At 72.2% G+C, this 56,868-nt stretch carries 53 protein-coding genes and 1 pseudogene (2 of these 54 cut by a window edge); 43 read left to right on the forward strand and 11 right to left on the reverse strand.

Annotated elements, in window-relative coordinates:
• Positions 1-480, forward strand: the end of a protein-coding gene (locus Q5694_RS27610) for a menaquinone biosynthesis decarboxylase (protein WP_333936114.1). The gene continues 972 nt to the left of window position 1, outside the view; only the last 480 of its 1,452 coding nucleotides appear in the window; the start codon falls outside the window, past its left edge; the stop codon is at positions 478-480.
• Positions 477-1,379: a menaquinone biosynthesis prenyltransferase MqnP gene (gene mqnP / locus Q5694_RS27615; RefSeq protein WP_333936115.1), complete on the forward strand. Its 903-nt coding sequence runs from the start codon at positions 477-479 to the stop codon at positions 1,377-1,379. The genes Q5694_RS27610 and mqnP overlap by 4 nt, the downstream gene beginning before the upstream one ends.
• Here the strand turns inward: mqnP and Q5694_RS27620 are convergent.
• Positions 1,369-1,971, reverse strand: a complete 603-nt coding sequence (locus tag Q5694_RS27620) for a rhomboid family intramembrane serine protease (protein WP_333936116.1) — start codon at positions 1,969-1,971, stop codon at positions 1,369-1,371. The genes mqnP and Q5694_RS27620 overlap by 11 nt on opposite strands.
• A gap of 115 nt (positions 1,972-2,086) precedes the next feature.
• On the opposite strand from Q5694_RS27620, the gene Q5694_RS27625 reads away from it, so the two are divergent.
• The 9 genes from Q5694_RS27625 to Q5694_RS27665 all read left to right on the forward strand — a co-directional run bounded on the left by Q5694_RS27625 (position 2,087) and on the right by Q5694_RS27665 (position 8,551).
• Positions 2,087-2,749, forward strand: coding sequence for a UbiX family flavin prenyltransferase (locus tag Q5694_RS27625; RefSeq protein WP_333936191.1), 663 nt, complete (start codon positions 2,087-2,089; stop codon positions 2,747-2,749).
• Positions 2,750-2,811: 62 nt separating this feature from the next.
• Positions 2,812-3,267, forward strand: a complete 456-nt coding sequence (locus Q5694_RS27630; RefSeq protein ID WP_333936117.1) for an Lrp/AsnC family transcriptional regulator — start codon at positions 2,812-2,814, stop codon at positions 3,265-3,267.
• Positions 3,268-3,348: 81 nt separating this feature from the next.
• Positions 3,349-4,512, forward strand: coding sequence for an aminofutalosine synthase MqnE (mqnE, locus tag Q5694_RS27635; protein ID WP_333936118.1), 1,164 nt, complete (start codon positions 3,349-3,351; stop codon positions 4,510-4,512).
• 69 nt (positions 4,513-4,581) lie between these two features.
• A complete protein-coding gene (locus Q5694_RS27640) occupies positions 4,582-5,232 on the forward strand; it encodes a UdgX family uracil-DNA binding protein (RefSeq protein WP_333936119.1) in 651 nt (216 codons plus the stop codon).
• A 16-nt stretch (positions 5,233-5,248) separates the two neighbouring features.
• A complete protein-coding gene (locus tag Q5694_RS27645; RefSeq protein WP_333936120.1) occupies positions 5,249-5,773 on the forward strand; it encodes a GNAT family N-acetyltransferase in 525 nt (174 codons plus the stop codon).
• A 92-nt stretch (positions 5,774-5,865) separates the two neighbouring features.
• Entirely contained in the window at positions 5,866-6,165 is a 300-nt protein-coding gene (locus Q5694_RS27650; RefSeq protein WP_333936121.1) for a DUF4229 domain-containing protein, read from the forward strand.
• A gap of 143 nt (positions 6,166-6,308) precedes the next feature.
• Positions 6,309-6,410, forward strand: a complete 102-nt coding sequence (locus Q5694_RS27655) for a putative leader peptide (protein WP_333936122.1) — start codon at positions 6,309-6,311, stop codon at positions 6,408-6,410.
• A 67-nt stretch (positions 6,411-6,477) separates the two neighbouring features.
• Positions 6,478-7,791, forward strand: a complete 1,314-nt coding sequence (locus Q5694_RS27660; protein ID WP_333936123.1) for a dicarboxylate/amino acid:cation symporter — start codon at positions 6,478-6,480, stop codon at positions 7,789-7,791.
• Between the two features lie 94 nt (positions 7,792-7,885).
• Positions 7,886-8,551 (forward strand): TetR/AcrR family transcriptional regulator, encoded by a 666-nt coding sequence (locus tag Q5694_RS27665; protein WP_333936124.1) that lies wholly within the window; start codon positions 7,886-7,888, stop codon positions 8,549-8,551.
• Here Q5694_RS27665 and Q5694_RS27670 read toward each other — a convergent pair.
• Both Q5694_RS27670 and Q5694_RS27675 read right to left on the reverse strand, forming a co-directional pair.
• Positions 8,539-9,387, reverse strand: a complete 849-nt coding sequence (locus Q5694_RS27670) for a MaoC family dehydratase (protein WP_333936125.1) — start codon at positions 9,385-9,387, stop codon at positions 8,539-8,541. The two genes, Q5694_RS27665 and Q5694_RS27670, sit on opposite strands and share 13 nt — an antisense overlap.
• On the reverse strand, positions 9,387-10,694 hold the full coding sequence (locus tag Q5694_RS27675; protein ID WP_333936126.1) for a 3-oxoacyl-ACP reductase: 1,308 nt from the start codon (positions 10,692-10,694) through the stop codon (positions 9,387-9,389). Before Q5694_RS27675 ends, Q5694_RS27670 begins: the two co-directional genes overlap by 1 nt.
• 105 nt (positions 10,695-10,799) lie before the next feature.
• Between Q5694_RS27675 and Q5694_RS27680 the strand changes: the two genes are divergently transcribed.
• From Q5694_RS27680 to Q5694_RS27690, 3 genes are all read left to right on the forward strand, one after another.
• A complete protein-coding gene (locus Q5694_RS27680) occupies positions 10,800-12,089 on the forward strand; it encodes an acetyl-CoA C-acetyltransferase (protein ID WP_333936127.1) in 1,290 nt (429 codons plus the stop codon).
• Positions 12,090-12,318: 229 nt separating this feature from the next.
• On the forward strand, positions 12,319-14,235 hold the full coding sequence (locus Q5694_RS27685; RefSeq protein ID WP_443040952.1) for an AMP-dependent synthetase/ligase: 1,917 nt from the start codon (positions 12,319-12,321) through the stop codon (positions 14,233-14,235).
• A 135-nt stretch (positions 14,236-14,370) separates the two neighbouring features.
• Entirely contained in the window at positions 14,371-15,462 is a 1,092-nt protein-coding gene (locus Q5694_RS27690) for a sugar ABC transporter substrate-binding protein (protein WP_333936131.1), read from the forward strand.
• 76 nt (positions 15,463-15,538) lie between these two features.
• On the opposite strand, the gene Q5694_RS27695 is transcribed toward Q5694_RS27690, so the two are convergent.
• The 3 genes from Q5694_RS27695 to Q5694_RS27705 form a co-directional block, all read right to left on the reverse strand.
• Positions 15,539-16,192, reverse strand: a complete 654-nt coding sequence (locus Q5694_RS27695) for a class I SAM-dependent DNA methyltransferase (RefSeq protein ID WP_333936132.1) — start codon at positions 16,190-16,192, stop codon at positions 15,539-15,541.
• Between the two features lie 11 nt (positions 16,193-16,203).
• The gene (locus Q5694_RS27700) at positions 16,204-16,626 is read right to left on the reverse strand and encodes a hypothetical protein (protein ID WP_333936133.1); all 423 of its coding nucleotides are present in this window, start codon (positions 16,624-16,626) and stop codon (positions 16,204-16,206) included.
• Positions 16,627-16,829: 203 nt separating this feature from the next.
• Positions 16,830-17,033, reverse strand: a complete 204-nt coding sequence (locus tag Q5694_RS27705) for a cold-shock protein (protein ID WP_003974443.1) — start codon at positions 17,031-17,033, stop codon at positions 16,830-16,832.
• Positions 17,034-17,385: 352 nt separating this feature from the next.
• Here Q5694_RS27705 and Q5694_RS27710 point away from each other — a divergent pair, with 352 nt between their 5' ends.
• The 8 genes and pseudogenes from Q5694_RS27710 (at position 17,386) to Q5694_RS27745 (ending at position 24,160) form a co-directional block, all read left to right on the forward strand.
• Entirely contained in the window at positions 17,386-18,234 is an 849-nt protein-coding gene (locus Q5694_RS27710) for a menaquinone biosynthetic enzyme MqnA/MqnD family protein (protein ID WP_333936135.1), read from the forward strand.
• 124 nt (positions 18,235-18,358) lie between these two features.
• Positions 18,359-18,676, forward strand: a pseudogene (locus Q5694_RS27715) (serine/threonine protein kinase); the annotation flags it as partial.
• A 355-nt stretch (positions 18,677-19,031) separates the two neighbouring features.
• Complete coding sequence (locus Q5694_RS27720) at positions 19,032-19,256, forward strand: hypothetical protein (protein WP_333936136.1); 225 nt, start codon at positions 19,032-19,034, stop codon at positions 19,254-19,256.
• 258 nt (positions 19,257-19,514) lie between these two features.
• The gene (locus Q5694_RS27725) at positions 19,515-20,234 is read left to right on the forward strand and encodes a prepilin peptidase (RefSeq protein ID WP_333936137.1); all 720 of its coding nucleotides are present in this window, start codon (positions 19,515-19,517) and stop codon (positions 20,232-20,234) included.
• Positions 20,235-20,356: 122 nt separating this feature from the next.
• Positions 20,357-21,316, forward strand: a complete 960-nt coding sequence (locus Q5694_RS27730; protein ID WP_333936138.1) for a CPBP family intramembrane glutamic endopeptidase — start codon at positions 20,357-20,359, stop codon at positions 21,314-21,316.
• 55 nt (positions 21,317-21,371) lie between these two features.
• Positions 21,372-22,571, forward strand: coding sequence for a cyclic dehypoxanthinyl futalosine synthase (mqnC, locus tag Q5694_RS27735; RefSeq protein ID WP_333936139.1), 1,200 nt, complete (start codon positions 21,372-21,374; stop codon positions 22,569-22,571).
• 7 nt (positions 22,572-22,578) lie between these two features.
• A complete protein-coding gene (locus Q5694_RS27740; protein WP_333936140.1) occupies positions 22,579-23,241 on the forward strand; it encodes an imidazolonepropionase-like domain-containing protein in 663 nt (220 codons plus the stop codon).
• 223 nt (positions 23,242-23,464) lie between these two features.
• Positions 23,465-24,160, forward strand: coding sequence for a demethylmenaquinone methyltransferase (locus tag Q5694_RS27745; protein WP_333936141.1), 696 nt, complete (start codon positions 23,465-23,467; stop codon positions 24,158-24,160).
• Between the two features lie 57 nt (positions 24,161-24,217).
• Here Q5694_RS27745 and Q5694_RS27750 read toward each other — a convergent pair whose 3' ends face one another.
• Entirely contained in the window at positions 24,218-24,550 is a 333-nt protein-coding gene (locus tag Q5694_RS27750) for a PASTA domain-containing protein (RefSeq protein WP_333936142.1), read from the reverse strand.
• A 118-nt stretch (positions 24,551-24,668) separates the two neighbouring features.
• Positions 24,669-25,175: a GNAT family N-acetyltransferase gene (locus Q5694_RS27755; protein WP_333936143.1), complete on the reverse strand. Its 507-nt coding sequence runs from the start codon at positions 25,173-25,175 to the stop codon at positions 24,669-24,671.
• Between the two features lie 47 nt (positions 25,176-25,222).
• On the opposite strand from Q5694_RS27755, the gene Q5694_RS27760 reads away from it, so the two are divergent.
• Positions 25,223-26,557, forward strand: a complete 1,335-nt coding sequence (locus Q5694_RS27760; RefSeq protein WP_333936144.1) for a geranylgeranyl reductase family protein — start codon at positions 25,223-25,225, stop codon at positions 26,555-26,557.
• Positions 26,558-26,913: 356 nt separating this feature from the next.
• Here the strand turns inward: Q5694_RS27760 and Q5694_RS27765 are convergent, their stop codons facing one another.
• Positions 26,914-27,762 carry a C40 family peptidase gene (locus Q5694_RS27765; protein ID WP_333936145.1) on the reverse strand — a complete coding sequence of 283 codons (849 nt, stop codon included), beginning with the start codon at positions 27,760-27,762 and terminating at the stop codon, positions 26,914-26,916.
• A 724-nt stretch (positions 27,763-28,486) separates the two neighbouring features.
• On the opposite strand from Q5694_RS27765, the gene Q5694_RS27770 reads away from it, so the two are divergent.
• The 15 genes from Q5694_RS27770 (at position 28,487) to recQ (ending at position 46,906) form a co-directional block, all read left to right on the forward strand.
• Entirely contained in the window at positions 28,487-28,846 is a 360-nt protein-coding gene (locus Q5694_RS27770) for an NADH-quinone oxidoreductase subunit A (RefSeq protein ID WP_019755222.1), read from the forward strand.
• A 13-nt stretch (positions 28,847-28,859) separates the two neighbouring features.
• Complete coding sequence (locus Q5694_RS27775) at positions 28,860-29,414, forward strand: NuoB/complex I 20 kDa subunit family protein (RefSeq protein ID WP_007383964.1); 555 nt, start codon at positions 28,860-28,862, stop codon at positions 29,412-29,414.
• A complete protein-coding gene (locus Q5694_RS27780; protein ID WP_333936150.1) occupies positions 29,411-30,157 on the forward strand; it encodes an NADH-quinone oxidoreductase subunit C in 747 nt (248 codons plus the stop codon). The genes Q5694_RS27775 and Q5694_RS27780 overlap by 4 nt, the downstream gene beginning before the upstream one ends.
• Positions 30,154-31,476: an NADH-quinone oxidoreductase subunit D gene (locus Q5694_RS27785; protein ID WP_333936152.1), complete on the forward strand. Its 1,323-nt coding sequence runs from the start codon at positions 30,154-30,156 to the stop codon at positions 31,474-31,476. Before Q5694_RS27780 ends, Q5694_RS27785 begins: the two co-directional genes overlap by 4 nt.
• On the forward strand, positions 31,473-32,333 hold the full coding sequence (nuoE, locus tag Q5694_RS27790) for an NADH-quinone oxidoreductase subunit NuoE (RefSeq protein ID WP_333936153.1): 861 nt from the start codon (positions 31,473-31,475) through the stop codon (positions 32,331-32,333). The genes Q5694_RS27785 and nuoE overlap by 4 nt, the downstream gene beginning before the upstream one ends.
• The gene (gene nuoF / locus Q5694_RS27795) at positions 32,333-33,679 is read left to right on the forward strand and encodes an NADH-quinone oxidoreductase subunit NuoF (protein ID WP_443040953.1); all 1,347 of its coding nucleotides are present in this window, start codon (positions 32,333-32,335) and stop codon (positions 33,677-33,679) included. The genes nuoE and nuoF overlap by 1 nt, the downstream gene beginning before the upstream one ends.
• Positions 33,676-36,180, forward strand: a complete 2,505-nt coding sequence (locus Q5694_RS27800; RefSeq protein ID WP_333936156.1) for an NADH-quinone oxidoreductase subunit G — start codon at positions 33,676-33,678, stop codon at positions 36,178-36,180. Before nuoF ends, Q5694_RS27800 begins: the two co-directional genes overlap by 4 nt.
• Positions 36,177-37,553, forward strand: coding sequence for an NADH-quinone oxidoreductase subunit NuoH (gene nuoH, locus Q5694_RS27805; protein ID WP_333936158.1), 1,377 nt, complete (start codon positions 36,177-36,179; stop codon positions 37,551-37,553). Before Q5694_RS27800 ends, nuoH begins: the two co-directional genes overlap by 4 nt.
• Complete coding sequence (gene nuoI, locus Q5694_RS27810) at positions 37,546-38,211, forward strand: NADH-quinone oxidoreductase subunit NuoI (protein WP_333936160.1); 666 nt, start codon at positions 37,546-37,548, stop codon at positions 38,209-38,211. Before nuoH ends, nuoI begins: the two co-directional genes overlap by 8 nt.
• Positions 38,208-39,050 (forward strand): NADH-quinone oxidoreductase subunit J, encoded by an 843-nt coding sequence (locus tag Q5694_RS27815; RefSeq protein ID WP_333936161.1) that lies wholly within the window; start codon positions 38,208-38,210, stop codon positions 39,048-39,050. Before nuoI ends, Q5694_RS27815 begins: the two co-directional genes overlap by 4 nt.
• Positions 39,047-39,346: an NADH-quinone oxidoreductase subunit NuoK gene (gene nuoK, locus Q5694_RS27820; RefSeq protein ID WP_003992252.1), complete on the forward strand. Its 300-nt coding sequence runs from the start codon at positions 39,047-39,049 to the stop codon at positions 39,344-39,346. Before Q5694_RS27815 ends, nuoK begins: the two co-directional genes overlap by 4 nt.
• Before the next feature lie 15 nt (positions 39,347-39,361).
• Entirely contained in the window at positions 39,362-41,326 is a 1,965-nt protein-coding gene (gene nuoL, locus Q5694_RS27825) for an NADH-quinone oxidoreductase subunit L (protein ID WP_333936163.1), read from the forward strand.
• 5 nt (positions 41,327-41,331) lie between these two features.
• Complete coding sequence (locus Q5694_RS27830) at positions 41,332-42,903, forward strand: NADH-quinone oxidoreductase subunit M (protein WP_333936164.1); 1,572 nt, start codon at positions 41,332-41,334, stop codon at positions 42,901-42,903.
• On the forward strand, positions 42,900-44,549 hold the full coding sequence (gene nuoN / locus Q5694_RS27835) for an NADH-quinone oxidoreductase subunit NuoN (RefSeq protein ID WP_333936165.1): 1,650 nt from the start codon (positions 42,900-42,902) through the stop codon (positions 44,547-44,549). Before Q5694_RS27830 ends, nuoN begins: the two co-directional genes overlap by 4 nt.
• 269 nt (positions 44,550-44,818) lie before the next feature.
• Complete coding sequence (gene recQ / locus Q5694_RS27840; protein ID WP_333936192.1) at positions 44,819-46,906, forward strand: DNA helicase RecQ; 2,088 nt, start codon at positions 44,819-44,821, stop codon at positions 46,904-46,906.
• A gap of 470 nt (positions 46,907-47,376) precedes the next feature.
• On the opposite strand, the gene Q5694_RS27850 is transcribed toward recQ, so the two are convergent.
• Together Q5694_RS27850 and fahA are read right to left on the reverse strand one after the other, a co-directional pair.
• Positions 47,377-48,315 carry a M56 family metallopeptidase gene (locus Q5694_RS27850; protein WP_333936193.1) on the reverse strand — a complete coding sequence of 313 codons (939 nt, stop codon included), beginning with the start codon at positions 48,313-48,315 and terminating at the stop codon, positions 47,377-47,379.
• Positions 48,316-48,655: 340 nt separating this feature from the next.
• Entirely contained in the window at positions 48,656-49,867 is a 1,212-nt protein-coding gene (fahA, locus tag Q5694_RS27855; RefSeq protein WP_333936166.1) for a fumarylacetoacetase, read from the reverse strand.
• Positions 49,868-50,188: 321 nt separating this feature from the next.
• Between fahA and Q5694_RS27860 the strand changes: the two genes are divergently transcribed.
• The 5 genes from Q5694_RS27860 to Q5694_RS27880 all read left to right on the forward strand — a co-directional run.
• Positions 50,189-51,436 (forward strand): DegT/DnrJ/EryC1/StrS family aminotransferase, encoded by a 1,248-nt coding sequence (locus Q5694_RS27860; protein ID WP_333936167.1) that lies wholly within the window; start codon positions 50,189-50,191, stop codon positions 51,434-51,436.
• A gap of 4 nt (positions 51,437-51,440) precedes the next feature.
• Positions 51,441-54,044 carry an oligosaccharide flippase family protein gene (locus Q5694_RS27865; RefSeq protein ID WP_333936169.1) on the forward strand — a complete coding sequence of 868 codons (2,604 nt, stop codon included), beginning with the start codon at positions 51,441-51,443 and terminating at the stop codon, positions 54,042-54,044.
• A 204-nt stretch (positions 54,045-54,248) separates the two neighbouring features.
• Positions 54,249-56,066, forward strand: coding sequence for a glycosyltransferase (locus Q5694_RS27870; RefSeq protein WP_333936170.1), 1,818 nt, complete (start codon positions 54,249-54,251; stop codon positions 56,064-56,066).
• The gene (locus Q5694_RS27875) at positions 56,063-56,503 is read left to right on the forward strand and encodes a hypothetical protein (protein WP_333936171.1); all 441 of its coding nucleotides are present in this window, start codon (positions 56,063-56,065) and stop codon (positions 56,501-56,503) included. Before Q5694_RS27870 ends, Q5694_RS27875 begins: the two co-directional genes overlap by 4 nt.
• Positions 56,500-56,868, forward strand: partial view of a glycosyl hydrolase gene (locus Q5694_RS27880; RefSeq protein ID WP_333936172.1) — the 5' end (the start) only. It continues 777 nt past the right edge of the window; only the first 369 of its 1,146 coding nucleotides appear in the window; it begins with the start codon at positions 56,500-56,502; the stop codon falls past the right edge of the window. The genes Q5694_RS27875 and Q5694_RS27880 overlap by 4 nt, the downstream gene beginning before the upstream one ends.

Raw genomic sequence — 56,868 nt, forward strand, 5'->3', positions numbered from 1 at the left:
GGCCGCGCGACGGAACGCTTCTTCCTGCCGCTGCTGAAGATCATCGTGCCGGACATCGTGGACTACCACCTGCCGGAGGCGGGCGGCTTCCACAACTGCGCGATCGTCTCGATCGACAAGAAGTACCCCAAGCACGCGCAGAAGGTGATGCACGCCATCTGGGGCGCACACATGATGTCGCTGACCAAGCTGATCGTGGTCGTCGACTCCGACTGCGACGTGCACGACCTGCACGAGGTGGCCTGGCGGGCGCTCGGCAACACGGACTACGCCCGTGACCTGAGCATCGTCGAAGGCCCCGTCGACCACCTGGACCACGCCTCCTACCAGCAGTTCTGGGGCGGCAAGGCCGGGATCGACGCGACGAAGAAGTGGCCCGAGGAGGGTTACACGCGCGACGGCGGCTGGCCCGACATGGTCGAGTCGGACCCGGAGACGGCGGCGAAGGTGGACCGCCGCTGGAAGGAGTACGGGCTGTGACCTCCGCTTCCGCCGCGATCCCGCAGCCGGGACGCACGAAGGCCTTCCTGCGGCTGGTGATGATCGAGCACTCGGTCTTCGCGCTGCCCTTCGCCTACATCGCCGCCCTCACGGCGATGTACGAGTGGGACGAGAACATCCACTGGGTCAGGCTGCTGCTCGTCACCGTCTGCATGGTGGGGCTGCGGACCTTCGCGATGGCCGTCAACCGGATCATCGACCGGGAGATCGACGCGCGGAACCCGCGCACCGCGCAGCGCGAGCTGGTGACCGGCGCGATGTCGGTCAAGCACGCCTGGACGGGAGCGCTGATCGCCCTGGCCGTCTTCCTGGGCGCGGCGGCCCTGCTGAACCCGCTCTGCCTGGCCCTGGCCCCCGTCGCCGTGATCCCGATGGTGGTCTACCCCTACGGCAAGCGGTTCACGAACTTCCCGCAGGCCATCCTCGGTCTCGCCCAGGCGATGGGCCCGATCGGCGGCTGGCTGGCGATCTCGGGCTCCTGGTCCTGGGACGCGGTGATCCTCGGTCTCGCCGTCGGCATCTGGATCGGCGGCTTCGACCTGATCTACGCCTGCCAGGACGTGGAGACCGACCGCGAGATCGGCGTCAGGTCCGTCCCGGCGCGCTTCGGCATCCCGGCGGCGATCCGGGGCGCCCGGGTCTGCCACGCCGTGACGACGGCCCTGTTCGTCTGGTACGGCCTGGCCACCGGCGCGGGCGCCTTCTTCTGGCTGGGGCTGCTGATCGTCGCCGGAGCCTTCGTCTACGAGCACTCCATCGTCCGCCCGCACGACCTGTCCCGCCTGAACCGGGCGTTCTTCAGCGTCAACGGCTTCATCGGCATCGCCCTGTTCGTGTGCGCGCTGCTCGACCTGCTGGTGCGCGGCCTCACCGTGTGAGCGCGGGCGGCGCGGGGCGGCGGCGCAGGACGAACGCCGCCGCCACGCCCGCCAGCAGGCCCAGCAGATGGCCCTGCCAACTGACGCCCGTCTGCGTCGGGGCCAGGCCCGCGAGGATCGAGCCGCCCCAGATCGCGGCGATCAGCACGCCGGCGACGATGCCCAGCGGGCGGCGCTCCACGAAGCCGCTGACCAGCAGGAAGCCGAACAGGCCGAAGACCAGGCCGGAGGCGCCCGCCGTGTTGGTGTGGTCCGGGGATATCAGCCACACGCCCAGGCCGTCGGCGACCACGACCAGCGCGCAGACCAGCAGGAAGCGGCGGATCCCCGAGAGCGCGGCCAGGAAGCCCAGCACCAGCAGCGGCAGGGTGTTCGCCAGCAGATGCGCGAAGCCGAAGTGGACGAACGCCGACGGGACGACGTCGACCAGCTCCGACGGCTCGCGCGGGGTGATCCCGAAGCGGTCCAGCGAGTGACCCGTCACCGCGTCCACCGCTTCCAGCAGCCACAACAGCGCGATCCAGGCCGCCATCAGCCTGCCCGCGGCCAGCGCGCGGTCGCCCCTGGACCACCCGGCTCCGGCATCCGACATGGCGACCCCCAGTGCTCGCTCGTCCCCTCCGTGCAACGGCCCGCCCCCCTGGGCCGGTTCCCACCTGCCGACGCCGGATAGGCTCGGTGTCGTGAACCCAGTCAAGCCAGGCGAGATGCCGCGTACGCCTTGGATCGTAGGGGTGTCCGGCGCCTCGGGCACTCCGTATGCCGCCGCCGTGCTGCGGGCCCTGATCGCCGCGGGCGAGAGCGTCGACCTCGTGGTCTCCCGGGCCTCCCGGCTCACCCTGCTGGACGAGACCGGGATCTCCTTCCGGGACGCACACTGGCAGTCCGACCTGCGTGCATGGCTCTCCCGGGGCGCCGACGGCAAGCCGGGCACCTTCTCCGTCGACCTCGACGCCGTACGGCACTGGAGCGCCGGCGACCTGGCCGCCGGTCCCTCCTCGGGGTCGTACCCCACCAAGGGCATGCTCATCGTGCCCGCCTCGACGGCGAGTGTGGCGGGGGTCGCGCTCGGGCTGTCGAAGGACCTGCTGCAGCGGGCGGCGAGCGTCACCCTGAAGGAGGGACGCAAGCTGATCGTGGCCGTGCGGGAGACCCCGCTGAACGGCCAGACCCTGCGGCACCTGGTCACGCTGGACGACGCGGGCGCGATCGTCGTACCGGCCTCACCCGCCTTCTACGCGGGGGCGACGCACATCCAGGACCTGGTGGACTTCGTCGCCGGACGCGTACTCGACGCGGCGGGCGTGCCGCACGGGCTGTATCGCCGTTGGCAAGGTGAGCTCGGCGGCGGGGCGCAGCGCGCCGACTGAGCACGACCGAACTCCGAACCCCTCGGACACAACCACAACTTCAGCGGAAGGCTTCGATCGCAATGGACGCGGTGGACAGGCAGCTCATCCAGGCCCTGAGGGAGAACGGCCGGGCCTCCTACGCGGAGCTGGGACGCCTCGTCGGGCTGTCGGGACCCAGCGTCACCGACCGCATCAACCGGCTGGAGGCGGCCGGGGTCATCACCGGCTACCGGGCCACCGTCGACGCCGCCTCGCTCGGCCTCGGCGTCACCGCCCTCATCGGCATCTCGCTCTCCGACGCCACCGACCACGAGGACGTGGCGCAGCGGCTGAAGGACCTCTCGGAGATCGAGGACTGCTGGTTCATCGCGGGCGACGACTCGTACATGCTCAAGGTGCGGGCGGCGGACGTGGACGGGCTGGAGAGGATCATCCGGCGGCTCAGCGGGATCGAGGGCGTCTCCCGGACCCGCACGACGATCGTGCTCTCCACGAAGTGGGAGAACCGGGTCGGGGAACTGCCGGACGAGGTGTAGGGCCGCGGGGCCGTTCGGGGGCGCCTCCGGCCCGAAAGGCGGGGGCGTAACGTTGGGTCGTCGTCGTAGAAAGGTGTGGGCATGGATCTCGGGCTCAAGCGCGAGCTGGAGGAGAAGGTCAGGGCCGGTGAGCGCCTGACCCGTGAGGACGGCATCGCGCTGTACGAGTCGGACGACCTGGCCTGGCTCGGCGGCCTGGCGCACGAGGTGCGCACCCGCAAGAACGGCGACGTCGTGCACTTCAACGTCAACCGTCACCTCAACATGACGAACGTGTGCACGGCCTCCTGCGCGTACTGCTCCTTCCAGCGCAAGCCGGGGGAGAAGGACGCGTACACGATGCGCATCGAGGAGGCCGTCAAGCTCGCGAAGGCGATGGAGTCGGAGAACCTCACCGAGCTGCACATCGTCAACGGGCTGCACCCGAACCTGCCGTGGCGCTACTACCCGCGCTCCCTGCGGGAGCTGAAGGCGGCGCTGCCGGACGTCTCCCTGAAGGCCTTCACGGCGACGGAGATCCACCACTTCGAGACGATCTCGGGAATGAGCGCGTCCGAGATCCTGGACGAGCTGATCGACGCGGGTCTGGAGTCGCTGACCGGCGGCGGCGCGGAGATCTTCGACTGGGAGGTCCGGCAGCACATCGTCGACCACCGCACCCACTGGGAGGACTGGTCCCGCATCCACCGGCTCGCGCACGAGAAGGGCCTGAAGACCCCCTGCACGATGCTGTACGGGCACATCGAGGAGCCCCGGCACCGGGTGGACCACGTGCTGCGGCTGCGCGAGCTGCAGGACGAGACCGGGGGTTTCCAGGTCTTCATCCCGCTGCGGTACCAGCACGACTTCGTCGACATGCAGGACGGCAAGGTGCGCAACCGCCTCCAGGCCCGCACGCAGATGGCGACGGGGGCGGAGGCGCTGAAGACCTTCGCCGTGTCGCGGCTGCTGTTCGACAACGTGCCGCACGTCAAGGTCTTCTGGGTCATGCACGGGGTGCAGACGGCGCAGCTCGCGCTGCAGCACGGCGCGGACGACATGGACGGGTCGGTCGTCGAGTACAAGATCACGCACGACGCGGACAACTACGGGACGCCGAACAAGCTGACGCGTGAGGATCTGCTGGACCTGATCCGTGACGCCGGGTTCCGGCCGGTGGAGCGGAACACGCGGTACGAGATCATCCGGGAGTACGACGGGCCCGACCCCTCGCTTCGCGATGCGCCGCAGGCCATGCGGGTGTGAGTGCGGCATTCCGCGTGTGGGGGTCGCTCGCGCAGTTCCCCGCGCCCCCGAGGTGGGTACCCGGAGGGCATGGTTGCCACCGGGGCGCCGGAAGACGCGTATACCGCTGAGCCGTTCGTTCCCGAACGCGGCGGCCTTCCCGCTCTGCGGAGGGCCGCTGCCGGGTGCCGGGGGTGTCCGCTGCACCGGGACGCCACCCGGACCGTGTTCGGGGCCGGGGACAGGGACGCCCGGGTCATGCTCGTCGGGGAGCAGCCCGGGGACCAGGAGGACCGGCAGGGGAAGCCGTTCGTCGGGCCGGCCGGGAAGCTGCTCGACCGGGCGCTGGCCGAGGCCGGCATCGACCCGGGCGAGGCGTACGTCACCAACGCCGTCAAGCACTTCAAGTTCACACAGGCCGAGCCGCGCAAGCGGCGCATCCACAAGGCGCCGACCCTGCGGGAGATGACCGCGTGCGGGCCGTGGCTGGCCGCCGAGCTGGCGGTCGTGGAGCCGGAGCTGATCGTCGTGCTGGGGGCCACCGCCGGGAAGGCGCTGCTCGGGTCCTCCTTCCGGGTCACGCAGGTGCGCGGGACCGTGCTGGAGGCGGAGATCCACGGCCGGCCCGAGCGGCTGGTGCCCACCGTGCACCCCTCGGCGGTGCTGCGGTCGGACGACCGGGAGGCGGCCTACCAGGGGCTGGTGTCGGACCTGAAAGTGGCGGCCCGAGCCCTGTCGTAATAGCTAGAATCCCGGCATGCCCCTTACCTTCACCCTCGATCCCGCCGTCACCCCGGAGCTGCGGGACGGCATCCTCGACCTGTGGGCCGACGTCTCGAACGCCGGGGGAGCGGTCGGGTACGTGCCGCCGGTGACGCGGGAGGAGATCCGGCCCGCGCTGGTCAGGCACTTCGCGTCGATGGCGGAGGGGCAGGTCACGCTGCTCGTCGGGCACGACGAGGAGGGGCGGGTCGCGGCGACCGCCTTCCTGACCCTCAACACCCACCACCTGATGACCCACTGGCTGTGGCTGTACACGGTGATGGTGCACCCGCGTCACCAGGGCAAGGGGTACGGCCGCGACCTGCTCGCCGCCGCCGCGGACGCGGCCCGGGGGATCGACGGGATCGAGGCGATCCGGCTGACCTGCCGGGGCGGGCTGGGGCTGGAGCGCTTCTACGCCGCCTGCGGGTACAAGGAGGTCGGCCGTATCCCCGGGGCGATCCGGGTGGCGCCCGGGGACGACCGGGACGACGTCGTGATGCTGCTGCCGCTGGGCTGACCCCCGTGCCCGGACCGGGCGCCGGGCGTGCTTCACTGGACGGTGCCCGTTTGGGTGCGTTCTGGCCGTTCGAATCGGAAGAGTGGATTGAGATGCTCCGCTACACGCTGATGCGCCTCGGTGTCTTCGTGGGCTGCCTGGTGGTCGTCTGGGGCGCCGTCTACTCGGGCCTCGCCCCGCGCGGCCTCGGCGACAGCAACGGCCTGTGGATCGTCCTGCTCGCCCTGCTGATCTCCGCGCCGATCAGCTTCGTCGTGCTGCGCAAGGAGCGTGACCGGGCGTCCGTCCAGGTCGCGCAGCGGGTGGACCGGATGAAGGCCAACCTGGACGCCAACCGCAGCCAGGAGGACGTCGCCGACGACACCGCACGGGCCCAGGGGCAGGCCACCTAAGGCTCCCTCTCCCTCGGCGTGCAGCGCCCCGTTCCCGTCCCCGTACGGAAACGGGGCGCTTTGCCTTGTATGGGTATGTGTGTCCCGTCACCTCTCAAAGCCAGGCTTTGGGGTCCTCAAAGCTCCGGTGTTAAGGTCGCTGTATGACGTCAGCAGTCGTGCCCTCTTCACCCCCGAGCGTTCCGCTCGTGGCGCGGCTGCACGTGGATCTCTGTCGGTGCGCGTCCGCTTTCTGTCGTCCCTGACGTAACGCAACACCCCGTCGTCCCCACGTCAGCTCCCCCCTACGCGTCCCCCCAACGGAGTCAGTCCGTGTCCTCACACACGAAGTCCTTCAAGGTGCCCTTCTGGGCCCAGATACTCGCCGGTCTCGTCCTGGGTGTGCTGCTCGGCTGGCTCGCCCGCAGTCAGGACCTGTCCTGGCTGGTCACGACCCTGGAGAAGGTCGGCGACATCTTCATCGGCCTGCTGAAGCTGGCCGTCGCCCCCCTCGTCTTCTTCGCGATCCTGGTGTCGATCACCAACCTGCGGAAGGTGAACAACGCGGCCCGCCTGGCCTCGCGCACCCTCCTGTGGTTCATGATCACCTCGCTGATCGCGGTCAGCATCGGCCTGGTCATCGGCCTGGTCACCAACCCGGGCTCGGGCACCGGGCTCACGCCGAAGGACGGCGCGAAGCCCGAGCACACCGGCTCGTGGATCGACTTCCTGACCGGCATCATCCCCACCGACGTGATCACGCCGTTCACCGAGCTGAACGTGCTGCAGATCGTCTTCATGGCCGCCGTCGCCGGTATCGCCGCCCTCCAGCTCGGCGAGAAGGCCCAGCCGATCCTCGCCCTGAGCGAGTCCGTCCTCAGCCTGCTGCAGAAGGCCCTGTGGTGGGTCATCCGGCTAGCCCCGATCGGCACGATCGGCCTCATCGGCTTCGCCATCGCCACCTACGGCTGGGACCTGATCGGCAAGTACGCCACCTTCACCGCCGACATCTACATCGGCTGCCTCCTGGTGATGTTCGGCGTGTACCCGCTGCTGCTGGCCACGGTCGCCAAGGCCAACCCGGTGCAGTTCTTCAAGGGCGCCTGGCCCGCCATCCAGCTGGCCTTCGTCTCCCGCTCCTCGGTCGGCACCATGCCGCTGACGCAGAAGGTCACCGAGCGCCTCGGCGTGCCGAAGGAGTACGCCTCCTTCGCGGTGCCGTTCGGCGCCACGACCAAGATGGACGGCTGCGCCGCGATCTACCCGGCCATCGCCGCGATCTTCGTCGCCCAGATCTTCGACATCCAGCTGGGCGTCGGCGACTACCTGCTGATCGCGTTCGTCTCGGTGGTCGGCTCGGCCGCCACGGCCGGTCTCACCGGTGCGACGGTCATGCTGACCCTGACCCTGTCCACCCTCGGCCTGCCGATGGAGGGCGTGGGCCTGCTGCTCGCGATCGACCCGATCCTCGACATGATGCGCACCGCGACCAACGTCGCCGGCCAGGCGCTGATCCCGGTGCTGGTGTCCGCCCGGGAGAACCTGCTCGACCGTGACGCCTACGCCACGGCCGACGGCTCCTCGCTAGACGAGGAGCCGGTCGACGAGCCGCGCGACAGCACGGAGCGCGTCCCCGCCGCCGCCTGACACCTCGGGTGAGGTGACGCGTGGAGGGCCCCCGGGCGGACCCCGGCCGGAGAACCGGCCTGGGCCCGCCCGGGGGCCCGTACGCTTGTGCCCCATGGGTGCCGTGAAGACCAAGCGGATGCCGCGTGCGGTCCGTGAGCAGCAGATGCTGGACGCCGCCGTGCAGATCTTCGGCCGGCGGGGGTACATGACCGCGTCCATGGACGAGGTGGCCGAAGTCGCCGGTGTCTCCAAGCCCTTGGTCTACCTGTACCTCAACTCCAAGGAAGACCTCTTCACCGCCTGCATCCGCCGTGAGGCCAAGGCCCTGGTGGAGGCGGTGCGGGCCGGGGTCCGCCCGGAACTGCCCGCCGACCGGCAGCTGTGGGAAGGCCTCGGCGCGTTCTTCGCGCACACCGCCGAGCACCCCGATGCCTGGTCGGTGCTGCACCTCCAGGCCCGCACGCACGGCGAGCCGTTCGCCGCCGAGGTCAGCGCGATGCGCGCCGAGATCGTCGCCTTCGTGACGCAGCTGATCCTCGCCGCGGCCCGTGAGGCGCACCGCGACCCCGACCTGCCCGAGCGTGAGGTCGCCGGGCTCGCCGAGGCCCTGGTCGGCGCCGCCGAGTCGCTCGCTGCCTGGGCCAACGCCACCCCGGGCGTCACCGCCCGCCAGGCCGCGGCGACCCTGATGAACTTCGCCTGGGCCGGGCTCGGCGACCTCATGGCGGGCCGCCCCTGGTCACCGCCCCAGGAGCAGCCGGAATCTCACGCCGGGTAGACGTCCCCCGTCAGGTGCAGCCGCTCCCGCGCATCGCGCAGCTCGAACCGGCCGCCCTTCGCCGCGTACGTCACCGTCCCCGGGAGCAGCACCGGCGCCCGGAACTCAGCCCGTACCGAGCAGCGGTCGGGCGTACCGTGGGCGGCCAGGCAGCGGGCCACCGTCCACATGCCGTGCGCGATCGCCCGCGGGAAGCCGAACAGCCGCGCGGTGAGCGGGTGGAGGTGGATGGGGTTGCGATCGCCCGAGGCGGCCCCGTAGCGGCGCCCCACGTCCCCGGCGAGGCGCCACTCCGCCACGGTGGGCAGCGGCTCGCGCTCCTCCTCCCGCGCGGGCCCGGGCGTCCGCGCCACCGGGTGGCGGGCCAGGTAGGTGCTCCGGGACTCCCACACCAACTCCCCGCCGTGACGCATCCCGGTGACGACGACGGCCTCGGTGCCGCGCCGGTGCGGGGACAACGCCTCGACGTGAACGGAGAGTTCGTAGCGCCCGGTGGCGGGCAGGGAACCGTGCCGCGAGACGCCGATCGACGTGTGCACCAGGCCCGGCAGCGGCAGCGGGAAGTCCCGCCCGCTCATCAGCCGCATGGCCAGCGGGAATCCGAGGACGTGCGGGTAGGTCACCGGAAGCGCGTCGTCCCCGGTCGGGAACCCGCACACCCGCTCGTACGCCGCCAGGCGCGCGAGGTCCACCCGCAGGTGGGGCAGGACCAGCCGGGTGCGTGGGAACGGGGCGTCCGGCGAGGGCCGTTTGAAGGGGGAGAGCAGGGCGCCGCGCACCAGGAGCGGGGCGAGGGGCGGGGGCGCGGGCAGGACGAGGTCGGTGGTGCCGGTCATCACGCCCCCAGCAGGCTCTGGCCGCAGACGCGGACGACCTGGCCGTTGACCGCGCCCGACGCCGGGTGTGCCAGCCAGGCCGTGGCCTCGGCGACGTCGGCCGGCAGGCCGCCCTGGGCGAGGGAGTTCATCCGCCGGCCCGCCTCCCTGATGAACAGGGGGATCGCGGCCGTCATCCTCGTCTCGATGAAGCCGGGCGCGACCGCGTTGACCGTCACGCCGTGCTCGGCGAGCGCCCGCGGGGCCAGCGAACGGACCAGGCCGACCACACCGGCCTTGCTGGCGCCGTAGTTGGTCTGGCCCGCGTTGCCCGCCAGGCCCGCGATCGACGCCGTCGCGACGACCGATCCGCCGCGCCGCAGCGCTCCGGCCTCCAGCAGGGCGTCCGTGGTGCGCAGCACGCTCGCCAGGTTCACCTCCAGCACGGAACTCCAGCGCTCGGCGGGCATGTTCACCAGCCGCCGGTCCCGGGTGATGCCCGCGTTGTGAATGAGCACGTCCAGGCCGTCCGGGAGGGCCTCGGCGATCCGGGCGCCCGCGTCGGCGGCCGTGATGTCGAGGGGGAGCGCGGTGCCGCCGAGCCGGCCGGCCACGCGCCGGGCGTCCTGCCCGGCCTGCGGCACGTCGAGCACGACGACGTGGGCGCCGTCCCGCGCGAGCGTCTCGGCGACGGCCTCGCCGATGCCGCGGGCCGCGCCGGTGACCAGGGCGGTACGGCCCGCCAGGGGACGGTCCCGGTCGAGGGCGGCGGGTGCCTCCTGCGGCGCGCCGATCTCGATCACCTGCCCGCTCACGTAGGCCGACTTCGGCGACAGCAGGAACCTCAGCGTGGACTCGGCGGCCGGGGCGTCGGTCAGCCTGACCAGGTTGACCGTCCTGCCCCGGCCGATCTCCTTGCCGAGGGAGCGGGTGAAGCCCTCCAGGGCCTGCTGGGCGGCGGCCTGGTGGTGGTCGGCGGCATCGAGCGGCGCGCCGAGCACCACCACGCGGCCGCTCGGGACGACCGACCGCAGGGCCGGACGCAGCGCCGCGTGCACCTCCGCCAGCTGGTCGACGTCCCGCACCCCGGTCGCGTCCAGCACGACGGCGGCCGCCCGGTCCGGGCCGGCCGGGCCGAGTCCCGCACGGGCGAGGACCGGGGCCGCGTCCAGCGTGGACCGGCCGGCCGTGAGCAGGCGCAGGCCGCCCTCCAGGACCGGGTGTTCGGGGGACCAGCGGGCCAGCGGCGCGGGCTGCGGCAGCCCGAGCCGGCGGGTGAGGAAACGGCCGGGCGCGGTACCGGTGAAACGCAGATAGCGGTCGGCCATGGACGACTCCCGGATCCCAGTGACGGCTCTGAACGCCCGGACGGGCTTACTCTGAAGTAAGGTTACCGGAGGTAAGGCTACGTCACGGACGAGGAGCAGGTCGACATGAGCCCCCGGCAACTGGCCCCTTCGGTACGGCGCGTGGCGATCATCGGCGGCGCCCGCATCCCCTTCGCCCGCTCCGACGGCCCCTACGCCACCGCCTCCAACCAGCAGATGCTCACCGCCGCCCTGGACGGCCTGGTCCAGCGGTACGGCCTGACGGAGCCCGGCTCCGTCGGCGAGTTCGTCGCCGGGGCGGTCCTCAAGCACAGCCGCGACTTCAACCTCGCCCGCGAGACCGTCCTCGGCTCGGCCCTGGACCCCCGCACCCCCGCCTACGACATCCAGCAGGCCTGCGGCACCGGACTCCAGGCCGTCATCGCCGCCGCCAACAAGATCGCCCTGGGCCAGACCGACTCCGCGATCGCGGGCGGCGCCGACACCGCGAGCGACGCCCCCCTCGGCGTCAACGACTCCCTGCGCCGCTTCCTGCTGGAAGCCCGCCGGGCGAAGACGTGGGGCGGACGGATGAAGGCCCTGGCGAAGGTGCGCCCCGGGCACCTCGTCCCCGACATCCCGCGCAACGCCGAGCCGCGCACCGGGCTGTCCATGGGCGAGCACGCCGCCGTCACCGCCCGCGCCTGGGGCATCGGCCGCCGGGCCCAGGACGAACTCGCCGCTGCCAGCCACCAGCGGCTGGCAGCCGCGTACGAACGCGGATTCTTCCAGGACCTGGTGGTGCCCTTCCGCGGCCTCGACCGCGACCAGAACCTGCGCCCCGACTCGACCGCGGAGAAACTCGCCGCGCTCAAGCCGGTGTTCGGCCTCGACCACCCCGGACCGACCATGACCGCCGGCAACTCCACACCGCTGACGGACGGGGCCGCGACCGTGCTGCTGGCGAGCGAGGACTGGGCACGGGAGCGCGGCCTGGAGCCGCTCGCCTATCTGGCGGCGTACGAGACGGCGGCCGTCGACTTCGCCGGCGGGGACGTGGCGGGCGGCGAGGACGGACTGCTCATGGCACCCGCCCACGCGGTCCCGCGCATGCTGGAGCGCGCCGGGCTGGCCCTGGCCGACTTCGACCTCGTCGAGATCCACGAGGCGTTCGCCTCCCAGGTGCTGGCCACCCTCGCCGCCTGGGAGAAGCACGGCCTCGGCACGCTGGACCGCGCCCGCCTGAACGTCGCCGGCTCCTCCCTCGCCACCGGGCACCCCTTCGCCGCCACCGGCGCCCGGATCGTGGCCACCCTCGCCGCACTCCTGGCCGAACGGGACGCCCCCGCCCGGGGGCTGATCTCGGTGTGCGCGGCGGGAGGGCAGGGCGTGACGGCCGTACTGGAACGTGCCTGAACCGCGCGTCCGCACCGGACCTGAACAACCCTCACGTAACCCCCGAGCATGCACAGGCCCGGCTCCGGACCATCTCCGAACCCGCACAGACCCGCCACGTGAGCGCCGTACGATCCCGTTCCCAGCGTCAGCAACCCCCTCGGGGGCCGCGCCGGTTGAGCGCCTCGGCGTGCGAGGCACGTAACTCATGCAGCAAGCAGTCGCCCGCTGCACGCCCCAGGAGCCGCCCGTGTCCACTGCCTCTTCCTCCTCCGCCCACGACGACGTCTACGGCGGGCCGGTGCTGGTCGAACCCGAGGTGCGGCGGCTGGACGGGGCGGTGCGCGAGGCGTCCGTACCGCCGCTCGCACCGCCGTGGACGCACGGGTCGCTCGCCGACCTGCCGTTCGACAACGCGAGCACCGACCCGGGAGCGGTCGCCCTCAGCCGCAAGGACGCCGAGGGGCGGTGGAGCGACGTCACCGCCGGCGAGTTCGCCGCCCAGGTCATGGCCGTGGCGAAGGGGCTGATCGCCGAAGGGCTCGCGCCGGGGGACCGGATCGCCGTGATGGCCCGCACGATCTACGAGTGGACCGTCCTGGACTTCGCCGCCTGGGCGGCCGGACTGGTCACCGTGCCCGTCTACCCCACCTCATCGGTGTTCCAGGCCCGCTGGATCCTCCAGGACTCGGGCGCGGTCGCCCTGGTCACCGAGACCGCCGCCCAGGCCGCCGCCCTCGGCCCCGAGCGTGAACGCCTGCCCGACCTCAGGCACCTGTGGATCGTCGAGAAGGGCCACGTGGACCGGCTCGCCGAGGCCGGAGCACGCCTGACCGACCAGGAGGTCGAGGTGCGCCGCGGCATGCTCGGCCCCGACACCCTGGCCACCCTCGTCTACACCTCGGGTACCACCGGCCGGCCCAAGGGCTGCGCGCTCACCCACGGCAACTTCTTCGCCCAGGTCGACAACGCCATCGAGTTGCTCTACCCGGTCTTCCGGGCCAGGACCAGCGAGGAGGCATCGGTCCTGCTGTTCCTGCCCATGTCGCACGTCTTCGGCCGCATGGTGGCGATCGCCTGTGTCCGGGCCCGCGTCCGGCTGGGCCACGCACCCAGCATCAAGGCCCAGTACCTGCTTCCGGACCTGCAGAGCTTCCGGCCGACCTGCCTGCTGGCCATCCCCTACATGCTGGAGAAGGTGTTCAACTCCGCCCGCGCCAAGGCCGAATCGGCCGGCCGGGCCGCGACCTTCGACCGCGCGGCGGCGGTGGCGCAGCGCTACGGCGAGGCCGTCGAGGCCCGCCAGACGGGCGCCGGCCCCGGCCCCACCCGCGCCCTCAAGGCCGCCCGGGCCCTGTACGACCCGCTGGTCTTCCGCCGGCTCCGCAACGCCATGGGCGGCCGGGTCCGCTACGCCATCTGCGGCGGCTCACCCCTCGGCCGCCGCCTCGCCGCCTTCTACGCCGGAGCCGGCATCGAGATCTTCGAGGGCTACGGGCTGACGGAGACCACGGGCGCCTCCACCGTGACCCCGCCCCTCAAGCCCCGTCTGGGCACGGTCGGGTGGCCGCTGCCCGGCACCCGCGTGCGCATCGCCGCCGACGGCGAGATCCTCGTCGCCGGCGACCACGTCCTGCGCGGCTACTGGGACCCCCGGGCCGGGGGTGTCGTCCCCGCCGCCCCCGACGGCTGGCTCGCCACCGGCGACCTCGGCGCCCTGGACGACGAGGGCTACCTCACGATCACCGGCCGCAAGAAGGAACTGCTGATCACCGCGGGCGGCAAGTCCGTCGCCCCGGCGCCCCTGGAGAACTGGCTGCGCTCCCACCCGCTGATCTCCCAGTGCCTCGTCCTGGGCGACGGCCGCCCCTACGTCACCGCCCTCATCACCCTCGACCCGGACGGGATCACCCACTGGCGCCGGATGACCGGCAAGCACCCCGTACCGCCCACCCTCCTGGCCGACGACGAGGACCTGCGCGCGGTCCTGCAGCGCGCCGTCGACGAGGCCAACAAGATGGTCTCCCGCCCCGAGTCGATTCGCCGGTTCGCCGTCCTGCCCGTGGACTTCACCGAGGAGGCGGGCCATCTGACCCCCTCCATGAAGCTCCGCCGGGAAGCCGTCCTGCGCGACTTCGCCGCCGAAGTGGAGGGCCTGTACACGTAGATGGCACTTTTGCGAGGTCTTCACACGTGGTTGTTGACGACGCACCGTGCCGCCCCGTTGGCTTTCTGCCACCGCGCCTCGACGCCCCCACGGAAGGCACCATCAGTGATATCCCGCAACACCCGCCGGACCTCTGTGCGACCCGTCGCCATGGCCCTGGCGGCCGCCCTGGCGGCCGCGCCCCTCACCGCCTGCGGCGGCGACGCGAGCGAGGACGCCGCCGCCGCGAAGGGCGACGACATCACGGTGGGCCTGCTGCTGCCCGACAAGGACACGGCGCGCTTCGAGAAGTTCGACCACCCCCTGATCAAGCAGGAGGTCGAATCCCTCACCGACGGCCGGGGCACGGTCCGTTACGCCAACGCCGAGGCCGACGTCTCCAGACAGAGCCGGCAGTTCCGGCAGCTGGTCGCCGACAAGGTCGACGTCATCCTGGTCGACGCGGTCGACTCCAAGGCCATCGCGCCGGACGTGCGCAAGGCCAAGGCGGCCGGCATCCCCGTCATCGCCTACGACCGCCTGGCCGAGGGGCCGATCGACGCCTACGTCTCCCACGACAACGAACTCGTCGGCCAGGTGCAGGGCCGCGCGATCGTCGGCGAGCTCGGCGACAAGGCCGAGAAGAGCAAGGTCGTCATGATGAACGGCGACCCCGCCGACCCCAACACCGCCCGCTTCAAGGACGGCGCCCTCGGCGAACTCCAGGGCCAGGTCCAGATCGTGCAGCGCTACGACACCAAGGAGTGGAAGCCGGCCATCGCCAAGGCGAACATGCGCAAGGCGATCAGGACGGTCGGACTGAACGACATCGCGGCGGTCTACTCCGCCAACGACGGTATGGCGGGCGCCGTGATCGAGGCGCTGAAGGAGGCCGGGGCCACGAAGATCCCGCCCGTGACCGGGCAGGACGCCAACCTCGACGCCGTGCAGCGGGTCGTCTCCGGCGAGCAGTACATGACCGTGTACAAGTCCTTCCTGCTGGAGGCGACGAACGCGGCGAAGATCGCCGTCGCCAAGGTGCAGGACCGCTCGATCGAGTTCGCCGCGCTGACCCGCGAGACGGTCGACAGCCCGACCCGGCGGAACATCCCGTCGATGCTCGTCCCGGTGGTCGCCCTGACCAAGGACAACATCAAGGAGACGGTGATCACGGACGGCGTGTACACGGTGAAGGACATCTGCACGGCCCCGTACAAGGCGGACTGCCGGGCGATCGGTCTGGAGTAGGCGGAGCGGGGGCCGGACCGGGGCCGGGCGAGCAGCGGGGCGGCCTTCGGGGCCGGGTTCTCCGGGGGTGGCCGGCTCACGGCTCCAGCGGCCTGCGGGCGACGACGGACGCCTGGGGGACCGGCTCGCCCTGGGCCTCGTCCGGTGCCCGCACCGTCGTGGAGCGGACCGTGAGACCGGCGTCGGCCAGCAGCGCGGCGACGTCCTCCGGCCGGCGGCGCAGGAAGGTCAGCGAGACCCGGTGGCCGAAGGCCTCCTCGTAGTGACGGGGCTCGTCCCCGAACTGGAAGCCCAGCAGCAGGTGCCCGCCGGGTCGCAGTACGCGGTGGAACCCGGAGAACAGGGCGGGTAGTTGCTCGTCGGGCGTGTGGATGGTCGAGTACCAGGCCACGACCCCGTCGAGCGAGGAGTCGGGCAGGTCCAGCTCCAGCATCGAGCCCTGCTCGAACCGCAGCCCCGGGTGCTCGCGCCGGGCGATCGCCAGCATGGACTCCGACAGGTCCAGGCCGGACATCGACAGCCCCCGCGACGCCAGGTAGGCGGTGACCCGCCCGGGCCCGCACCCCAGGTCGACGACCCGCCCGCCCTCACCGACCAGCTCCGCGAACGCGTCGAGCTGGCACCGGTCCAGCACCACGGCCGTGTGCGGCTCCCGGAACTGCACGGCGTAGTCCTCGGCGACGGCGTCGTAGAAGGTACGGGTCGCGCTCACGAAGTCCGCATCGGCCATGCCCCGGGACCCTACCCGGCCTGCTCGCCCCGAGGCGGCCGGTCCCCCGCTCCCCCGGGCGAGGGCGGGTCGCCGTGCTCCCCGCGGGGCTTGTCGGGCCCGTGTTTCTCGGGTGACGGTGGGTCGTCGTGCGTCTGGGGGGAGGGTGGGTCGTCGTGCGTCTCGGGGGAGGGCGGGTCGGTGTGCTTCCCGGGCGGCTTCTCGGGCACGCGCTCCCCGGGTGACGGCCGGTCGCCGTGCGTCCCGGGCGAGGGCCGGTCGCCGTGCTCCCCGGGAGGCGGCTGGGTACTGCGCTCCAGTCGCTTCCGGTCCGCCCCGATTCCGGCCCCCGCTCCGATCGCCGTGCCGAAGCCCAGGCCGACTGCGAGTCCGAGGCCGAGGTCGTCGAAGACGGTCATACCGAGGGCGAGTCCCACGGCCGTACCGATTGACATACCGGCCGACAGTCCGAGCGGCACCCCGACCGGGCCGGGCCCCTCGGCGGCAGTCCCACCCTCTTCCCCACTGTTCTCCGGAGCTTTCCCCATCCGCTCATCCTCCCACGGGAGGAATTCGCCCGGAATTCACCGAACGGCGGCGGCTGGAAAGGGCAGGAGCCCCGTCGCCTGACGGCGCGGGGCTCCTTGGGTACTGCTGATCAGACCGGGGTGACGTTCTCAGCCTGCGGGCCCTTCGGACCCTGCGTGACGTCGAAGGACACCTGCTGGTTCTCCTCCAGGGACCGGAATCCCTGCGCATTGATCGCGGAGTAGTGGACGAAGACGTCGGGGCCGCCGCCCTCCTGGGCGATGAAACCAAAGCCCTTTTCGGCGTTGAACCACTTCACGGTTCCGGTAGCCATAAGCCCTCCTTGGGCTCAAAAGGGTTGCCCTGCTCCAGAACCAGCAAGTGTGAAGATGAATTCTGCACAAGTGCATATGTCTGAGAATGACGAGAGCCCGCGGTCACATGCTCCGCAGGCTCTGTACTGCAAGGGAAACCAAACTGCAACTTGCGACGAGCCTAGCACGCGGGACCCGGAATGCAATAGGGGTCAAGATCACGTCACCCGAATGTTTGAACATCCCGGGCCGACTGGCCGAGAACACATGATCGGCCGCCCCACCCCGCCGGCGGAGCCGACCGGCGCCCGGCCCGCGCCTTCCCCGGGGCCCGCGCGCCGGGTCGTGCGCCCCGAGGGCTAGCCTCACGATGTGGACAATCCTCGCACCCGGCCGCGCGTCGGCCACATCCAGTTCCTGAACTGCCTGCCCCTCTACTGGGGGCTCGCGAGAACGGGCACGCTCCTCGACTTCGAGCTCACCAAGGACACCCCTGAGAAGCTCAGCGAGAAGCTGGTGCAGGGCGATCTCGACGTCGGTCCGGTCACCCTCGTCGAGTTCCTCAAGCACGCCGACGACCTGGTCGCCTTCCCCGACATCGCCGTCGGCTGCGACGGCCCGGTGATGTCGTGCGTGATCGTGTCGCAGGTCCCGCTCGACCGGCTGGACGGCGCCCGCGTCGCCCTCGGGTCGACCTCCCGCACCTCCGTCCGGCTCGCCCAGCTGCTCCTCGCCGAGCGCTACGGCGTCCAGCCGGACTACTACACCTGCCCGCCCGACCTGAGCCTGATGATGCAGGAGGCGGAGGCCGCCGTCCTCATCGGAGACGCGGCCCTGCGCGCCAACATGCTCGACGGTCCGCGCTACGGCCTGGACGTGCACGACCTGGGCGCCCTGTGGAAGGAGTGGACGGGCCTGCCGTTCGTCTTCGCGGTCTGGGCGGCGCGCCGCGACTACGCGGAGCGCGAGCCGGTCATCACGCGCAAGGTGCACGAGGCCTTCCTGGCCTCCCGCAACCTCTCCCTGGAGGAGGTCGGCAAGGTCGCCGAGCAGGCCGCCCGCTGGGAAGCCTTCGACGAGGAGACCCTGGCCCGCTACTTCACCACGCTGGACTTCCGCTTCGGCGGCCCGCAACTGGAGGCGGTCGCCGAGTTCGCCCGCCGGGTCGGCCCCACGACCGGCTTCCCCGCGGACGTGAAGGTGGACCTGCTCCAGCCGTGAGCCGTCCGGCCCCCCGGCGCCACGCTGCCGGGAGCGCAGGCGCGGGGACCGCGACGTCCGCCCGCCTGCGGGGGAGTTCGCCTACGGAGGGGGCGGCGCCATGCGGCGGGGCGCCCCACCGGCGGAGGTCGACGCCGCGCGCCGGGTGGGCGGTGCCCGGACGGCGCCCGTCCCGGACGCGGACCCGGACGCGCGGGTGCCCTGGGTGGCGACGGCATGCGCGGCGGGCCCGGCGCTGTCCGCCGCGGTCGCCCGGCCGGCGGGCCCCTCCCGGCCCAGACGGTCCGCGCCTTGAGCGCCGTCCCCGACGTCCACGGGCGTCTCCAGCGGCTCGCCCGGCTGCATGTCGCCCGAGCAGGTCCTGGGCGAGGGCGTCACCGCGGCCGCGGACGTCCTCTCGCTCGGTGCGGTCCTCGCGTTCGCGTCGACCGGCCCACCTCCCCGCCGGTGACGAACGGGCGGCCGGAGAACCGCGCCGTGCCGGCGGTGTGACGGGGGCGCCGGCGCGGAACATCCGGCGGATCTGCACACTGTTCACCGAGAGGTCGCAGGAACACCCGGTCCAGCGTGTGAGCGGGGTTCCCGGTCCCCGCTTCGGGGGGCGTTCCCCGGCCGTCAGGCCGCCGAGGTGTGAAGGGAGTGGGGCGGCCGGTGACCGAACGGCCACACTCGTGGACGCGGTCGCCGCAGCCCGCCGTCCGCCCGCCGTCGGCGGCTGGCCGCTTCCCACCCGCGCGTGTTTCGATCGATCGCGCTCCAGCACCCGTGCCACATGGAAACGAAGGGACCCGCCGCTCATGGCCTTCACCCCGCAGATCGAGACCGCCCAGATGTCCGACGCCGAGCTCGACGCCGTCGCCGGCGGCCAGGCGGGCGGCGCGGCCGCGGGCGCCGCGGCCGGTCTCTACGTCGAGACCACCGCCGCCGGCCTGACCGCCGGCGTGGGCGGCGGCCTCGGCCTCGCCGTCTCGCCCCAGGGCATCGCGGCCGACCTGCACCTCGACGCCGCCGTCGCTTCCTGACGCAGCGCCGCTCGGGGGCCCCGGATCCTTGATCCGGGGCCCCCTCGCGTCGCCCTGGGGCCGGGTCCGTGAAGGGGGGCTCCCGTTCGGGAAGCCGGGCGTGTGCAAGCGGGCGACGAGCGCATAGGGTTTGGCCGAGTCCGACGCCGAGGGATCTCGCAGGCGTCACCGCAGGGCCGCACACGACGCCGGGGGAAGTGCCATGCCGCGACCGCGCACCTTCGCTCCCGTCCCGTCCGCCGTCGAGGCGGCGGCCGGATGAGCACCCCCCTCCTCGCCCTCGCCGCCCTCCTGTGGGGCGCGGCGGCGGGCGTGCTGCTGCCGCGTGCCGCCCACCGGTTCTCCGTGCCGTCCGGCGAACCGTGGCGGGAGCGCTGCCCGCAGGGGCACGCCCTGCGCGGCTGGCTGGGTCCCGCCTGCCGGGACTGCGCCGGGGACGGGCCGCGCGCCGCGCCCCTGGTGATCGCCACCGCCCTGGTCTGCGCCCTGCTCGCCGCCGCCACCGGTGCCCGGCCCGAGCTGGGCGTGTGGCTGGTGCTCGCTCCCGTGGGCGTCCTGCTCACGGCCGTCGACTTCCGGGTGCGGCGGCTGCCCGACCCCCTCACCCTGCCGCTCGCCGCCGCGGCCCTGGTCCTGCTGGGCGTCACCGCACGGGTGCCGGAACACGCGGGGGAGTGGAACACCGCGCTGCTCGGCGCACTCGCCCTGGGCGGCGGCTACTTCGTCCTCTTCCTGATCAATCCGGCGGGCATGGGCTTCGGTGACGTCAAACTCGCCCTGGGCGCCGGTGCCGTCCTCGGCTGGTACGGCTGGCCGGCGGTCATGCTGGGCACCTTCGCCGGTTTCGCCCTGGGCGCCCTGTACGGCGGAACTCTCGTGCTCCTGCGCCGCGCCGACCGCAAGACGGCCATCCCCTTCGGCCCGTTCCTGATCACCGGCGCCTTCCTCGGCCTCCTCGTGGGCGCGTACACGGCGTGAGCCCCGGGCGCCGGGCGGCCGCAACACCCGTGCGGGCACCGGGAGATCGCCCCTGGGCATGAATCGGTCCTCCTGCTGTGGTCGGACGTCCGGGAGCCCTCCCCGTTGCCAGAATTCCGACCATGACGACCCCGACGCCCGGTCTGCCCTACCACCGCCTGGATCACGCGACCGGCCGCCACCGCTGGTGGCGGCCGCCGACCGGTGTGCTGCTCTTCCTCGTCGCCTACGCCGTGGCCGTGCTCGTGCTGTTCGTCGGCTCCTACGTGTTCGGCCTGGCGGCCGGGCTGCCCGAGACGGCCGACGGGGATCCCGACCTGGGCCCCCTCGGCGACACGGCGGTGGAGCTCGCCTCCCTCGCCGTCGCCCTGCCGCTGGTGCTGCTGGTCGTGCTGTGGCCGGGCCGGCGGCCCGTCGGCACGGTGTCGTCGGTCACCGGTCGGCTGCGCTTCGGCTGGCTGGGCCGGTGCCTGCCCGTCGCCCTGGTTCCCGTGCTGCTGCTGACGGCGACCGCCTTCCTGCTGCCCGGGGCCGAGGGGGGCGAGGGGTCCGACACGTGGGTGGGGTGGCGCTCCTTCCTCGTCTCCATGACCGTCCTGGTGCTCCTGGTCCCGTTCCAGGCCGCCGCCGAGGAGTACGTCTTCCGGGGCTGGCTCACCCAGGCGATGGGGGCCTTCGTCCGGTCGCCGTGGATCGCGCTGCTGCCGCAGGCCGTGCTGTTCGCCGCCGCGCACGGCTGGGGCACCCCGTGGGGGTTCACCGGGCTGCTGGTCAACGGTCTGGTGGCGGGGTGGCTGACCGTGCGCACGGGCGGGCTGGAAGCGGCCATCAGCCTGCACGTGATGAACAACCTGTTCGCCTTCGGCGCCTCCGCCGCGATCGTCGGCGGGCTGTCGTCCGAGGAGACCGCTGCGGACATGCCGTGGCAACTGACCCTCGTCTCCGTGGCCGCCGACCTGCTCTACGCCGCCCTCGTCCTGCGGCTCGCCCGGCGCCACCGGCCGCAGCGGCTCGCCCCGCCCCCCGCCCCGCCCGTCCCACCGCCGTACCCCGCGCCCACGGCCTGGCGTCCGGCGCCCTGAACCCCTGGCGTACGCTGGGCTGGTCCGTCCACAACCCTTACGAAAGGGACGCCCGGTGACCGAGAAGGCCGACCTTCAGCCCATCCTCGACCGTGCAGCCGCCGGTGGGCGGATCACCCCGGACGAGGCACTCGTGCTGTACCGGGACGCCCCGCTGCACGCCCTGGGCGCCGCCGCCGACGCCGTACGCCGCCGCCGGTACGCCGGGACCGAGCACATCGCGACGTACATCATCGAGCGCAACATCAACTACACGAACGTCTGTGTGACGGCCTGCCGCTTCTGCGCCTTCTACGCCGCGCCCAAGGACACCGCCAAGGGCTGGACGCGCGACCTCGACGACATCCTGCGCCGCTGCGCCGAGACGGTCGAGCTGGGCGGCACCCAGATCATGTTCCAGGGCGGTCACCACCCGGACTACGGCGTCGAGTACTACGAGAAGCACTTCGCCGCGATCAAGAAGGAATTCCCGCAGCTGGTCATCCACAGCCTGGGCGCGTCCGAGGTCGAGCACATGGCCCGGATCTCCGGGGTGAGCGTGGAGGAGGCCATCCAGCGCATCCACGCCGCGGGCCTCGACTCCTTCGCGGGCGCCGGCGCCGAGCTGCTGCCGGAGCGGCCCCGCAAGGCCATCGCCCCGCTGAAGGAGTCCGGCGAGCGCTGGCTGGAGATCATGGAGATCGCCCACAACCTGGGCGTCGAGTCCACCTCCACGATGCTCATGGGCACCGGTGAGACCAACGCCGAGCGCATCGAGCACCTGCGGATGATCCGGGACGTCCAGGACCGCACGGGCGGCTTCCGCGCGTTCATCCCGTACACCTACCAGCCGGAGAACAACCACCTGAAGGGCCGCACGCAGGCGACGCTCTTCGAGTACCTGCGGATGATCGCCGTCGCCCGGCTGTTCATGGACAACATCGCCCACATCCAGGGTTCCTGGCTGACCACCGGCAAGGAGGTCGGACAGCTCTCCCTGCACTACGGCGCCGACGACCTCGGCTCGATCATGCTGGAGGAGAACGTCGTCTCCTCCGCCGGCGCCAAGCACCGCTCCAACCGCATGGAGATCATCGACCTCATCCGCAAGGCCGGGCGCGTGCCCGCGCAGCGGTCGACCACGTACGAGCACCTGGTCGTCCACGACGACCCGGCGAACGACCCCGTCGACGACCGCGTGGTCTCGCACATCTCCTCCATCGCCATCGAGGGCGGCACGGCTCACCCCGAGCTGAAGCTGCTGGCGCCCAACTGAGCGGACCGTGCTGACGATCCACACCGCACCGCTGGTCCTGCCGGCGGGCGCGGACCCCGTCGTGGACGGAGCCGTCGTGGTGGACGGCGACCGGATCACGGCCGTCGGGCCGTACGAGGAGGCCGCCGCCGGCGCGCCGGGCGCACGTGTACGCCGCTGGCCCGGTGTGCTCACCCCGGGGCTGCGCCAGTGGCACCCGTTGTGGCTGCTGCGCCACTGCTACCACCCGGACCCGCGTGAGGCGGGCGACCTGGGCGAGGAGCCGCTGTGGGGCGAACGGCTGGCCGCCCTCGGCGAGCTGGGCGAGACCCGCTGGTCGGGCAGCGTACGGCGTGGGGTGCAGCGGATGCTGCGTCACGGCACGACGGCGGTCGCCTCCCCCGGCGCCCGCTTCGGTGATCCGCTCGTCGCCGCGGCCGTCGCCCGGTCGGGCCTGGCCGTCGTGGGGACCGCGGGCGCTCCCGGCGCGCCGGTCGGTGAGCGGCCCGGTCTCGATCCGTTCGCCGGGGGCCACGACCTCGCGAGGACCGTCCACGGCCCGCTGGCCGTCGGCGGCCGGGCCGACCTGGCGGTGTTCGACGTCCCCGACGAGACGGCCCTGCGCGAGCGCGGTGCGGCGACCTGCGTCGCGACGGTGCTGGCCGGGCGGCTGGTGTACCGGGCGCGCTGAGCACGACGGGCCCTGACGGGTGGACGCCGCGGGACGGCGCACCGGGACCGGTGCCCGTCAGCCCGCGAACGCCCCGCCGAACGCGACCGGTTGCGCCCCGCCCCGCTGCAGCCGGCCGCCGGTGACCCGGTACGGGCCCCGGCCGAGAAGTTCTCACGGTGGACGGGACGCCCGGGGGCACGCCGCGGCTCCCGCCCGGTGGGCCTGCTGCAAGAATGGGCCCGTGACCCGCGCATCCCTGGACAAGCAGCCGCACGAAGTCGCCTCGATGTTCGACGACGTGGCGGAACGGTACGACCTGACCAACGACGTGCTGTCCCTCGGCCAGGACCGGCGGTGGCGCAAGGAGGTCGCCAAGGCGGTCGACGCGCGCCCCGCGCAGAAGGTCCTCGACCTGGCGGCGGGCACGGGCACGTCCTCGCTGCCCTTCGCCCGCACCGGCGCCTACGTCGTCCCGTGCGACTTCTCGCAGGGCATGCTCCAGGTGGGCAAGCAGCGGCAGCCCTGGCTGCCCTACACCGCCGGGGACGCGACGCGGCTGCCGTTCCGGGACGACACCTTCGACGCCGTCACCATCTCCTTCGGCCTGCGCAACGTGCAGGACACGGACGCCGCGTTGCGGGAGATGCACCGGGTGACCCGGCCCGGCGGGCGCATCGTGATCTGCGAGTTCTCGCACCCGACGTGGGCGCCGTTCCGCACGGTCTACACCGAGTACCTGATGCGCGCCCTGCCGCCGGTCGCCCGCGCCGTGTCCTCCAGCCCCGACGCCTACGTCTACCTCGCCGAGTCCATCCGTGCCTGGCCCGACCAGCCCGCGCTGGCGCAGCGGCTGGCCGGGGCCGGCTGGTCCCGGGTGGCCTGGCGCAACCTGAGCGGCGGGATCGTGGCGCTGCACCGGGGCTTCAAGAACGACTGATCCCGCTGCACGCGGCCGTGCGCCGGCGGGGCCGTGGACGGCCCTCGAGGCCGCCCGTCAGCGCGGACTGAGGACCGTGAACGGGTCGCCCGGCGCGTCCAGTTCGCGCTGGAGTCCGCCCCGGGGCGGCGGCGGGACGCGCGGCTCGTGCACGCCGCCACCGCCCTCGCCCGGCCCGAAGTCGAACCACACGTAGACCATCGAGTCGCGCGGCACCTCGGCACCGGGCTGCGGATACTGGCGGACCACGTAGTCGACGACCACCTGGCCGAGATCGGGCCGGTCGGGCGCGTTGAGCGACAGGCCCCGCGCCCGGGCCGCCTCGCGCGCGTCCACGGCCATCAGGCCGACCAGACGCGGTACGCGCACTTCGGGTGTGTTGCGGGACATGTGCACAGATGTCACCCCCAGCCGTACCGGAAGGGTAACTCCGCCGCCGCACCGGCCGGAAGCGCCCGGTGCCTTTCTGTGACAGTCGACTACGTACCGTGACGTCCTGGTCGGGTGCTCACAGGGCGAGCCGGTAGCAGTGGCCCGCCCGCCGGGACACCGGTGTCGTGAACGTCTCGGCCAGCCGCATCCCGAGCCGCCGCGTCACCGCGATGGAACGGCTGTTGCCCGCGTCGACCATCGCGATCACGTCCGGCACGCCGGCCGCCCGCACCCGCTCCAGGGTCTGCCGCGCGGCGGCGGTGACGTAGCCCCTGCCCCAGTGCTCGCGGCCCAGCCGCCAGCCGATCTCGATCTCCCCCGTGGGACCCCAGTCCCGCTCCCAGGGCTGGGCGCCGGTGAAGCCGAGGACCCGGCCCTCCTCGTCCAGCACCGACCACAGGCAGAAACCCCGCTCGGCGTCGTGCCGCCGCTGCCGGGCGGTGAGCTCCTCGTAGACGGACAGCCCGGCGGCCCTGCCGCCGTGGAACTCCATGACGTCCGGGTGGGCGAAGACCCGGTGCCAGGCGACGGCGTCCTCGTCGGTGGGCACACGCAGCCGTACTGCGGGGAGAGCTCGGTTCACAGGGCAGCCCTTCAGCCGGGTGATCGATCGTGCTGAATAGACTGCCCATGTCCAGTGCCGGTCGGCACGCAGATTTCGAACCTTGGGGAGATCCCGCCGTGACCGAGCCCCTCTCCGAAAACACCGCCGATGTCATCGTCGTCGGCGCGGGGCCAGCCGGCTCCACCACCGCGTACCACCTCGCCAAGGCCGGACTCGACGTACTGCTCCTGGAGAAGACCGAGTTCCCGCGCGAGAAGGTCTGCGGTGACGGGCTCACCCCGCGTGCCGTGAAGCAGCTGGTGGCCATGGGCATCGACATCTCCGAGGAAGCCGGCTGGCTGCGCAACAAGGGCCTGCGCATCATCGGCGGCGGGGTGCGGCTCCAGCTCGACTGGCCGGATCTCGCCTCCTTCCCCGACTACGGCCTGGTCCGCAAGCGCGACGACTTCGACGAGCAGCTCGCCCGGCAGGCGCAGAAGGCCGGTGCCCGGCTGTTCGAGCGGTGCAACGTGGGCGCCCCGATCGTCGACGACCGCACGGGCCGCATCACGGGCGTGCACGCCAAGCTCGGCGAGGACAAGCGCGAGGTCACCTTCCACGCGCCGCTGGTCGTCGCCGCCGACGGCAACTCCACCCGGCTGTCCCTCGCCATGGGCCTGCACCGCCGCGAGGACCGCCCGATGGGCGTGGCGGTGCGCACGTACTTCACCAGCCCGCGCCACGAGGACGACTACCTGGAGTCCTGGCTGGAGCTGTGGGACCGCCGCGGTGCCGAGGACCGCCTGCTGCCCGGCTACGGCTGGATCTTCGGCATGGGCGACGGCACCTCGAACGTCGGCCTCGGCGTGCTCAACACCTCCGACTCCTTCAAGGAGCTGGACTGGCGCGAGGTCCTCAAGGCCTGGTGCTCGTCCATGCCGGAGGACTGGGGCTACACCCCCGACAACATGACCGGGCCCATCCGCGGCGCCGCCCTGCCCATGGCCTTCAACCGCCAGCCGCACTACACCAAGGGCCTGCTGCTCGTCGGCGACGCCGGGGGCCTGGTGAACCCCTTCAACGGCGAGGGCATCGCCTACGCGATGGAGTCCGGGCAGCTCGCCGCCGACGTCATCGTCCAGGCCCACGCCCGCCCGACGCCCGCCGGCCGGGAGATGGCCCTGCAGCGCTACCCGCGCGTCCTGAAGGACACCTACGGCGGCTACTACACGCTCGGCCGGGCCTTCGTGAAGCTGATCGGCAACCCGAAGGTCATGCAGATCGCGGCCCAGCGCGGGCTCACGCACCCGCTGCTGATGAAGTTCACGCTGAAGCTCCTGGCCAACCTCACCGACCCGACCGGCGGCGACGCGATGGACCGCATCATCAACGGGCTGAGCAAGGTGGCCCCGAAGGCCTGACCGGGCAGTCCCCTCCGGCCCGCCCGGGGCCGCCGTCGCACGGCGGTCCCGGGCGGGCCGTGTGCGTGTGGCGCCGACGGGCCGTCAACGCGGCGCCATAGAGGGTGAATCCGGACGAAGTGCAGCGCGAGAACGGGCGCACGCGTGTCGCCGCGCGCCTCCGGAAGCGCGAAGGCGCCTCAGAGGGCCGTGAGTGAGCCGTGGGGCCCGCGAGGCATGCCGGACACCCGGGAGGCCACAACGGGCCGTGAGAGGGCCGTCAGGGCGGCGGGGGAGGGACGCGCACAGCCGGAGGGCCGCCGCCGGCTTGTGCGGCGGCGGCCCTCCGGCCCGTGCAACGTGGAAGGCGCGCGGAATCAGAGGACGCGCACGGCGCCCGACGCCGGGTAGCCCGACAGGTCCTGGATGACGACGCCCTTGGAGGGGTTGGCCGCGTCCAGGTACTGGCCGTTGCCGATGTAGACACCCACGTGGTACGCGGAGCCCTTGCCGCCCCAGTACAGGATGTCGCCGACCTGGACGCTGGACAGCGGGACGTCCGTGCCGGCCATCGACTGGTCCTGGGAGACGCGCGGCAGGTCCACACCGACCTGCTTGTACGCGGCCTGCACCAGCGAGGAGCAGTCCCAGGCGTTGGGGCCGGTGGCGCCCATGACGTAGGCGTCGCCCACCTGGGCCTTGAGGAAGGCGATGACGGTGGCGACGCTGCCGCTGGCGGGCGCCGAGACCGAGGCGGAGGCGGACGCGGAGGCGGAAGTGGAAGTGGAGGCCGAGAGGGTGGCGCGCTCGGCGCTGCGCTCGGCGCGCTCGGCAGCGGCCTTGCGGGCGGCCTCGGCGGCCTTCTTCTCGGCCTCGGCCTTCTTCGCCGCGGCGAGGTCCTTCTTGGCCTCCGCCGCTGCCTTGGCGGCGGCGGCGTCACGCTCGGCGCGCAGTTCGTAGTTCGCGGCCGCCTGCTGGGTGGCGGCGGCGGACTGGGCGACCTGAGCGGACAGGTCGGCCGTCAGGGTGGGCAGTTCGATGGTCTGCGTCACCGGCTCGGCGGCACTCGCCGAGGCCGACGCACCCGCCGCCGCCATGCTGAGAACGCCACCGGCAACTCCGGCGCGCACGGCGATCGAAGAGGTCGCGCTGCGGCGGGGCTTCCGGTGGCTGCGTATGTGAGCGGTGTGGGACATGGGAACAACCGGTACCAGGGGCTCCTTCATATCTTCAAGAAACGTGTGCTGCGCCACAGTTGCTCAATCGGGCCCCCAAAAACCCCGAACGAGACCCTTTATTGACGCCCTAACGGACATTGCGGGCGCCCTGTGACCCGGCTGTGATCACGGTGTTTGATCAATACGCCCGAATTGCCCCGCGCCTACCATCGGTTGGACCGATTGGCCAAGCCCCGCTTTCCTGGATCTTTCGTCCGTGTGACGGGGATCACGGAACGGCTGCCCCGGCGGGTGCGTCCGGGCGTGGAGATCACGGCCGGATCACGACCCGGCGAAGATCGTGAACGAATGCACGCGTCCACACCCCGTTCCGCAGGACCCCTGACGTGTGAACGCGCCTCTATCAAGAGATCGAGTCCGTCGCGAATTTGCATGCACGCGAACCCTCTTGATATTGAGACGACCTCTCCGACCTGCGCTGACGAGCCAAAATGTCACCTCTGGTGATCACTCGGACGCTTCGCGTGTGAAGATCACCGCTCATCCGACTTCATGATCGATCGTCAGGTGGTGGAGATCACAAAGCTTGTGCAATACCCCGTGTCGCAGATCACAGAGCGTCGGGCATAAGATGCACGCGGTTGGGCTTGTGACCTGCTTCACATGTTCCCGATCTTCGCCGGGGCGGGCGGGGTTCAGGGGACGGGTGGGGCGGACGTGAGTCCGACGCCAACCGCCAGCAGTCAGTGCCGACTGAGAGGAGCGAGGAGCGGTGAACGCTTATGCGCCCATCCTCGTACTGGGAGCCCTCGGGGCAGGCTTTGCGATCTTCTCCGTGGTCATGGCCACGTTGATCGGGCCCAAGCGGTACAACCGGGCCAAGCTCGAGGCCTACGAGTGCGGTATCGAGCCGACCCCCACGCCGGCCGGCGGCGGGCGCTTCCCGATCAAGTACTACCTGACGGCGATGCTCTTCATCATTTTCGATATCGAGATCGTCTTCCTCTACCCCTGGGCCGTCAGCTTCGACGCCCTGGGGATCTTCGGGCTCGTGGAGATGCTGCTCTTCGTGCTCACCGTCTTCGTCGCGTACGCGTACGTATGGCGGCGCGGCGGCCTGGAATGGGACTGAGGGGCCACACGTCATGGGACTCGAAGAAAAGCTGCCGAGCGGCTTCCTGCTGACCACCGTCGAACAGGCCGCGGGCTGGGTGCGCAAGGCGTCCGTCTTCCCGGCCACGTTCGGACTCGCGTGCTGCGCCATCGAGATGATGACCACCGGCGCCGGCCGGTACGACCTGGCGCGCTTCGGCATGGAGGTCTTCCGCGGTTCGCCCCGCCAGGCGGACCTGATGATCGTCGCCGGCCGGGTCAGCCAGAAGATGGCGCCGGTGCTCCGGCAGGTCTACGACCAGATGCCGAACCCCAAGTGGGTGATCTCCATGGGGGTCTGCGCCTCCTCGGGCGGCATGTTCAACAACTACGCGATCGTCCAGGGCGTCGACCACATCGTGCCGGTCGACATCTACCTCCCCGGCTGCCCGCCCCGGCCGGAGATGCTGATGGACGCCATCCTCAAGCTCCACCAGAAGATCCAGTCCTCCAAGCTCGGCGTGAACGCCGAGGAGGCGGCCCGTGAGGCGGAGGAGGCGGCGCTCAAGGCCCTGCCCACCATCGAGATGAAGGGGCTGCTGCGGTGAGCGACGCGCACAAGGACGCAGACGGCGTGAACCCCGACAAGGCGCTCTCCGCCGAGAACCTGCCGGGCCAGCGCGGCCAGGGCGGCGAGGAGATCCGGGTCCAGCACGGGATGTTCGGCGCCGACAACGGCGGCGACACCACCGGTTACGGCGGCCTGGTCCGCTCGGTCCGGCTCCCGGGACCGGCGAGCCGCCCCTACGGCGGCTGGTTCGACGAGGTCGCCGACGAGCTGGAGGGCGCACTGGAGGAACAGGGACTGCTCCCGGACAACGCCATCGAGAAGACGGTGGTGGACCGCGACGAGCTGACCTTCCACATCGAGCGCGAGCACCTGGTGACGGTCGCCCGCACCCTGCGGGACGACCCGGCGCTGCGCTTCGAGCTGTGCACCGGCGTCAGCGGCGTGCACTACCCGAACGACAAGGGCCGCGAGCTGCACGCCGTCTACCACCTGCGCTCGATCACCCACAACCGGGTGATCCGCCTGGAGGTCAGCTGCCCCGACGGCGACCGGCACATCCCGTCGCTGTTCTCCGTGTACCCCACGAACGACTGGCACGAGCGCGAGACGTACGACTTCTTCGGCATCGTCTTCGACGGCCACCCCGCCCTGACCCGGATCATGATGCCGGACGACTGGCAGGGCCATCCGCAGCGCAAGGACTACCCCCTCGGCGGCATCCCCGTCGAGTACAAGGGCGCCCAGATCCCGGCTCCGGACCAGCGGAGGTCGTACTCATGAGCACTTCCCACGCCTCCCCCCGGGAGACCACCGAAGGCACCGTCTACACGGTCACCGGCGGCGACTGGGACGAGGTCGTCCAGTCCGCGGCCCGGGCCGACGACGAGCGCATCGTCGTCAACATGGGCCCGCAGCACCCCTCCACGCACGGGGTGCTCCGCCTGATCCTGGAGATCGAGGGCGAGACCGTCACCGAGGCCCGCTGCGGCATCGGCTACCTCCACACCGGCATCGAGAAGAACCTCGAGTACCGGACGTGGACGCAGGGCACCACGTTCGTGACGCGCATGGACTACCTGACGCCGTTCTTCAACGAGACGGCGTACTGCCTCGGCGTCGAGAAGCTCCTCGGCATCGAGGACCAGATCCCCGACCGCGCCTCGATCATCCGCGTGCTCCTGATGGAGCTGAACCGGCTGTCCTCGCACCTGGTGTGCATCGCCACCGGCGGCATGGAGCTCGGCGCCACGACGATCATGATCTACGGCTTCCGTGATCGTGAACTCATCCTCGACATCTACGAGCTGATCACCGGCCTGCGGATGAACCACGCGTACATCCGTCCCGGCGGACTCGCCCAGGACCTGCCGCCCGGCGCGGTGGACCAGATCCGCGAGTTCGTGAAGAAGATGAACAAGAACCTCCCGGAGTACGACAAGCTCGCCACCGGGAACCCCATCTTCAAGGCCCGGATGCAGGACGTCGGCTACCTCGATCTGGCCGGCTGCATGGCCCTCGGCGCGACGGGCCCGATCCTGCGCTCCACCGGCCTGCCGCACGACCTGCGCAAGGCCCAGCCGTACTGCGGCTACGAGACGTACGACTTCGACGTCCCGACCTCCGACACCTGCGACTCCTACGGCCGCTTCCTGATCCGGCTGGAGGAGATGCGCCAGTCGTTGCGGATCATCGAGCAGTGCCTGGACCGGCTGGAGCCCGGACCGGTCATGGTCGCCGACAAGAAGATCGCCTGGCCCGCCCAGCTCGCGCTGGGACCCGACGGGCTCGGCAACTCCCTCGACCACATCAAGAAGATCATGGGCACCTCCATGGAGGCCCTGATCCACCACTTCAAGCTGGTCACCGAGGGCTTCCGGGTGCCGCCGGGCCAGGCCTACGTGGCCGTCGAGTCGCCCAAGGGCGAACTCGGGGTGCACGTCGTGTCCGACGGCGGCACCCGCCCCTACCGGGTCCACTTCCGCGACCCGTCCTTCACCAACCTGCAGGCCATGGCGGCGATGTGCGAGGGCGGCCAGGTCGCCGACGTCATCGTCGCCGTCGCGTCCATCGACCCCGTGATGGGAGGCGTCGACCGGTGACCACCTCATCCTCCGAGCGGGGCGTCAGCCTGGGCATGCCCGAACTGCCCGCGCCCGCCTACCCGGACGACGTCCGGGCCCGGCTGGAGACCGACGCGCGCGAGATCATCGCCCGCTACCCGGACTCCCGCTCCGCCCTCCTGCCGCTGCTGCACCTCGTGCAGTCCGAGGAGGGGCACGTCACCCGCACCGGCATGCGGTTCTGCGCCGACATGCTCGGCCTGACCACCGCCGAGGTCACCGCCGTCGCCACCTTCTACACCATGTACCGGCGCAAGCCGAGCGGTGACTACCAGGTGGGCGTCTGCACCAACACCCTGTGCGCGGTCATGGGCGGCGACGCCATCTTCGAGGAGCTCCAGGAGCACCTGGGCGTCGGCAACGGCGAGACCACCGGCGACGGCAAGGTCACCCTGGAACACATCGAGTGCAACGCGGCCTGCGACTTCGCGCCGGTGGTGATGGTCAACTGGGAGTTCTTCGACAACCAGACCCCGGCCAGCGCCAAGAGCCTCGTCGACGACCTGCGCGCGGGACGCCCGGTCACCCCCACGCGCGGGGCGCCGCTGTGCTCCTTCAAGGAGACCGCCCGGATCCTGGCCGGCTTCCCCGACGAGCGCGACGGGGCCGTCGAGGCCGGCGGCAGCGCCGGGCCCGCCTCCCTGGTCGGCCTGAAGCTCGCCAAGGGCGAGGCGTCCCCCGCGCGCGTGGTGCACCCGCGCGGTGAACAGGCCCGCACGGACGCGCCGCACGAACCGTCCCCGACGGAGCACCTGAGCTCGCACGACGCGCCGCAGGACACATCGGCCTCCGACCCGGCCCACCCGGCCGGGCCCACCGCCGAGGAGGGGGAGTGATGACCTTGGCACCCGAGCTGAAAGACATGAGCCCCGAGAAGCTGCTCGCACCGGTGCTGTCGGCCTTCTGGGACGAGGACAAGTCCTGGACGCTGGACGTCTACCGGCGCCACGACGGCTACGAAGGGCTGCGCAAGGCCCTCGCCATGACGCCGGACGACGTCATCGCCTACGTCAAGGAATCCGGACTGCGCGGACGCGGCGGCGCCGGCTTCCCCACCGGGATGAAGTGGCAGTTCATCCCCCAGGGGGACGGAAAGCCCCACTACCTCGTGGTCAACGCCGACGAGTCGGAGCCGGGGACCTGCAAGGACATCCCGCTCCTGTTCGCCAACCCGCACAGCCTCATCGAGGGCATGATCATCGCGTGCTACGCGATCCGGTCGTCGCACGCCTTCATCTACCTGCGCGGTGAGGTCGTCCCCGTGCTGCGGCGGTTGCACTCCGCCGTGCGCGAGGCCTACGAGGCGGGCTTCCTCGGCGAGAACATCCTGGACAGCGGACTCGACCTCGACATCACCGTGCACGCGGGCGCGGGCGCGTACATCTGCGGTGAGGAGACCGCGCTGCTCGACTCGCTGGAAGGCCGCCGGGGCCAGCCGCGGCTCCGTCCCCCCTTCCCCGCCGTCGCGGGCCTCTACGCGTGCCCGACCGTGGTGAACAACGTCGAATCGATCGCGTCGGTTCCCGCGATCATGCACCGGGGCAAGGAGTGGTTCCGCTCGCTGGGGAGCGAGAAGTCCCCGGGCTTCACCCTCTACTCCCTCTCCGGCCACGTCGCCAGCCCCGGCCAGTACGAGGCGCCGCTCGGGATCACGCTGCGCCAGCTGCTGGAGATGAGCGGCGGCATGCGCCCCGGGCACCGCCTCAAGTTCTGGACGCCGGGCGGCTCCTCCACCCCGATGTTCACCGACGAGCACCTGGACGTCCCCCTCGACTACGAGGGCGTGGGGGCCGCCGGTTCCATGCTCGGCACCAAGGCACTGCAGTGCTTCGACGAGACGACCTGCGTGGTCCGCGCCGTCACGCGCTGGACGGAGTTCTACGCCCACGAGTCCTGCGGCAAGTGCACGCCCTGCCGCGAGGGCACGTACTGGCTCGTGCAGCTGCTGCGCGACATCGAGGCCGGCAAGGGACAGATGTCCGACCTCGACAAGCTGAACGACATCGCCGACAACATCAACGGCAAGTCCTTCTGCGCCCTCGGCGACGGCGCCGCCTCGCCGATCTTCTCCTCGCTGAAGTACTTCCGCGAGGAGTACGAGCAGCACATCACGGGCCGGGGCTGCCCCTTCGACCCGGCCAAGTCGACGGCCTGGGCCGACCGCACGGAGGTGAACGCATGACCGTGACCACCAGCTCTCCCTCCGGCGGGGGGCAGGCGGCGGTCCCGCCGGAGGACCTCGTGTCGCTGACGATCGACGGCATCGAGATCAGCGTGCCCAAGGGCACCCTGGTCATCCGGGCCGCCGAACAGCTCGGCATCGAGATCCCCCGGTTCTGCGACCACCCCCTCCTCGACCCGGCGGGCGCCTGCCGCCAGTGCATCGTCGAGGTCGAGGGCCAGCGCAAGCCGATGGCCTCCTGCACCATCACCTGCACCGACGGCATGGTCGTCAAGACCCACCTCACCTCCCCGGTCGCGGAGAAGGCCCAGAAGGGTGTGATGGAGCTCCTGCTCATCAACCACCCCCTGGACTGCCCCGTCTGCGACAAGGGCGGCGAGTGCCCGCTGCAGAACCAGGCCATGTCGCACGGCGACGCCGAGTCCCGCTTCGAGGGCCGCAAGCGGACCTACGCCAAGCCCGTCCCCATCTCCACGCAGGTGCTGCTCGACCGCGAGCGGTGCGTGCTGTGCGCCCGGTGCACCCGGTTCTCCAACCAGGTCGCGGGCGACCCGATGATCGAGCTGATCGAGCGGGGCGCGCTCCAGCAGGTCGGCACCGGCGAGGGCGACCCGTTCGAGTCGTACTTCTCCGGCAACACCATCCAGATCTGCCCCGTCGGCGCGCTGACCTCGGCGGCGTACCGGTTCCGTTCCCGCCCGTTCGACCTGGTCTCCTCCCCGTCGGTGTGCGAGCACTGCTCCGGCGGCTGCGCCACGCGCACCGACCACCGGCGCGGCAAGGTCATGCGGCGGCTCGCGGCCGAGGACCCGGAGGTCAACGAGGAGTGGATCTGCGACAAGGGCCGCTTCGCCTTCCGGTACGCCCAGCAGCGCGACCGGCTGGACACGCCCCTGGTGCGCAACGCCGAGGGTGACCTGCAGCCGGCCTCCTGGCCCGAGGCGCTGCAGATCGCGGCCCAGGGGCTGCTGGCCTCCCGCGGCCGCACCGGTGTCCTGACCGGCGGCCGCCTGACGGTCGAGGACGCCTACGCGTACAGCAAGTTCGCGCGCGTGGCGCTGGACACCAACGACATCGACTTCCGCGCGCGCGTGCACAGCGGCGAGGAGGCCGACTTCCTCGCCGCGCAGATCGCCGGCCGCGGCCGGGACCTCGACGGCACCGGCGTCACCTACGCCGCGCTGGAGAAGGCCCCCGCCGTCCTGCTGGTCGGCTTCGAGGCGGAGGAGGAGGCGCCCGGCGTCTTCCTGCGGCTGCGCAAGGCCTGGCGCAAGCACGGGCAGCGGACCTTCTCGCTCGCCACGCACACCACCCGGGGCTTGGAGAAGGCCGGCGGCACGCTGCTGCCGGCGGCTCCCGGCACCGAGACCGAGTGGCTGGACGCGCTCGCGAGCGGCGCCGGGCTGGAGGGCGACGGGGCCACCGCCGCCGAGGCGCTGCGCGCCGAGGGCGCGGTGATCGTGGTCGGCGAGCGGCTCGCCGCCGTGGCCGGCGGACTGACCTCCGCCGTGCGCACCGCCGCCGCGACCGGCGCCCGCCTGGTGTGGATCCCGCGCCGGGCCGGGGAGCGCGGCGCGATCGAGGCGGGCGCGCTGCCGTCGCTGCTGCCCGGCGGACGCCCGGCGACCGACCCCCGCGCGCGGGACGAGGTCGCCGCCGTCTGGGGCGTCGCCGGCCTGCCGCACCGCTACGGCCGCGACACCGGCCAGATCGTGGAGGCCGCCGCCACCGGCGAACTCCAGGCGCTGCTGGTGGCGGGCGTGGAGATCGCCGACCTGCCCGACCCGGCACGGGCGCGTGCCGCGCTCGACGAGGTGGGCTTCCTGGTCTCCCTGGAGCTGCGGCCCAGCGAGATCTCCCGCAAGGCCGACGTGGTCCTGCCGGTCGCCGCGGTCGCCGAGAAGGCCGGCACCTTCCTTAACTGGGAAGGCCGGATCCGCTTCTTCGAGGCCGCGCTCAAGCCCGACCAGATGACCCGCACGCTCGCGCCCACCGACGCGCGCGTGCTGCAGATGCTCGCCGACGCCATGGACGTCCACCTGGGGCTGCCGGATCTGCGCACCGTGCGCGCGGAGATCGACCGGCTCGGCGCCTGGGACGGCCCGCGGGCCGGTGAACCCCTGGAGACCGCGGCGGCGCTGCCCCGCCCGGCCGCCGGGGAGGCCGTGCTCGCCGGGCACCGGCTGCTGCTGGACCAGGGCGTCCTGCAGCAGGGCGACGAGGCCCTCGCCGGCACCCGGCACGCCGCACGCGCGCGTGTGTCGGCCCCGACGGCCGCCGAGGCGGGCGTCGAGGACGGCGACCTCCTCGCGGTGACCGGACCCCGGGGAGTGGTCGAACTCCCGCTGCAGATCACCGACATGCCCGACCGGGTGGTGTGGCTGCCGCTGAACTCCGCCGGCGGCGGCGTCGCCTCCGACACGGGGGCGCGGCCCGGCTCCCTCGTCCGCATCGGCCCGGCGGCCCTCGCCGGCGAGGCCCCCAAGGAGGTGGAGGCATGAGCCCGTCCCTCGCCGCTGAAGACCTCTCGATGTTCGGCACCGACCCCTGGTGGCTGGTCGTCGTCAAGGCGGTCTTCTGCTTCGCCTTCCTGATGGTGACCGTGCTGGTCTCCATCGTCATGGAGCGCAAGGTCGTCGCCTGGATGCAGCTGCGCATCGGGCCCAACCGGCACGGCCCCTGGGGCATGCTCCAGTCGCTCGCCGACGGCATCAAGCTGATGCTGAAGGAGGACGTCGTCGTCAAGCGCGCGGACAAGGCGGTGTACGTCCTCGCGCCGATCATCGCGGCCATCCCGGCCTTCATGGCGATCGCGGTGATCCCCTTCGGCCCGGCCGGCAACGAGATCTCGGTCTTCGGCCAGCGCACCACCATGCAGCTCACCGACCTGCCGATCGCGATGCTGTACATCCTCGCGGTCGCCTCGGTCGGCATCTACGGCATCGTCCTGGCCGGCTGGAGCTCCGGCTCGACCTACCCGCTGCTGGGCGGCCTGCGCTCCTGCGCGCAGATGATCTCCTACGAGATCGCGATGGGCGCCGCCTTCGCCTCGGTGTTCCTCTACTCCGGGTCGATGTCGACGTCGACGATCGTCGAGGGGCAGACCGACCGCTGGTACATCGTGCTGCTGCCGGTCTCCTTCATCCTCTACATCGTCACCATGGTCGGCGAGACCAACCGCGCCCCCTTCGACATGCCGGAGTCCGAGGGCGACCTGGTCGGCGGCTTCAACACCGAGTACTCGTCGATCAAGTTCGCGATGTTCATGCTCGCCGAGTACGTCAACATGGTGACCGTCTCGGCCGTCGCCACCACGCTGTTCCTCGGCGGCTGGCGGGCCCCCTGGCCCATCAGCACCTTCTGGGAGGGCGCCAACCACGGCTGGTGGCCGCTGCTGTGGTTCACCGTCAAGGTCCAGCTGCTGCTGTTCATGTTCATCTGGATCCGCGGCACCCTCCCGCGCGTCCGCTACGACCAGCTGATGAAGCTCGGCTGGAAGGTCCTCATCCCGGTCTCGCTGGTGTGGCTGATGCTCGTCGCGAGCGTCCGGGCCCTGCGCAACGAGGGCTACGACTTCGCCGACATCGCCCTGTACGTCGGTGGTGCCGTGCTCGCCCTGCTGCTGCTCTCCTTCGTCGCCGACATGTTCCGCGAGAAGGCCAAGCAGGCCGAACAGCCGGCCGAGGCCCCGGCCGCCTTCGACCCGATGGCGGGCGGGTTCCCCGTACCGCCCCTGCCGGGACAGGAACTCCCGCCGGTTCCGCGCCGGCGCCCGCGCCGGGAGCGGGAGCTGATTGTCAGTGGCGGGCCCGATACTCAGAGTGACGGATCTCTGGGCGGATCTACGGATGGAAAGGAGGCGTCCGATGGCTGAGGAAATCGAGCGTTCGCAGGCCGAGGAACCGAAGGACACCAAACCCGGTTACATGAATCCGGTGGCCGGTTTCGGCGTGACCTTCAAGGCCATGTTCAAGAAGCGGCTGACCGAGCAGTACCCGGAGCAGCAGAAGGTCACGGCTCCGCGCTTCCACGGGCGGCACCAGCTCAACCGCCATCCGGACGGCCTGGAGAAGTGCGTCGGCTGCGAGCTGTGCGCCTGGGCCTGCCCCGCCGACGCCATCTACGTGGAGGGCGCCGACAACACCGACGAGGAGCGCTACTCGCCGGGCGAGCGCTACGGGCGCGTCTACCAGATCAACTACGCCCGCTGCATCCTGTGCGGCCTGTGCATCGAGGCGTGCCCCACGCGCGCGCTGACCATGACCAACGAGTTCGAGCTGGCCGACTCCAGCCGCGCCAACCTCATCTACACCAAGGAGCAGTTGCTCGCCGGTCTCGAGGAGGGCATGGTCGACACGCCCCACGCCATCTACCCCGGGACCGACGAACAGGACTACTACCGGGGCCTGGTGACGGAGGCCGCGCCCGGCACCGAGCGGCAGGTCGCCCACTCCAAGGGCGAGGTCGTGCAGGAGGCCGACACGACCTTCGGCGGGACGGAACCGGCGTCGGAGAAGGTGGTCGGCCGATGACCGCCCAGCTCGCCGCCTACTCCACCTCCACCGGAGAGGCCGTCCAGTTCTGGATCCTCGGCACGGTCGCGGTGATCGGCGCCCTGTGCACCATCCTCATGAAGAGGGCCGTGCACAGCGCGCTGTGCCTCGCCGGGACCATGATCATTCTTGCGGTGTTCTACCTCGCCAACGGCGCCTACTTCCTGGGCGTCGTGCAGATCGTCGTCTACACGGGCGCGATCATGATGCTGTTCCTGTTCGTGGTGATGCTGGTCGGCGTCACCGCGGCGGACTCCCTGAAGGAGACCATCAAGGGCCAGCGCTGGCTCGCCCTGCTGTGCGGACTCGGTTTCGGCATCCTGCTGATCGCCGGGATCGGCAACGCCTCCCTCAAGGAGTTCAACGGCATCGGCCAGGCCAACGCCGGGGGCAACGTCGAGGGCCTCGCCGCCCTCCTCTTCACCCGGTACGTCTTCGCGTTCGAGATCACCGGTGCCCTGCTGATCACGGCCGCCGTCGGCGCCATGGTGCTCACCCACCGCGAGCGCACCGAGCGGGCCAAGACGCAGCGGGAGCTGGCCGAGGAGCGCGTCCGCAAGGGCACGTACCTGCCGCCGCTGCCGGCGCCCGGTGTCTACGCCCGGCACAACGCGGTCGACATCGCGGGCCTGCTGCCCGACGGCACCCCGTCCGACCTCACCGTCAGCAAGACGCTGCGCGACCGCGGCCAGGTCCGCGACGTGTCGCAGGAGGCGCTCAACGACCTCAAGGCCCTGGAGCAGCGGGCCGAGGAGCGCCTGGAGCGCAGGGCGGTCGGGCCGGCGAAGTTCCAGCGGTCCGAGGAGGCGTCGAAGTGAACCCCGTCAACTACCTCTACCTCGCGGCCCTGTTGTTCACCATCGGCGCCACCGGCGTGCTGATCAGGCGCAACGCGATCGTGGTGTTCATGTGCATCGAGCTGATGCTCAACGCCTGCAACCTCGCGTTCGTCGCCTTCTCCCGCATGCACGGCAACCTCGACGGCCAGATCATCGCCTTCTTCACGATGGTCGTCGCCGCCGCGGAGGTCGTGGTCGGGCTCGCGATCATCGTGTCCCTGTTCCGTGCCCGCCACTCGGCCTCGGTCGACGACGCCAGCCTGATGAAGCTGTAAGGGGTCGGGAGAAAAGTGGAGAACCTGATTGCGCTGCTGGTGGCGGCGCCCCTGCTCGGAGCGGCGGTGCTGCTGTGCGGCGGACGCCGGCTGGACGCCGTCGGCCACTGGCTCGGCACCCTGCTCGCGGCCGCCTCCTTCGTGCTCGGCCTGGTGCTGTTCAGCGACATGCTCGCCCAGGACGCCGACCAGCGCCTGATGAGCCAGCACCTGTTCAGCTGGATCCCGGTCGAGGGCTTCCAGGCGGACGTCGCCTTCCAGCTCGACCAGCTGTCCATGACGTTCGTGCTGCTGATCACGGGCGTCGGGACGCTGATCCACCTGTACTCCGTCGGGTACATGGAGCACGACGAGCGCCGCCGCCGCTTCTTCGGCTATCTGAACCTGTTCCTCGCGGCGATGCTGATCCTCGTCCTCGCCGACAACTACCTGCTGCTGTACGTCGGCTGGGAGGGCGTCGGTCTCGCCTCCTACCTGCTGATCGGTTTCTGGCAGCACAAGCCCAGTGCCGCGACGGCCGCCAAGAAGGCCTTCCTGGTCAACCGCGTGGGCGACATGGGCCTGTCCATCGCGATCATGCTGATGTTCCTGTGGTTCGGCACCTTCGCCTTCGGGCCGGTGCTCGGCGGCCACGAGGAGGCGGGACTCGCCGGAGCGGCCGGTGAGGACAAGCTCACCGCCATCGCGCTGATGTTGCTGCTCGCCGCCTGCGGAAAGTCCGCCCAGGTGCCGCTGCAGTCCTGGCTCGGGGACGCGATGGAGGGCCCGACCCCGGTCTCGGCCCTCATCCACGCCGCGACCATGGTGACCGCGGGCGTCTACCTGATCGTCCGCTCCGCGGCCGTCTTCAACGGCGCCCCGGACGCGCAGCTGGTCGTCACCATCGTCGGCGCGGTCACGCTGCTGTTCGGTGCGATCGTCGGTTGCGCGAAGGACGACATCAAGAAGGCCCTGGCCGGCTCGACCATGTCGCAGATCGGCTACATGATCCTCGCCGCGGGCCTCGGCCCCATCGGCTACGTCTTCGCGATCATGCACCTGGTGACGCACGGCTTCTTCAAGGCCGGCCTCTTCCTCGGCGCCGGTTCGGTCATGCACGGCATGAACGACGAGGTCGACATGCGCAGGTACGGCGGCCTGAGGAAGTACATGCCGGTCACCTTCGTCACCTTCGGCCTCGGCTACCTGGCGATCATCGGCTTCCCGGGCCTGTCCGGCTTCTTCTCCAAGGACAAGATCATCGAGGCGGCGTTCGCCAAGGGCGGCACCGAGGGCTGGATCCTCGGCGCCTGCGCCCTGCTCGGCGCGGCCATCACCGCCTTCTACATGACGCGCGTGATGCTGATGACGTTCTTCGGCGAGGAGCGCTGGCGCAACGCCCCGACCCCGTCCCCGGCCCGGCCGGACGTGGAGCCCGCCGCCGAGACGCGCGGCGAGTACACCCCGCCGCACCCGCACGAGTCGCCCAAGATCATGACCGTCCCGATGATCCTGCTGGCCGTCGGGTCGGTCGCGGGCGGCGCGTTCTTCAGCATCGGCGACCGGTTCCTGCACTGGCTGGAGCCCGTCACCGGTCACAGCCACGGTCATCCGCCGATCAGCGCGGGCGTGGTCACCGGCGCGACCGTGGCGTGCATGGTCATCGGTGTGGCCATCGCCTGGGCGCAGTACGGCCGCCGCCCGGTCCCGGCCGTCGCCCCGCGCGGCTCGCTGCTCACCCGGGCCGCCCGGCGCGACCTGTACCAGGACGACGTCAACCACGTCGTCCTGGTCCGCGGCGGCGAGCACCTCACGCGCTCCCTGGTCTACGTCGACCACACCCTGGTCGACGGTGTGGTCAACGGCACGGCGGCCTCGGTCGGCGGCCTGTCCGGGCGGATGCGCAAGCTGCAGAACGGCTTCGCCCGCTCCTACGCGGTCTCGATGTTCGGCGGCGCCGCGGTCATCGTCGCCGCGACCCTGCTGATGAGGGCGGTCTGATACCGATGTCCTTTCCCCTGCTGACAGCGACAGCGGCGCTCCCGGCCCTCGGGGCGATCGCCACGGCCGCCGTGCCGGCCGCGAAGCGCACCGCCGCCAAGTGGCTGGCGCTGCTCTTCTCGCTCGCCACCCTCGCCCTCGCGGTCACCGTCCTGGTCCGCTTCGACCCGGACGGCGACCGCTACCAGCTCACCGAGTCCCACGCCTGGATCGCCGACTTCGGCGTCCGCTACGAACTGGGCGTGGACGGCATCGGCGTGGCGCTCATCGGGCTCACCGCGCTGCTGATGCCCTTCATCATCCTGGCGGGCTGGCACGACGCCGACCCCCTGGAGACCGGCAGCAGCCGGTGGCGGCCGACGCAGGGCTTCTTCGCGCTGATCCTCGCCGTCGAGGCGATGGTGATCCTCTCCTTCGAGGCCACCGACGTCTTCCTCTTCTACATCTTCTTCGAAGCCATGCTGATCCCGATGTACTTCCTCATCGGCGGCTTCGGCGACCGTGCCCACGAGCACGGCGAGAAGGCGGCGGCGACGCAACGCTCGTACGCGGCGGTGAAGTTCCTCCTCTACAACCTGGCCGGCGGCCTGATCATGCTGGCCGCGGTGATCGGCCTGTACGTGGTCGCGGGGAACTTCTCCCTTCAGGAGATCGCCGAGGCCCGGGCCAACGGCTCGCTGGACATGGCGACCAGCACCGAACGCTGGCTGTTCCTCGGCTTCTTCTTCGCCTTCGCGGTGAAGGCGCCGCTGTGGCCGCTGCACACCTGGCTGCCCAACGCGATGCAGGAGTCCACGGCCCCGGTCGCGGTCCTCATCACGGCGGTCGTCGACAAGGTCGGCACCTTCGCGATGCTCCGCTTCTGCCTCCAGCTCTTCCCGGAGGCCAGCAAGTGGGCCACGCCCGCGATCCTCGTCCTCGCCCTGATCAGCATCATCTACGGGGCGCTGCTCGCGGTCGGCCAGCGCGACATCAAGCGGCTGGTGGCCTACGCGTCGATCTCCCACTTCGGCTTCATCATCATGGGCATCTTCGCGATGACGAGCCAGGGCCAGTCCGGCGCGACGCTGTACATGATCAACCACGGCATCTCGACGGCCGCGCTGATGCTGGTCGCGGGCTTCCTGATCTCCCGGCGCGGTTCGCGGCTCATCGCCGACTACGGCGGGGTGCAGAAGGTCGCCCCGGTGCTCGCCGGCACGTTCCTGATCGGCAGCCTGGCGACGCTGTCCCTGCCGGGGCTGGCGCCGTTCGTCAGTGAGTTCCTGGTCCTGGTCGGCACGTTCACGCGCTACCCGGTCATCGGCATCATCGCCACCTTCGGCATCGTCCTCGCCGCGCTCTACACCCTCGTGCTGTACCAGCGGACGATGACGGGCCCGGTGAAGCCGGAGGTGTCCGCGATGCCGGACCTCAGGATCCGCGAACTCGTGGTCGTCGCGCCGCTGGTCGCGCTGCTGATCTTCCTGGGCGTCTACCCGAAGCCCGTCACGGACATCGTCAACCCGGCGGTCGAGCAGACCATGTCCGACGTTCAGAAGAAGGACCCCCAGCCCGAGGTGGAGGCGGCCAAGTGAGCGCATCAGCCGTCCACAGCCTGTGGACAACCGCGGCCGACCCGATCACCAAGATCGACGCGCCGAAGTTCGAGTACGGACAACTGGCGCCCACCCTGATCGTCGTGGGAGCGGCGATCGTCGGGATCCTGGTCGAGGCGTTCGTACCGCGCAAATCCCGTTACTACGTCCAGATGTTCGTGTCCGTCGTGGCACTCGCCGCCGCCTTCGCCGCGGTCGTCGCCCTCGCGGCCGACGGGTACGGCACGACCAAGGCGCGCATCGCGGCGATGGGTGCGATCGCCGTCGACGGACCGGCCCTGTTCCTGCAGGGCACGATCCTGCTCGTGGCGCTGGTCGGCCTGTTCACCTTCGCCGAGCGGCGCCTGGACCCGGCGGCGCACGGCAACCGCGTCGACTCCTTCGCCGCGCAGGCCGCCTCGGTGCCGGGCAGCGAGAGCGAGAAGGCCGCGGTGAAGGCCGGGTTCACCACCACCGAGGTGTTCCCGCTGCTGATGTTCGCCGTGGCCGGCATGCTGATCTTCCCGGCGGCGAACGACCTGCTGACGCTGTTCGTCGCCCTGGAGGTCTTCTCGCTGCCGCTGTACCTGCTGTGCGCCCTGGCCCGCCGCAAGCGGCTCATGTCGCAGGAGGCGGCGGTCAAGTACTTCCTGCTCGGCGCGTTCGCCTCCGCCTTCACCCTGTTCGGCATCGCGCTGCTGTACGGCTACGCGGGCTCGATGTCCTACGCGACGATCGCGCAGGTCGTCGACGGCACCGTCCAGGACGTGAACCCGGCGCTCGCCGCCACCATGGGCAACGACGCGCTGCTGCTGGTCGGCGCCGCGCTGCTGGTGATGGGCCTGCTGTTCAAGGTGGGCGCGGTGCCGTTCCACATGTGGACGCCGGACGTGTACCAGGGCGCGCCGACCCCGGTGACCGGCTTCATGGCGGCGGCGACGAAGGTCGCGGCCTTCGGCGCGCTGCTGCGGGTGCTGTACGTCGTCCTGCCGGGGCTGCGCTGGGACTGGCGGCCGGTGATGTGGGCGGTGGCGATCGTCACCATGCTGGGCGGTGCGATCGTGGCGATCACGCAGACCGACATCAAGCGGCTGCTGGCGTACTCGTCGATCGCGCACGCCGGGTTCATCCTCGCGGGTGTCATCGCGACCACGCCCGACGGCGTCTCGTCCGTCCTCTTCTACCTGGCCGCGTACTCGTTCGTGACGGTCGGCGCCTTCGCCGTGGTCACGCTGGTGCGCGACGCGGGCGGTGAGGCGACACACCTGTCCAAGTGGGCCGGGCTCGGACGCAGGTCCCCGCTGGTCGCGGCCGTGTTCGCGGTGTTCCTGCTCGCCTTCGCGGGCATTCCGCTGACGTCGGGCTTCGCCGGGAAGTTCGCCGTGTTCAAGGCGGCGGCGGAGGGCGGGGCCGCCCCGCTCGTCGTCATCGGCGTGGTCTCGTCGGCCATCGCGGCGTTCTTCTACATCCGCGTCATCGTGCTGATGTTCTTCAGCGAGCCGCGGCCGGAGGGCCCGACGGTGGCGGTGCCGTCGCCGCTGACCATGGCGGCGATCGGAATGGGCGTGGCGGTCACGCTCGTGCTCGGTGTGGCACCGCAGTACTTCCTGGACCTGGCGGGGCAGGCGGGCGTCTTCGTCCGCTGACCCCCCGGCCCGCGGCGGCCCGGCTCCTCTCGGGGGGAGCCGGGCCGCCGTGCTGTGCGGCGGGCCGGGTCGGCCGCCGGTGCGTGCGGCGCCCGGGAGGCGAGGCCGGTACCGTTCGGGGTGATATCGAACAGATGCGGAAGGAAGCCGCCGGTCGCCGGTCGGCCACGGAGGGACACGGGCGTCGCCTGTGGACAACTGCGGTGCTGTCGGTGGGTGCGCCTATCGTGGACGCAGTGGTCGAGGGACGACGTACGGGGGACACGACGATGGGCGGGACGGGCGGTATCGCCGAGATGGCAGTGACCGAGAACGAGGCCCTGGCCACGCTGCACCGGGTCTTCGGGTACGAGGCCTTCCGGGGTGAGCAGGAGGCGGTCGTCGAGCATGTGGTGTCCGGCGGGGACGCCGTGGTGCTCATGCCGACCGGCGCCGGGAAGTCCCTGTGCTACCAGATCCCCGCCCTGGTCAGACCGGGCACGGGGGTGGTGGTCTCCCCACTGATCGCGCTCATGCAGGACCAGGTGGACGCGCTGCGTGCCGCGGGCGTGCGCGCCGGGTTCATGAACTCCACGCAGGACTTCGACGAGCGGCGGATGGTCGAGGCCGAGTTCCTGGCCGGGGAGCTGGACCTGCTGTACCTGGCGCCGGAGCGGCTGCGCCTGGAGAGCACGCTCGACCTGCTCTCCCGGGGCAAGATCTCCGTCTTCGCGATCGACGAGGCGCACTGCGTCTCCCAGTGGGGGCACGACTTCCGGCCGGACTACCTGGCGCTGTCCCTGCTCGGCGAGCGCTGGCCGGACGTGCCGCGGATCGCCCTGACGGCGACGGCCACCCGGGCCACGCACCAGGAGATCACCCAGCGGCTGAACATGCCGTCGGCACGGCACTTCGTGGCGAGCTTCGACCGGCCCAACATCCAGTACCGCATCGTGCCCAAGGCCGACCCGAAGAAGCAGCTGCTGGGCTTCCTGCGCGAGGAGCACCCGGGCGACGCGGGCATCGTCTACTGCCTCTCGCGCAACTCCGTGGACAAGACCGCGGAGTTCCTCAGCCGCAACGGCATCGAGGCGGTGCCCTACCACGCGGGCCTGGACGCGGGCACGCGCGCCGCCCACCAGTCCCGCTTCCTGCGCGAGGACGGCCTGGTCGTGGTGGCGACCATCGCCTTCGGCATGGGCATCGACAAGCCGGACGTCCGTTTCGTCGCCCACCTCGACCTGCCCAAGTCGGTCGAGGGGTACTACCAGGAGACGGGCCGGGCCGGCCGGGACGGTCTGCCGTCGACGGCCTGGATGGCCTACGGGCTCAACGACGTCATCCAGCAGCGCAAGCTGATCCAGTCCGGCGAGGGCGACGAGGCGTTCCGGCGGCGGGCACAGGCCCACCTGGACTCGATGCTGGCGCTGTGCGAGACGGCGCAGTGCCGCAGGGGCCAACTCCTCGCCTACTTCGGCCAGGACCCGGACCCGTCCGGCTGCGGCAACTGCGACACCTGCCTGACACCGCCGGAGACCTGGGACGGCACCGTCGCGGCCCAGAAGGTGCTCTCGACGGTGGTACGGCTCCAGCGGGAGCGCGGGCAGAAGTTCGGGGCGGTGCAGATCGTCGACATCCTGCTGGGCAAGCGCACCGCCAAGGTCATCCAGTTCGACCACGACCAGCTGTCGGTGTTCGGCATCGGTGAGGACCTGAGCGAGCCGGAGTGGCGGGGCGTCATCCGACAGCTGCTGGCCCAGGGCCTGCTCGCGGTGGAGGGCGACTACGGCACGCTGGTGCTGACCGAGGCGAGCGGGGCGGTGCTGCGGCGGGAGCGGGAGGTTCCGCTGCGCAAGGAGCCCGCCAAGCCGGTGACCGGCCGGTCCGGCTCCTCCTCCGGCTCCGGACGGACCGAGCGCAAGGGCAAGGCCGCCGCGGTCGAGCTGCCCGCCCAGCTCCTGCCGGCCTTCGAGGCACTGCGGGCCTGGCGCGCCGAGCAGGCCCGTGAGCAGGGCGTTCCGGCGTACGTCATCTTCCACGACGCGACGCTCAGGGAGATCGTCCAGGCGTGGCCCACGTCGGAGGCGGAGCTGGGCGGGATCAGCGGGGTGGGCGAGAAGAAGCGGGTGACGTACGGGGAGGGCGTGCTGGAGGTGCTCGCCTCGCTGGACGCACCGGCCGACGGGGCCTTTGGAGGCGACGCGCCGTCGGTGCAGGCAGCCGACCCGGTCACGCCGGCGGCCGACGGAGCCGGCGAGGCGCCCGCTCACGCACCCGGCGCGGCTGGAGGTCCGGACCGCGCCTCCGGTCGGGGCGCGGGTGAGCCGGACCTCTGGCCGGAACAGGACGAGGAGCCGGAGTTCGACGACTGGGTGTAGCCCCGACCCCGACGCCCGCCTGTGGGGCGGCCGGGCTCCGGCCGGGGCGCCAAGGACCCGGCCTCCCGGCCGGCTCACCCAGGGCATCGGGCTCCGGCCGGCTGCCGGACGGCTCCCGGCTCCGGCCGGATCAGTGCCGGCCCGGGGCTTCGGCCGGGTCGCGCAGGGCCGCGGCGAGAGCGGGGCCCGTGCCCGGCGGGAGGGTCTCGGCCGGGCACGACGACGGCTGCGCGGGGTACGGCGGGTGACGGGTCGCCCGGGTAGGGCCGCAGGGCGGCGAGATCCGGCTGCTCGTCGGCGAGCGCGAGGAGTTCCAGGAGCCGGGCGGTGGACCGTTCGCCCCGGCTGGGGAAATGGTGTTGCGGCGATGTTGCGCCACCGGGAAGGTGACCGGCCCGACTGCTGAGCTGGCGTTCGGGCGTTCCGGCGCCCGGAACCGCCACCGGCGGCGGGGCCGGGCCCACGCCCTGCTACGACAGGGCCGTCAGCCCCGGGGCGAAGGTGATGAGCAGGGGCACCAGCGGCACGAGCGCGGCCGTGGTGGTGGTCAGGGCGCGGTGCCGGCGGTCCAGCCGCGGCGGGGGCTCCAGCAGCCGGTCGACCCGCTCGCCCAGCAGCCGATGGCTGGAGGCGCAGGACAGCACGCCCCGGTGCTGGTTCAGCTCGATCAGGGCCAGGGCGGTGGTCAGGTGGCCGCAGCGGCGCGAGGCCGTGTCGTCGGCGGCGAGTTCGACCAGCCGGTGTGTCTGGTCGCAGAAGTGCGCGAACAGCGGGATCCGCGGGAAGCCGGTGGCCAGGGCGGTGGACAGGTGCAGCAGCCAGTCGTGGTGGGCCCGGGCGTGGTTGCGTTCGTGGGTGAGCACCGCGTCCAGCTGGTGGCCGGTGAGCCGGTGCAGCGCCCCCGTGGTGACGATCAGCTGGGGCGGACTGCCGGGCATCCACCAGGCGTCCGGGTACTCGTCCTCCAGGACCAGCAGCGGTCCGCGGGCGGCGGGCAGACCGGCCGGCAGGTCGGGGGCGCGCTCGCGCAGATGGGCGCGGGCCCGGGCCCGGCGGCGGCGCGCCTCGACGAGTTCGCGGGCGAGCATCGCGGTCGTCCAGGCGGCCCCGCAGGCCAGCAGCACGGTGAGGGCGGCGGCCCACGCGGGGGCGGCGGACAGGTCGTACGCCGCGGTCACCGCCGGCGGCGCCGGGGCGAAGAGCTGGGCGCGGACCGTGCCGAACACGGCCGCGGCCCCGAGGGCCAGCGCCGTCACGCAGCACAGCAGGACGGTGGCGACCAGGCACTGCCACACCCACAGCGCGACCACCGGTTCCCGCTCGGGCCACGAGGCCCGGGTCAGCGCCCGGGGAACGGGGACGGCGGCCGTCACGGCGACAACGCTCAGCAGGAGCAGGCAGACGGTCATGGCCACGGGCTCCGGTTTCCTGGTGGAAAAGGGGCGGCTACGGGTCGTGCGGGGGAGGGCGGTCGCCGTGCGCGAGTGGTGCGGCCGCCTCGCCCGCCGGTGACACGACTGTGCGCACACCGCCGAGCGCCACGGGCACACCCCACGCGCCCTGCACCGCGCGCGTGCGGGCACACACCGCCCGACGCCCAGTATGACGGGCCGGGGCGGCGTGCGTCAGGGGCCGGACGCCGACGCGAGTGCCGGAGGCGACGACAGGTGCCTCGTCCCGCCCGCGGGAGCCGGGACCCGCCCCGTCCCGCCCGCGGGAGTCGGGGCCGGGTCCTTCCCGCAGGCCCGTTCAGCCCGCCGTGATCCGTCCCGTCACCTCACCCAGTCCCACCCGCACGCCGTCCGGGCCGGGGGCCCAGGCCGTGAGGGTGACGACGTCGCCGTCCTCCAGGAACGTCCGCTTGCCGTCGGGCAGTTCCAGCGGATCGCGGCCGTTCCACGTCAGCTCCAGCAGGGAGCCGCGCTCCTGCTCGGCCGGACCGCTGACCGTGCCCGAGCCGTAGAGGTCACCGGTGCGCAGGGACGCGCCGTTGACGGTCATGTGGGCCAGCTGCTGGGCGGCCGTCCAGTACATCGTGGAGAAGGGCGGTTCGGAGACGACGTGGCCGTTGATCGCGACGCTGATGCGCAGGTCGTAACCGCCGGGCTCCTCGTCGGCGTCGTCCAGGTAGGGCAGCAGCCCGTGCGTCCGGGCCGGGGGCGCGACCCGGGCCTCCTCCAGGGCGTCCAGCGGCGTGATCCACGCGGACACGGACGTGGCGAAGGACTTGCCGAGGAACGGGCCGAGGGGCACGTACTCCCAGGCCTGGATGTCGCGTGCGGACCAGTCGTTGAGCAGGCACAGCCCGAAGACGTGCTCACGGAAGTCGGCCAGGGCCACCGGCGCGCCCATCCGGGACGGCACACCGACGACGAAGCCGACCTCCGCCTCGATGTCCAGGCGGACCGACGGCCCGAACACCGGCGCGGCGTCGGTGGGCGCCTTGCGCTGGCCCGAGGGCCGCTGGACCTCCGTGCCGGAGACCACGACCGTGCCGGAGCGGCCGTGGTAGCCGATCGGCAGGTGCTTCCAGTTGGGGGTGAGGGAGTCCTCGGCGTCGGGCCGGAAGATCCGGCCCACGTTCCGGGCGTGGTTCTCCGAGGCGTAGAAGTCGACGTAGTCCGCGACCTCGAAGGGCAGGTGCAGGGTCACCGAGGACAGCGGGTGGAACAGCTCCCCGACGGTCTCCCGGTGGGCCGGCACGGTCACCCACGCGGTCAGCGCCCGGCGCACGTCCGACCAGGCGGTGCGCCCCGCGGCCAGCAGCGGGTTGAGGGTCGGCTGCGCGAGCAGGGAGGCGTATGGGGAGCCGAGCGCGTGGGCCGCGGCGCCCGCGTCCAGCACATGGTCGCCCAGCCGGACGCCCACCTTCCGGTCACCGGAACCGGGCAGGGAGAACACGCCGTACGGCAGGTTGTGCGGGCCGAAGGGGTCACCCTCGGGGACATCGAAGGGGGGCATCGGGTGCTGCCTCGCTTTCGGGTGTGCCATGTCGTCGCCACGTGTTCGTGGTCCTGCCACACGTTACGTGTGACGCGCCCGGGGCGGGCAGGGTCCGGGAGGCGAACGGGACGAACAGGGGCTGGTGGGCCCCGTTGCGGCCCGGCCGGACAGGCCCGGGGGCGTGACCGGCGCGCCGGGCGGGACACCACATGCGTACGTGCCGGAAGTTATCCACAGGACGCGACGCAATCTTGACGGAGCGGTGCGAACGGGGCGACTCTGGGCGGGTGCCGGAAGGCCTCGGGGAGGGGGCGTTCCGACGGCACACCAGGGGGGCGGATGGCCATTGGGGAGGCCGGTCCGGGTTCGCTGCGGCGTGGTTCCAGGCTCGAGCGGCTGGAAGCAACCATGCGGACGCGGCTCGGCCGGGAATGTGTGTACGTACCGTCGTGCCGTTTCGGGCTGTACGTGGCGCTGCGTCACTGGTGCCCGCCCGGCGGGCGGGTGCTGATGTCGCCGGTCAACGACGACGTGATCTTCTTCGTGGTGCTCGCGGCCGGACTGCGGCCGGTGCAGGCGCCGTTGAACCCGTTCGACGCGACCATCGACGTCGATGCCGTGCCGGAGGAGGTGTGGGGCTCGCTGTCGGCCGTGCTGACGACGAACCTGTACGGCAACCCCGACCCGGCGCCGCGGCTGCGGCACAGGTGCGACGCCCTCGGCATCCCCCTGTTCGAGGACGGGGCGCACGCGATCGGCAGCCGGATCGGGGACCGGCCGGTCGGCGCGTGGGGCGAGGCGTCCGCGTTCAGCCTGTCCAAACACGTGGGCGCCAAGGCAGGCGGCATGCTCTCGCTCGCCGACGCGGGGCTGCGGGAGGCGCTGGAGAAGACCTGCGCGGGCCTGCTCGCCCCGGGCCGTCCGATCTCCGAACTCGTCTTCGCCGTGCGGCCGTACGCCGAGGCGGCGGTGCGCGGGCTGCGGCTGCGCCGCGCGGCCTGGGCCGCGGCGCGGCTGCTCGGACTGGCGGACCGCGAGGAGATCCGCATGCCGCTGCGCCCGGAGGAACTCGCCCGCGCCGCCCGGCACGCGCCCGGGCTCGACGCCCACGACCCGTGGGTGCGGGTCGACATGCACGACTACCGCCTGGAGTCCGGCCCGCTCCGGCTCGGCCGCATCGAACGCAAGCTCGGCCGGCTGGACGAGGTGCTGGACGCCTGCCGCGCGGGCACCGAGCTGCTGCTGGCCACCCCGTGGGCCAGACCCCGTGACGCGTACGGGACACAGCCGTTGTTCCGGGTGCCGCTGTTCGTGGCGGACCGGGACGCGGCGATCGCGGCCCTGGCGCAACGGGGCGTCGTCGTCGGCTACTTGTACGACCCGCCGCTGGACGACTACGCCGGTGCGGAGTTCACCGACCCCTCACCGGCCCCCGAGGCGGCCCGCTGGTTCGCGCGGCACGCGCTGCCCGTGGACCCGCTGCGGGCACGGACGGTCGTCGAGGTGCTGGAGCGGTCCGGGGCCCGGCCGGCCGACGTACCGGACGCACTGTCCGGGAGCGGGCCGACAGCGGGAGGGCTGGGGTAGTTCCGTGGCTGAGACCCAGGTGCACGAGTCCGCCGCCGCGCGCGCCGGCGACAGCGGCGGACCGCGGCCTGCCGACAGCGGGCACACCCACGACTCGCTGTTCAAGAACGCCTACTTCCTCATGCTCAGCACCGGCGTCTCGGCCGTCCTGGGGCTGGGATTCTGGCTGGTGGCGGCCCGCTTCTACTCCGAGGAGGCGGTCGGCCAGGGCTCGGCCGCCATCGCCGCGATGCGGCTGCTCGCCAGCATCACCGCGACCACGATGATCGGTGCCGTCGTCCGCTTCGTCCCGCGCGCCGGCCGGGAGACCGGGCGTCTGGTGTGGGGCACGTACGCGGCCAGTTCGCTGGTCGTCGCCCTCGCCGCCGCCGTCTTCCTGCTCACGCTGGACGCGTGGGGAGCCTCGTACGCGCCGCTGGGCACGCCCCTGGCGGGCGCGGTGTTCGTCGCGGCGTGCGTGGCGTGGGCGCTGCTGACCCTCCAGGACGGCGTGCTCACCGGCCTGCGCAAGGCGGAGTGGGTGCCGGCCGGCAACGCCGTGTTCTCCGTCGGCAAGCTGGTCCTGCTGGCCGTGTTCGCCGGCACCCTGCCCGTGCTCGGCATCTTCTTCTCCTGGGCGGTGGCGATCGCCTTCTCCACACTGCCCCTGGGCTGGCTGATCTTCCGCCGGCTCATCCCCCGGCAGGCCCGGGCCGACCGTGACAAGGACCCCCCGCAGCTGCGGGACATGGGCCGGTTCCTGGCCGGTGACTCCCTGGGCGCGCTGTTCAGCCTCGCGATGATCAACCTGCTGCCGGTGATGGTCGCGGTCCGCTTCAGCGCCGCCGAGAACGGCTACTTCTACGTGGCGTACACCGTCGGCGGCACGATGGAGTTCATGGCCATCAACATGGCCTCCTCCCTCACCGCGCACGCCTCGCACGACCCGCGCCAGCTCGCCGACGGCGTGCGGGGCGCCCTGCGCCGCATGACCCTGCTGCTGGTCCCGGTCGTGGCGGTCCTGGTCCTGTTCGCCCCGTACATCCTCACGCCGTTCAGCCCGGACTACGCCGAGCACGGCTCGACCGTGCTGCGGCTGCTGGCCCTCGGCGCGCTGCCCCGGGTCGTGGTGGAGCTGTACATCGGCGTCCTGCGCGTCCAGGGGCGCACGGGCGTGCTGGCCGCGCTCCAGGGGGCCATGTGCGCCCTGGTGCTGGGCAGCGCCGCCGTGCTGTTCACCCCGGCCGGGATCGCCGGCGCCGGCTGGGCGGTGCTGCTGAGCATGACCCTGATCGCCGTCGTCTCCGCCGCCGGGCTGCGCGCGGCCCTGCGCCACGACGGCGGCCCGCCCGCGCCCCGCCCGCCCGCCGGCCCCGCCCTCGGATCCGGCCACCTCGCATCGGACCACTCCGACCTGGACCACTCCGACCTCGACCACGCAGACCACGCCTCCTACGGCACCCGCTGGGCCAGGCTGAACGCCACCGCCGGGTACGGCACGACCTGGGCCGGCAAGGCCGCCCACCGGCCGGGGAGCGGCGACCAGGACACGGTCACGCTGTTCATCGGGCGCCCGGGTTACGAACGCGAGGCCCTCCAGGCCGACACGCTGGCGATCGTCGTACGGCCGGAGGCGGCCGCCCGGAGCGCCCAGGCACCCGGGAAGGCCCCCTCGCCCGGGGCGTCGGCGGGCCGGGAGGCGGCAGGTCCGTCCGGCCCGGCGGACGCGCCCACGGGAGACGACCCGGGGGAGCGGCGGCTGCGCGGGGTCCTGTGGAGTCTTCTCGGCGCCGCCGTGATCTTCTTCTGCGCCCCGCTGCGCGACCTGCCCTGGCTCGCGCACCCCACCGAGACGGCGCCGACGGGACGGCAGTTGCTGCAGGGCGTGCCGCTGCCGTCGCTCAGTGCGGGTGCCGTGCTGCTCGTGGTGTTCGCCGCCGCCGTCACCCTGTCCACCCGGCGCGACCCGTGGCTGCCCGGCACCGCCCTGGCCGCCGCCCTGCTCGCCCTCCACACCGCACCCGTCGCCCTCGGGCGGCAACCGCGGCCGGTGGACGGGTCGCTGTACGAGCGGGCCGCCGGCCCGCTCGCGGACGTGCTCGGGCTCGGCGGGCCGGAGCCGCTGCTGCGCTGGGTGCCGCCGGTCTGCCTGCTGCTGTGCCTGGTGCCGCTGTGGCCGCTGCTCGCCCGGGCGGCCGGACGCGTGCCGTGGCAGGGGCGCTGGGGGGTGCTGTACCTCGTCGCGGTCGGCGGCTGGGTGTGGCGTGACGCGCTCGCGCCCTTCGCACCGGCCCTGCTCGCCGCCCTGTGCGTCCTCGCCGTACTCGCCCCGTTCCTGCCGCTCGCGCGCCGTGCCGTGCCCGCGTGGCGCCTAGTCCGCTTTACCCGTTCCGCGATCCGCCGCACCTCGGACGGACCGCCGGCCGACGACACCTCGGACGGACCGCCGACCGACCGCGCCCCGGACGGACCGCCGGCCGACCGCGCCCCGGACGGACCGCCGGCCGACCGCGCCCCGGACGGACCGCCGGCCGACCGCACCCCGGACGGACCGCCGGCCGACGACACCGCGGACGGACCGCCGGCCGACCGCACCGCGGACGAACCGCAGGCCGGCCGCCGCGACTGATCAAGCCAGAGCCGAACAGAGCCGAACCGCCAGGGGGAAACCACCGTGCGTCCGCCAGCAGCTCCGAGGGAGAGATCCACGCCCGAACCCGCACCCGCACGGGACGGCGTGGCCACCCCGGGCACCCCGGGCGCCCGTCCGGGAACCGCCGGGCAGTCGGCCGGCCCCGCCTCCTCGGAGTCGTCGAGCCCGGTCCACGAGCCCGTGACGGACCTGTCGGACCTGCCCTCCGCCCTGCCGGGGCGCGGCGCGCTCGCCGGGCCCGGCCTCCCCCTGCTCGTGGCGCTCGTGCTCTGGGCCTACGCCGTGCGGCACACCGACGTGTCGCGGCTGGACGACTACGGGCTGGTCAGCGCGCTGCATCCGGCGTTCTGGGCGGGACTGGCGGTCCTCACCGCCGGGTTCTTCTTCACGGTCCGCGATCCACGACGGCCGGGGGCCTGGGGAGCGGCGTACGTGCTGGGGCTGCTGGTGATGGAGCGGGCCACCCAGGCCGTGCTCTACCCGACGCCGCTGTACGCCTGGGCGTGGAAGCACGACGCGGTCATCGACCACCTGCTGACGGCGGGCGGCCTGCAGACGGCCGACCAGGTCGGCGACATGGCCGTCTACGACCAGTGGCCGGGATTCTTCGCCGCCCAGGCCGCTCTGGTGCGGCTGCTGGGCGTGGAGTCGTCGACCATGTTCATGGCCTGGTGGCCCCTGGTCTCCAGCCTGATGCTGCTGCTCCCGCTGCTGCTGATCTACCGCACCTTCACCGAGGACCGGCGGCTGATCTGGACCGCCGTCTGGCTGTTCTACGTCGCCAACTGGGTCGGGCAGGACTACTTCTCGCCCCAGTCGGTGGCGTACGCGCTGCACCTGGGCGTGCTCGCCGTGGTGCTGCGCCACTTCGGCCGGTCCGCGGCGGGTGACGGCGGGCCGCGGCCCGCGGTGTGGACGGTGCTCGTCACGCTGCTGGTCACGGCGATCGTCATCTCCCACCAGCTCACCCCGGGCATGCTGGTCGTCTGCCTGCTCGCCCTGTGCCTCAGCCGGGGCCACCGCGACTGGGTGCCCCCGGCCACCACCGTCGTGATCTTCCTGGCCTGGTGCCTCACGGCGGCGCTGCCGTTCCTGTCCGCGGCGATGCCCGACATGATCCGCTCGGTCGGGGACGTCGGCGCCAACGTCGAGACCGGCTACGGCGCCACCCCGACCGGCACCGGGGCCATCGCCACCTCCTGGGCCGCCCGGCTGCTGTCCGGCTCGGTGCTGCTGCTCGCTGCGGTCGGCGTGCTGCGCCGGCGGGAGCTGCGCCACCGGGCGCGGCCGCTGCTGCTGATCGCGGCGGCCCCGCTGCCGATGTTCGCGGCGAGCAGCTACGGCAGCGAGATGATCTTCCGGGTGCTGCTGTTCATGCTGCCCGGCGCGGCCTTCTTCGCCGCCGCCGCGATCCTGCCCCGGGTCCGCACCCGGGCCGCGGCCGCCGCACGCGAGCCCGGGGGTGCCCGGCCCGCCCTTTCGGCGACCCGCCGGTGGGGGAGCGCCGGCGCCACCTGGGCGCCCCTGGGCGCCATCCTGGCCGGGACCCTGGCGTTCGTCCCCGCCTACTCGGGCAAGGACCGGATCAACTACTTCCCGCCGCAGGAGGTGTCCCTCGTGCGGCAGCTGTTCGACCGGGCGCCCGAAGGCTCCCTCGTCGTCGCCGCCAACCGCAACTACCCGCTGGCGTACGACTCCTACGGCAGCGTCGACCACTACTGGTTCCTCGACGACGCGCGCAGCCACGTCGACAGGATCGTCGCCCGGCCCGCCGCGACCCTCGCCGGCGACATGGCCGGGGTGGAGCGGCCGGCCCGCGCCTACCTGCTGCTCACCCAGGGGCAGTACGCCAACTCCGAGATGAACGGGCAGCTCACCGAGGCGCAGCTGGACCGCATCCGGGACTCCGTCGCGGCCTCGCCGCGGTTCGAGCTCGTGGCGGAGAACAGCGCCGGGTGGCTCTACGAACTGAGGCAGTCGGGGGGAGCGGAGCGATGACACCGCAGGAACTCGTCGTCCGGATGCTGCCCCCCTCCGGCGGCTGGCTGGCCCTCGCCGCCCTGGCCCTGCCCGGCGGGTCACCGCTGCGCGGCGCCGCGGTCGTGCTCTTCCTGGCGGCGGGACCGGGCGCCGCCCTGATCCGGGTGTGCGCGCCGGCCCTCGCCGCCCGACCCGCCGAGGGCCCGGCGGAGCGCCGCGAGGCGGACTTCGCCCGCCGCTCCGACCTGCTGGAGCGGCTGATGCTGGCCCTGTTCGTGAGCATCGCGGCCGTGATGGTCGTCGCGACCGTCCTGATCGCCACGCACACCTTCAGCGCGCAGCGCGTGCTGCTGACGCTGACATTGCTGACCACACTCGCCGCGCTCTGTCCGCCGCTGCGCGCCTCCCCGCGGGCGCGGACGACGCCGACGACACCGGAGGGTTCCGCGCAGTGAAGTTCGACCGTCGACGTCCCTTCCTCCGCCGTGGTCCGGCCGCGGCCGGACAGCACCGCAGGGAGCCCGCCGCCGAGCGGCGCCCCGGCGGGCCGTTCGCCTCGAAGCGCCGCCGGCTGCTGATCACGTCCGCGACGGTCGTCAGCGCCGTCCTGGTCGCCGTCCTGGCGCTGCGCAACGCCTCCGGACCGGAGCCGGGCGCCGCCGGCTCCCGGGCCGACTGCCGTCCGACGGCCCTGCTGGAGCCGCCCTGCGGGGCCTGGTTCGGCGCGTTCGTGCCGCACGAGCGGGACGACCTGCCGGAGCAGGTCCGCGCCTACGAGCAGCGCGTGGGCCGCAAGCTCGACATCGTGTACACGTACCAC

It is taken from the genome of Streptomyces sp. AHA2, from assembly GCF_036857595.1.
Classification (GTDB): domain Bacteria; phylum Actinomycetota; class Actinomycetes; order Streptomycetales; family Streptomycetaceae; genus Streptomyces.

What these genes read in the sequence shown, in the direction of transcription:
- Q5694_RS27620 (WP_333936116.1), bottom strand. Translation starts at nt 1,971, where the DNA reads ATGTCGGATGCCGGAGCCGGGTGGTCCAGGGGCGACCGCGCGCTGGCC.
- Q5694_RS27625 (WP_333936191.1), top strand. Translation starts at nt 2,087, where the DNA reads ATGCCGCGTACGCCTTGGATCGTAGGGGTGTCCGGCGCCTCGGGCACT.
- Q5694_RS27630 (WP_333936117.1), top strand. Translation starts at nt 2,812, where the DNA reads ATGGACGCGGTGGACAGGCAGCTCATCCAGGCCCTGAGGGAGAACGGC.
- mqnE (WP_333936118.1), top strand. Translation starts at nt 3,349, where the DNA reads ATGGATCTCGGGCTCAAGCGCGAGCTGGAGGAGAAGGTCAGGGCCGGT.
- Q5694_RS27640 (WP_333936119.1), top strand. Translation starts at nt 4,582, where the DNA reads ATGGTTGCCACCGGGGCGCCGGAAGACGCGTATACCGCTGAGCCGTTC.
- Q5694_RS27645 (WP_333936120.1), top strand. Translation starts at nt 5,249, where the DNA reads ATGCCCCTTACCTTCACCCTCGATCCCGCCGTCACCCCGGAGCTGCGG.
- Q5694_RS27650 (WP_333936121.1), top strand. Translation starts at nt 5,866, where the DNA reads ATGCTCCGCTACACGCTGATGCGCCTCGGTGTCTTCGTGGGCTGCCTG.
- Q5694_RS27655 (WP_333936122.1), top strand. Translation starts at nt 6,309, where the DNA reads ATGACGTCAGCAGTCGTGCCCTCTTCACCCCCGAGCGTTCCGCTCGTG.
- Q5694_RS27665 (WP_333936124.1), top strand. Translation starts at nt 7,886, where the DNA reads ATGGGTGCCGTGAAGACCAAGCGGATGCCGCGTGCGGTCCGTGAGCAG.
- Q5694_RS27670 (WP_333936125.1), bottom strand. Translation starts at nt 9,387, where the DNA reads ATGACCGGCACCACCGACCTCGTCCTGCCCGCGCCCCCGCCCCTCGCC.
- Q5694_RS27675 (WP_333936126.1), bottom strand. Translation starts at nt 10,694, where the DNA reads ATGGCCGACCGCTATCTGCGTTTCACCGGTACCGCGCCCGGCCGTTTC.
- Q5694_RS27680 (WP_333936127.1), top strand. Translation starts at nt 10,800, where the DNA reads ATGAGCCCCCGGCAACTGGCCCCTTCGGTACGGCGCGTGGCGATCATC.
- Q5694_RS27695 (WP_333936132.1), bottom strand. Translation starts at nt 16,192, where the DNA reads ATGGCCGATGCGGACTTCGTGAGCGCGACCCGTACCTTCTACGACGCC.
- Q5694_RS27700 (WP_333936133.1), bottom strand. Translation starts at nt 16,626, where the DNA reads ATGTCAATCGGTACGGCCGTGGGACTCGCCCTCGGTATGACCGTCTTC.
- Q5694_RS27705 (WP_003974443.1), bottom strand. Translation starts at nt 17,033, where the DNA reads ATGGCTACCGGAACCGTGAAGTGGTTCAACGCCGAAAAGGGCTTTGGT.
- Q5694_RS27720 (WP_333936136.1), top strand. Translation starts at nt 19,032, where the DNA reads ATGGCCTTCACCCCGCAGATCGAGACCGCCCAGATGTCCGACGCCGAG.
- Q5694_RS27725 (WP_333936137.1), top strand. Translation starts at nt 19,515, where the DNA reads ATGAGCACCCCCCTCCTCGCCCTCGCCGCCCTCCTGTGGGGCGCGGCG.
- Q5694_RS27730 (WP_333936138.1), top strand. Translation starts at nt 20,357, where the DNA reads ATGACGACCCCGACGCCCGGTCTGCCCTACCACCGCCTGGATCACGCG.
- Q5694_RS27750 (WP_333936142.1), bottom strand. Translation starts at nt 24,550, where the DNA reads ATGTCCCGCAACACACCCGAAGTGCGCGTACCGCGTCTGGTCGGCCTG.
- Q5694_RS27760 (WP_333936144.1), top strand. Translation starts at nt 25,223, where the DNA reads ATGTCCAGTGCCGGTCGGCACGCAGATTTCGAACCTTGGGGAGATCCC.
- Q5694_RS27765 (WP_333936145.1), bottom strand. Translation starts at nt 27,762, where the DNA reads ATGAAGGAGCCCCTGGTACCGGTTGTTCCCATGTCCCACACCGCTCAC.
- Q5694_RS27775 (WP_007383964.1), top strand. Translation starts at nt 28,860, where the DNA reads ATGGGACTCGAAGAAAAGCTGCCGAGCGGCTTCCTGCTGACCACCGTC.
- Q5694_RS27785 (WP_333936152.1), top strand. Translation starts at nt 30,154, where the DNA reads ATGAGCACTTCCCACGCCTCCCCCCGGGAGACCACCGAAGGCACCGTC.
- nuoF (WP_443040953.1), top strand. Translation starts at nt 32,333, where the DNA reads ATGACCTTGGCACCCGAGCTGAAAGACATGAGCCCCGAGAAGCTGCTC.
- Q5694_RS27800 (WP_333936156.1), top strand. Translation starts at nt 33,676, where the DNA reads ATGACCGTGACCACCAGCTCTCCCTCCGGCGGGGGGCAGGCGGCGGTC.
- nuoH (WP_333936158.1), top strand. Translation starts at nt 36,177, where the DNA reads ATGAGCCCGTCCCTCGCCGCTGAAGACCTCTCGATGTTCGGCACCGAC.
- nuoI (WP_333936160.1), top strand. Translation starts at nt 37,546, where the DNA reads ATGGCTGAGGAAATCGAGCGTTCGCAGGCCGAGGAACCGAAGGACACC.
- Q5694_RS27815 (WP_333936161.1), top strand. Translation starts at nt 38,208, where the DNA reads ATGACCGCCCAGCTCGCCGCCTACTCCACCTCCACCGGAGAGGCCGTC.
- Q5694_RS27830 (WP_333936164.1), top strand. Translation starts at nt 41,332, where the DNA reads ATGTCCTTTCCCCTGCTGACAGCGACAGCGGCGCTCCCGGCCCTCGGG.
- recQ (WP_333936192.1), top strand. Translation starts at nt 44,819, where the DNA reads ATGGGCGGGACGGGCGGTATCGCCGAGATGGCAGTGACCGAGAACGAG.
- Q5694_RS27850 (WP_333936193.1), bottom strand. Translation starts at nt 48,315, where the DNA reads ATGACCGTCTGCCTGCTCCTGCTGAGCGTTGTCGCCGTGACGGCCGCC.
- fahA (WP_333936166.1), bottom strand. Translation starts at nt 49,867, where the DNA reads ATGCCCCCCTTCGATGTCCCCGAGGGTGACCCCTTCGGCCCGCACAAC.
- Q5694_RS27860 (WP_333936167.1), top strand. Translation starts at nt 50,189, where the DNA reads ATGGCCATTGGGGAGGCCGGTCCGGGTTCGCTGCGGCGTGGTTCCAGG.
- Q5694_RS27875 (WP_333936171.1), top strand. Translation starts at nt 56,063, where the DNA reads ATGACACCGCAGGAACTCGTCGTCCGGATGCTGCCCCCCTCCGGCGGC.